Origin of the sequence: Thorsellia kenyensis (assembly GCF_042432445.1) — a bacterium.
GTDB classification, from domain to species: Bacteria; Pseudomonadota; Gammaproteobacteria; order Enterobacterales; family Thorselliaceae; genus Thorsellia; species Thorsellia kenyensis.
In genome coordinates this window covers 1-56,669 of sequence record NZ_JBHLXE010000027.1, presented here as the reverse complement: position 1 = coordinate 56,669, position 56,669 = coordinate 1, and the positions used below count along the sequence as shown (strand labels likewise).

70 protein-coding genes and 1 tRNA gene are annotated in these 56,669 nt (G+C 36.4%); 6 read left to right on the top strand and 65 right to left on the bottom strand.

Annotated elements, in window-relative coordinates; genetic code table 11:
- Positions 1-132: 132 nt before the first annotated feature.
- The 21 genes from ACFFIT_RS02835 to ACFFIT_RS02735 all read right to left on the bottom strand — a co-directional run bounded on the left by ACFFIT_RS02835 (position 133) and on the right by ACFFIT_RS02735 (position 23,416).
- Positions 133-363, bottom strand: a complete 231-nt coding sequence (locus ACFFIT_RS02835) for a hypothetical protein (RefSeq protein WP_385876131.1) — start codon at positions 361-363, stop codon at positions 133-135.
- Between the two features lie 379 nt (positions 364-742).
- Positions 743-2,041 (bottom strand): PDDEXK-like family protein, encoded by a 1,299-nt coding sequence (locus ACFFIT_RS02830; RefSeq protein WP_385876130.1) that lies wholly within the window; start codon positions 2,039-2,041, stop codon positions 743-745.
- A gap of 142 nt (positions 2,042-2,183) precedes the next feature.
- Positions 2,184-2,885, bottom strand: a complete 702-nt coding sequence (locus tag ACFFIT_RS02825; RefSeq protein ID WP_385876129.1) for a hypothetical protein — start codon at positions 2,883-2,885, stop codon at positions 2,184-2,186.
- 71 nt (positions 2,886-2,956) lie between these two features.
- Positions 2,957-3,805, bottom strand: a complete 849-nt coding sequence (locus tag ACFFIT_RS02820) for a DUF2971 domain-containing protein (RefSeq protein ID WP_385876128.1) — start codon at positions 3,803-3,805, stop codon at positions 2,957-2,959.
- A 35-nt stretch (positions 3,806-3,840) separates the two neighbouring features.
- Complete coding sequence (locus ACFFIT_RS02815; protein ID WP_385876127.1) at positions 3,841-5,787, bottom strand: AAA family ATPase; 1,947 nt, start codon at positions 5,785-5,787, stop codon at positions 3,841-3,843.
- A 109-nt stretch (positions 5,788-5,896) separates the two neighbouring features.
- Positions 5,897-6,061, bottom strand: coding sequence for a hypothetical protein (locus tag ACFFIT_RS02810; RefSeq protein ID WP_385876126.1), 165 nt, complete (start codon positions 6,059-6,061; stop codon positions 5,897-5,899).
- A gap of 327 nt (positions 6,062-6,388) precedes the next feature.
- Complete coding sequence (locus ACFFIT_RS02805; RefSeq protein ID WP_385876125.1) at positions 6,389-8,728, bottom strand: integrase arm-type DNA-binding domain-containing protein; 2,340 nt, start codon at positions 8,726-8,728, stop codon at positions 6,389-6,391.
- 396 nt (positions 8,729-9,124) lie between these two features.
- Positions 9,125-9,895, bottom strand: coding sequence for a hypothetical protein (locus tag ACFFIT_RS02800; RefSeq protein WP_385876124.1), 771 nt, complete (start codon positions 9,893-9,895; stop codon positions 9,125-9,127).
- Positions 9,896-10,048: 153 nt separating this feature from the next.
- Positions 10,049-10,573, bottom strand: coding sequence for a hypothetical protein (locus ACFFIT_RS02795; protein WP_385876123.1), 525 nt, complete (start codon positions 10,571-10,573; stop codon positions 10,049-10,051).
- Positions 10,573-12,393, bottom strand: coding sequence for a pyocin knob domain-containing protein (locus ACFFIT_RS02790; RefSeq protein WP_385876122.1), 1,821 nt, complete (start codon positions 12,391-12,393; stop codon positions 10,573-10,575). Before ACFFIT_RS02790 ends, ACFFIT_RS02795 begins: the two co-directional genes overlap by 1 nt.
- A 65-nt stretch (positions 12,394-12,458) precedes the next feature.
- Entirely contained in the window at positions 12,459-12,611 is a 153-nt protein-coding gene (locus ACFFIT_RS02785; RefSeq protein ID WP_385876121.1) for a hypothetical protein, read from the bottom strand.
- A gap of 14 nt (positions 12,612-12,625) precedes the next feature.
- The gene (locus ACFFIT_RS02780) at positions 12,626-16,696 is read right to left on the bottom strand and encodes a TipJ family phage tail tip protein (protein ID WP_385876120.1); all 4,071 of its coding nucleotides are present in this window, start codon (positions 16,694-16,696) and stop codon (positions 12,626-12,628) included.
- A complete protein-coding gene (locus ACFFIT_RS02775) occupies positions 16,683-17,297 on the bottom strand; it encodes a tail assembly protein (protein WP_385876119.1) in 615 nt (204 codons plus the stop codon). The genes ACFFIT_RS02780 and ACFFIT_RS02775 overlap by 14 nt, the downstream gene beginning before the upstream one ends.
- 41 nt (positions 17,298-17,338) lie before the next feature.
- A complete protein-coding gene (locus ACFFIT_RS02770; protein WP_385876118.1) occupies positions 17,339-18,040 on the bottom strand; it encodes a C40 family peptidase in 702 nt (233 codons plus the stop codon).
- Between the two features lie 49 nt (positions 18,041-18,089).
- Positions 18,090-18,929, bottom strand: a complete 840-nt coding sequence (locus tag ACFFIT_RS02765; RefSeq protein ID WP_385876117.1) for a hypothetical protein — start codon at positions 18,927-18,929, stop codon at positions 18,090-18,092.
- A gap of 31 nt (positions 18,930-18,960) precedes the next feature.
- Positions 18,961-19,710, bottom strand: a complete 750-nt coding sequence (locus ACFFIT_RS02760) for a phage minor tail protein L (protein ID WP_385876116.1) — start codon at positions 19,708-19,710, stop codon at positions 18,961-18,963.
- Positions 19,707-20,045 carry a phage tail protein gene (locus ACFFIT_RS02755; protein ID WP_385876115.1) on the bottom strand — a complete coding sequence of 113 codons (339 nt, stop codon included), beginning with the start codon at positions 20,043-20,045 and terminating at the stop codon, positions 19,707-19,709. Before ACFFIT_RS02755 ends, ACFFIT_RS02760 begins: the two co-directional genes overlap by 4 nt.
- Positions 20,046-20,105: 60 nt before the next feature.
- Positions 20,106-20,486 (bottom strand): HEPN domain-containing protein, encoded by a 381-nt coding sequence (locus tag ACFFIT_RS02750; RefSeq protein ID WP_385876114.1) that lies wholly within the window; start codon positions 20,484-20,486, stop codon positions 20,106-20,108.
- Positions 20,483-21,271: a hypothetical protein gene (locus ACFFIT_RS02745; RefSeq protein WP_385876113.1), complete on the bottom strand. Its 789-nt coding sequence runs from the start codon at positions 21,269-21,271 to the stop codon at positions 20,483-20,485. The genes ACFFIT_RS02750 and ACFFIT_RS02745 overlap by 4 nt, the downstream gene beginning before the upstream one ends.
- 462 nt (positions 21,272-21,733) lie before the next feature.
- Complete coding sequence (locus ACFFIT_RS02740; RefSeq protein WP_385876112.1) at positions 21,734-22,501, bottom strand: tetratricopeptide repeat protein; 768 nt, start codon at positions 22,499-22,501, stop codon at positions 21,734-21,736.
- 111 nt (positions 22,502-22,612) lie between these two features.
- On the bottom strand, positions 22,613-23,416 hold the full coding sequence (locus tag ACFFIT_RS02735; protein WP_385876111.1) for a BRO-N domain-containing protein: 804 nt from the start codon (positions 23,414-23,416) through the stop codon (positions 22,613-22,615).
- Positions 23,417-23,779: 363 nt separating this feature from the next.
- Between ACFFIT_RS02735 and ACFFIT_RS02730 the strand changes: the two genes are divergently transcribed.
- The gene (locus ACFFIT_RS02730; RefSeq protein ID WP_385876110.1) at positions 23,780-24,313 is read left to right on the top strand and encodes a putative periplasmic lipoprotein; all 534 of its coding nucleotides are present in this window, start codon (positions 23,780-23,782) and stop codon (positions 24,311-24,313) included.
- Positions 24,314-24,470: 157 nt separating this feature from the next.
- Here ACFFIT_RS02730 and ACFFIT_RS02725 read toward each other — a convergent pair whose 3' ends face one another.
- The 44 genes from ACFFIT_RS02725 to ACFFIT_RS02515 all read right to left on the bottom strand — a co-directional run bounded on the left by ACFFIT_RS02725 (position 24,471) and on the right by ACFFIT_RS02515 (position 52,859).
- Complete coding sequence (locus ACFFIT_RS02725; RefSeq protein ID WP_385876109.1) at positions 24,471-24,704, bottom strand: hypothetical protein; 234 nt, start codon at positions 24,702-24,704, stop codon at positions 24,471-24,473.
- A gap of 85 nt (positions 24,705-24,789) precedes the next feature.
- Entirely contained in the window at positions 24,790-25,080 is a 291-nt protein-coding gene (locus ACFFIT_RS02720) for a CCDC90 family protein (protein WP_385876108.1), read from the bottom strand.
- Positions 25,055-25,198 carry a hypothetical protein gene (locus ACFFIT_RS02715; RefSeq protein WP_385876107.1) on the bottom strand — a complete coding sequence of 48 codons (144 nt, stop codon included), beginning with the start codon at positions 25,196-25,198 and terminating at the stop codon, positions 25,055-25,057. Before ACFFIT_RS02715 ends, ACFFIT_RS02720 begins: the two co-directional genes overlap by 26 nt.
- Complete coding sequence (locus ACFFIT_RS02710; protein ID WP_385876106.1) at positions 25,195-28,746, bottom strand: phage tail tape measure protein; 3,552 nt, start codon at positions 28,744-28,746, stop codon at positions 25,195-25,197. The genes ACFFIT_RS02715 and ACFFIT_RS02710 overlap by 4 nt, the downstream gene beginning before the upstream one ends.
- Positions 28,747-28,843: 97 nt before the next feature.
- The gene (locus ACFFIT_RS02705) at positions 28,844-29,248 is read right to left on the bottom strand and encodes a hypothetical protein (RefSeq protein WP_385876105.1); all 405 of its coding nucleotides are present in this window, start codon (positions 29,246-29,248) and stop codon (positions 28,844-28,846) included.
- Between the two features lie 100 nt (positions 29,249-29,348).
- Entirely contained in the window at positions 29,349-29,756 is a 408-nt protein-coding gene (locus ACFFIT_RS02700) for a DUF6201 family protein (RefSeq protein WP_385876104.1), read from the bottom strand.
- A 118-nt stretch (positions 29,757-29,874) separates the two neighbouring features.
- A complete protein-coding gene (locus tag ACFFIT_RS02695) occupies positions 29,875-30,324 on the bottom strand; it encodes a hypothetical protein (RefSeq protein WP_385876103.1) in 450 nt (149 codons plus the stop codon).
- A complete protein-coding gene (locus ACFFIT_RS02690; protein ID WP_385876102.1) occupies positions 30,314-30,811 on the bottom strand; it encodes an ImmA/IrrE family metallo-endopeptidase in 498 nt (165 codons plus the stop codon). Before ACFFIT_RS02690 ends, ACFFIT_RS02695 begins: the two co-directional genes overlap by 11 nt.
- A gap of 299 nt (positions 30,812-31,110) precedes the next feature.
- Positions 31,111-31,290: a hypothetical protein gene (locus ACFFIT_RS02685; RefSeq protein ID WP_385876101.1), complete on the bottom strand. Its 180-nt coding sequence runs from the start codon at positions 31,288-31,290 to the stop codon at positions 31,111-31,113.
- Positions 31,291-31,301: 11 nt separating this feature from the next.
- A complete protein-coding gene (locus tag ACFFIT_RS02680) occupies positions 31,302-31,793 on the bottom strand; it encodes a phage antirepressor N-terminal domain-containing protein (RefSeq protein WP_385876100.1) in 492 nt (163 codons plus the stop codon).
- 152 nt (positions 31,794-31,945) lie between these two features.
- Entirely contained in the window at positions 31,946-32,203 is a 258-nt protein-coding gene (locus tag ACFFIT_RS02675; RefSeq protein WP_385876191.1) for a DUF1799 domain-containing protein, read from the bottom strand.
- A gap of 41 nt (positions 32,204-32,244) precedes the next feature.
- Positions 32,245-32,565: a phage tail assembly chaperone gene (locus ACFFIT_RS02670; protein ID WP_385876099.1), complete on the bottom strand. Its 321-nt coding sequence runs from the start codon at positions 32,563-32,565 to the stop codon at positions 32,245-32,247.
- Between the two features lie 87 nt (positions 32,566-32,652).
- A complete protein-coding gene (locus tag ACFFIT_RS02665) occupies positions 32,653-33,312 on the bottom strand; it encodes a phage tail protein (RefSeq protein WP_385876098.1) in 660 nt (219 codons plus the stop codon).
- A gap of 63 nt (positions 33,313-33,375) precedes the next feature.
- The gene (locus tag ACFFIT_RS02660) at positions 33,376-33,777 is read right to left on the bottom strand and encodes a phage tail terminator-like protein (RefSeq protein WP_385876097.1); all 402 of its coding nucleotides are present in this window, start codon (positions 33,775-33,777) and stop codon (positions 33,376-33,378) included.
- A complete protein-coding gene (locus ACFFIT_RS02655; protein ID WP_385876096.1) occupies positions 33,777-34,190 on the bottom strand; it encodes a hypothetical protein in 414 nt (137 codons plus the stop codon). Before ACFFIT_RS02655 ends, ACFFIT_RS02660 begins: the two co-directional genes overlap by 1 nt.
- Positions 34,191-34,553 carry a hypothetical protein gene (locus tag ACFFIT_RS02650; protein ID WP_385876095.1) on the bottom strand — a complete coding sequence of 121 codons (363 nt, stop codon included), beginning with the start codon at positions 34,551-34,553 and terminating at the stop codon, positions 34,191-34,193.
- A gap of 1 nt (position 34,554) precedes the next feature.
- Positions 34,555-35,016: a DnaT-like ssDNA-binding protein gene (locus tag ACFFIT_RS02645; protein ID WP_385876094.1), complete on the bottom strand. Its 462-nt coding sequence runs from the start codon at positions 35,014-35,016 to the stop codon at positions 34,555-34,557.
- A gap of 8 nt (positions 35,017-35,024) precedes the next feature.
- Positions 35,025-35,426, bottom strand: coding sequence for a HeH/LEM domain-containing protein (locus ACFFIT_RS02640; RefSeq protein WP_385876093.1), 402 nt, complete (start codon positions 35,424-35,426; stop codon positions 35,025-35,027).
- A 62-nt stretch (positions 35,427-35,488) separates the two neighbouring features.
- The gene (locus ACFFIT_RS02635; RefSeq protein WP_385876092.1) at positions 35,489-36,448 is read right to left on the bottom strand and encodes a major capsid protein; all 960 of its coding nucleotides are present in this window, start codon (positions 36,446-36,448) and stop codon (positions 35,489-35,491) included.
- A gap of 6 nt (positions 36,449-36,454) precedes the next feature.
- The gene (locus ACFFIT_RS02630) at positions 36,455-37,243 is read right to left on the bottom strand and encodes a hypothetical protein (protein ID WP_385876190.1); all 789 of its coding nucleotides are present in this window, start codon (positions 37,241-37,243) and stop codon (positions 36,455-36,457) included.
- A gap of 90 nt (positions 37,244-37,333) precedes the next feature.
- Positions 37,334-38,413: a phage minor head protein gene (locus tag ACFFIT_RS02625; protein ID WP_385876091.1), complete on the bottom strand. Its 1,080-nt coding sequence runs from the start codon at positions 38,411-38,413 to the stop codon at positions 37,334-37,336.
- Between the two features lie 8 nt (positions 38,414-38,421).
- Positions 38,422-39,789 carry a DUF4055 domain-containing protein gene (locus ACFFIT_RS02620; protein WP_385876090.1) on the bottom strand — a complete coding sequence of 456 codons (1,368 nt, stop codon included), beginning with the start codon at positions 39,787-39,789 and terminating at the stop codon, positions 38,422-38,424.
- A complete protein-coding gene (locus ACFFIT_RS02615; protein WP_385876089.1) occupies positions 39,789-41,279 on the bottom strand; it encodes a terminase in 1,491 nt (496 codons plus the stop codon). Before ACFFIT_RS02615 ends, ACFFIT_RS02620 begins: the two co-directional genes overlap by 1 nt.
- A 2-nt stretch (positions 41,280-41,281) precedes the next feature.
- Positions 41,282-41,896, bottom strand: coding sequence for a hypothetical protein (locus ACFFIT_RS02610; RefSeq protein ID WP_385876088.1), 615 nt, complete (start codon positions 41,894-41,896; stop codon positions 41,282-41,284).
- 42 nt (positions 41,897-41,938) lie between these two features.
- Entirely contained in the window at positions 41,939-42,313 is a 375-nt protein-coding gene (locus ACFFIT_RS02605; RefSeq protein ID WP_385876087.1) for a hypothetical protein, read from the bottom strand.
- Positions 42,255-43,514, bottom strand: a complete 1,260-nt coding sequence (locus tag ACFFIT_RS02600) for a site-specific DNA-methyltransferase (RefSeq protein ID WP_385876086.1) — start codon at positions 43,512-43,514, stop codon at positions 42,255-42,257. The genes ACFFIT_RS02605 and ACFFIT_RS02600 overlap by 59 nt, the downstream gene beginning before the upstream one ends.
- A 102-nt stretch (positions 43,515-43,616) precedes the next feature.
- Complete coding sequence (locus ACFFIT_RS02595) at positions 43,617-44,051, bottom strand: hypothetical protein (protein ID WP_385876085.1); 435 nt, start codon at positions 44,049-44,051, stop codon at positions 43,617-43,619.
- Between the two features lie 77 nt (positions 44,052-44,128).
- Positions 44,129-44,509, bottom strand: a complete 381-nt coding sequence (locus tag ACFFIT_RS02590) for a hypothetical protein (RefSeq protein WP_385876084.1) — start codon at positions 44,507-44,509, stop codon at positions 44,129-44,131.
- A gap of 70 nt (positions 44,510-44,579) precedes the next feature.
- The gene (locus ACFFIT_RS02585) at positions 44,580-45,443 is read right to left on the bottom strand and encodes a hypothetical protein (protein WP_385876083.1); all 864 of its coding nucleotides are present in this window, start codon (positions 45,441-45,443) and stop codon (positions 44,580-44,582) included.
- A 312-nt stretch (positions 45,444-45,755) separates the two neighbouring features.
- A tRNA-Met gene (locus ACFFIT_RS02580) sits at positions 45,756-45,830 on the bottom strand.
- Between the two features lie 54 nt (positions 45,831-45,884).
- A complete protein-coding gene (locus ACFFIT_RS02575; RefSeq protein ID WP_385876082.1) occupies positions 45,885-46,130 on the bottom strand; it encodes a DUF2829 domain-containing protein in 246 nt (81 codons plus the stop codon).
- A 91-nt stretch (positions 46,131-46,221) separates the two neighbouring features.
- On the bottom strand, positions 46,222-46,452 hold the full coding sequence (lysC, locus tag ACFFIT_RS13305; RefSeq protein WP_446697443.1) for an Rz1-like lysis system protein LysC: 231 nt from the start codon (positions 46,450-46,452) through the stop codon (positions 46,222-46,224).
- A complete protein-coding gene (locus ACFFIT_RS02570) occupies positions 46,391-46,741 on the bottom strand; it encodes a hypothetical protein (RefSeq protein ID WP_385876081.1) in 351 nt (116 codons plus the stop codon). Before ACFFIT_RS02570 ends, lysC begins: the two co-directional genes overlap by 62 nt.
- Positions 46,741-47,157, bottom strand: coding sequence for a M15 family metallopeptidase (locus ACFFIT_RS02565; protein ID WP_385876080.1), 417 nt, complete (start codon positions 47,155-47,157; stop codon positions 46,741-46,743). Before ACFFIT_RS02565 ends, ACFFIT_RS02570 begins: the two co-directional genes overlap by 1 nt.
- A 61-nt stretch (positions 47,158-47,218) precedes the next feature.
- Entirely contained in the window at positions 47,219-47,548 is a 330-nt protein-coding gene (locus ACFFIT_RS02560; protein WP_385876079.1) for a hypothetical protein, read from the bottom strand.
- Entirely contained in the window at positions 47,538-47,936 is a 399-nt protein-coding gene (locus ACFFIT_RS02555; protein ID WP_385876078.1) for a hypothetical protein, read from the bottom strand. The genes ACFFIT_RS02560 and ACFFIT_RS02555 overlap by 11 nt, the downstream gene beginning before the upstream one ends.
- A gap of 164 nt (positions 47,937-48,100) precedes the next feature.
- A complete protein-coding gene (locus ACFFIT_RS02550; RefSeq protein WP_385876077.1) occupies positions 48,101-48,529 on the bottom strand; it encodes an antiterminator Q family protein in 429 nt (142 codons plus the stop codon).
- On the bottom strand, positions 48,530-49,108 hold the full coding sequence (locus ACFFIT_RS02545) for a recombination protein NinG (RefSeq protein WP_385876076.1): 579 nt from the start codon (positions 49,106-49,108) through the stop codon (positions 48,530-48,532).
- Position 49,109: 1 nt separating this feature from the next.
- Positions 49,110-49,529, bottom strand: coding sequence for a recombination protein NinB (locus ACFFIT_RS02540; RefSeq protein ID WP_385876075.1), 420 nt, complete (start codon positions 49,527-49,529; stop codon positions 49,110-49,112).
- Position 49,530: 1 nt separating this feature from the next.
- Positions 49,531-50,937: a DnaB-like helicase C-terminal domain-containing protein gene (locus ACFFIT_RS02535; RefSeq protein ID WP_385876189.1), complete on the bottom strand. Its 1,407-nt coding sequence runs from the start codon at positions 50,935-50,937 to the stop codon at positions 49,531-49,533.
- Positions 50,930-51,904, bottom strand: coding sequence for a DNA replication protein (locus ACFFIT_RS02530; RefSeq protein WP_385876074.1), 975 nt, complete (start codon positions 51,902-51,904; stop codon positions 50,930-50,932). Before ACFFIT_RS02530 ends, ACFFIT_RS02535 begins: the two co-directional genes overlap by 8 nt.
- Complete coding sequence (locus tag ACFFIT_RS02525) at positions 51,897-52,058, bottom strand: hypothetical protein (RefSeq protein ID WP_385876073.1); 162 nt, start codon at positions 52,056-52,058, stop codon at positions 51,897-51,899. Before ACFFIT_RS02525 ends, ACFFIT_RS02530 begins: the two co-directional genes overlap by 8 nt.
- Positions 52,059-52,098: 40 nt before the next feature.
- Positions 52,099-52,542 (bottom strand): YmfL family putative regulatory protein, encoded by a 444-nt coding sequence (locus ACFFIT_RS02520; RefSeq protein WP_385876072.1) that lies wholly within the window; start codon positions 52,540-52,542, stop codon positions 52,099-52,101.
- 83 nt (positions 52,543-52,625) lie between these two features.
- Complete coding sequence (locus ACFFIT_RS02515) at positions 52,626-52,859, bottom strand: DNA-binding protein (RefSeq protein ID WP_385876071.1); 234 nt, start codon at positions 52,857-52,859, stop codon at positions 52,626-52,628.
- A gap of 104 nt (positions 52,860-52,963) precedes the next feature.
- Between ACFFIT_RS02515 and ACFFIT_RS02510 the strand changes: the two genes are divergently transcribed.
- From ACFFIT_RS02510 to ACFFIT_RS02495, 5 genes are all read left to right on the top strand, one after another.
- Entirely contained in the window at positions 52,964-53,794 is an 831-nt protein-coding gene (locus ACFFIT_RS02510) for an XRE family transcriptional regulator (RefSeq protein WP_385876070.1), read from the top strand.
- A gap of 49 nt (positions 53,795-53,843) precedes the next feature.
- Positions 53,844-53,966, top strand: a complete 123-nt coding sequence (locus ACFFIT_RS13385) for a YdcA family protein (RefSeq protein WP_512701383.1) — start codon at positions 53,844-53,846, stop codon at positions 53,964-53,966.
- Between the two features lie 478 nt (positions 53,967-54,444).
- Positions 54,445-54,987, top strand: a complete 543-nt coding sequence (locus ACFFIT_RS02505) for a hypothetical protein (protein WP_385876069.1) — start codon at positions 54,445-54,447, stop codon at positions 54,985-54,987.
- Positions 54,984-55,751 carry a DUF1828 domain-containing protein gene (locus ACFFIT_RS02500; protein WP_385876068.1) on the top strand — a complete coding sequence of 256 codons (768 nt, stop codon included), beginning with the start codon at positions 54,984-54,986 and terminating at the stop codon, positions 55,749-55,751. Before ACFFIT_RS02505 ends, ACFFIT_RS02500 begins: the two co-directional genes overlap by 4 nt.
- 700 nt (positions 55,752-56,451) lie before the next feature.
- Complete coding sequence (locus ACFFIT_RS02495) at positions 56,452-56,607, top strand: hypothetical protein (RefSeq protein ID WP_385876067.1); 156 nt, start codon at positions 56,452-56,454, stop codon at positions 56,605-56,607.
- The last annotated feature ends 62 nt before the right edge of the window (positions 56,608-56,669 follow it).

Here is a 56,669-nt window from a genome sequence, read left to right as displayed (position 1 = left end):
AACTATAGATGTAGTTACTAAAGATAGAGATATTGGTGCGGTGCTATTTCCTGATGAATAATTTTTGCAGGCTGGGAGAAATCATATTGTATCTTTTCATAATCCCAATCACCTATTCTCATTTGATGCCGATCACTTTCGCATAAATTTTACCATGTAAAAACCTAACTTGAGGGATTTCATTCCGTCAATATTATTCAAATTTTTAGCATCAATTCGCATTGCAAAGCTATTTTTCAAGCCGAGCACTCGAAGTATTCTATCTAAGACCACATCAGCATGCGTCAATTCACTTATCATTTCATACCAGCTCTTGTTCGGGAGCTGGCTATCAAGGTTCATCGATTTTTCTGAAAAGTTCATCAATTAAATCTAGTGGCTACACAGCTCTGGGGCAGCATAGCAGATCTAACTTCCAATTATCTAAGATCAGTATCTTGTTAAATACCTTACAATAACTGCCATCACCTTGTGCCATCAATAACGCTTGGAGCAGACTCTTCAATCTAAAATACTGCATACTTTATCTTCGAGGTCAATAATTGTGAAATAATGAACAACTTAATTACATCTTGCTATTGCACGATGCACTTGTGATCAACAAATTTTATCTAAACGAACCAAAATGTATCAAAATGATTAAACACGCTTTACCTAATTATTCTTATTTAACAGTCAAAATATAAATCTTCCAATCCGACCAAATAAATTGATCGGATTGGAGACTCATTTAACCTAACAATTACTCACTTAGACCTGAAAATGCACTATATAATTTGCCGAATTTAGCAACTGCTTCATCAATTCCTAATCGAAAAATTGGGTTTCTAAACTCATGATTTGCTTCAAGTAAATTATTAACAATTTCATCAATTTTATCTAAATTGCAATATTCAGAAATAACTCTCGATTTCATCCATCTAAATTCCAATGTATACTTATTTTCTATGTCATCGTATCTAAAAAGAACATATAAAGGCCAATATTTCTTAGTTGGTATCTCAACATGGATTGGTAACCTAAATTCTAATTTTTTACGGGTTAAATTCATACATTCATCTTCGTATTTTACAATTTCTGAAAATTGCTTGCTAAGGGTATGCAACAATACATCAAACGCAGAATTATTAATCAGCCATTCGATTGCTATTGGGTATTTCTGAGAAATCTCAATACACTTAGTTCTTTCTTCATCTGCATCTAGGATTTTCAAAAAAGGCCTTAAAGAATCAAAGGAAAAAGTAGGTATACTCCATCTATATTCTTTAAACAAAGCAACTTCTTCAGGAAATTCTTTATTTAATGCGATGGCAAGTTCATCGAGAGTGCTCATATCTTCAGAATACCAATCTGTTACCATTCTGCAGTATGACATTAGAACTGAAGCAGCTGGATTGCCTTTATTATATTCTTGCTCGGCTCTTGCTGCAGCAGCTTCTAGCCATGAGTAATTTAGTTTTGCCCAAGGATTTTTTTCATTTTTTTTGCCTATATCACTTTCAGATTCATTATCGGTATCGTAATAAGACATGTCCAACAAGACAAAAGCAACTTGATAGGTACGCTCCATATCAAGCCGTGCGTTAGTAATAATCTTATAATAACTATCTAATTGATCATTATAGGGCTTTGACTTTGTTTTGTTCTCGACAACAATGATAATTCTGTTTGTGGAATCAACAATAACTATATCAACTCTATTTTTACTATCTTTCGTTGCCATTTCACGGAAAAAATATAAATCTGAAAAGCTTGAAGCTCTTATACGAGCGGGCGTCCAATACTGTCTAAATGCAGATGTAAGACATCTCCCGTCTAATTTTTCAGATCCATCATGTATTGCAATCATAAAGTCTTTAAAGACAGAATCACCTAATCCATGGCCTTCTCTTGAATTAAACATCCATTGCAACATGTCTGAATGTTGATTTTCTGTGAGATTCAATACTTCAAATATATCTGAATTGGTTTTAGCTAAGTAGAGCAACTCACCAAATCTGGGATCGGCCAATAACCTGCCTACATTATTTGCATTGCGCATTAATGTACTCCTATATATGATTGATTTTACGTTTATTTAAAATTTAATGTTAATTCAGCTTAAATTAAAATGACTTTTTTATCTAAGTAGTAAAACTTGGGGGGGTATATTTTCTGCTATAAATGATTATTTTAAATCCACTTTACTTGTTTGCGTTCCATTTTAGCTGATTAGAACGTTTGAATTCATTCAGTATCGGCGTCATATATTTACCAATATAAGTAATATATTCATTAGTAATGCCTCTTGCACCAGAAGGATGTGGTAAACCAATGACCGTACATTTCTCATACTTACTTAAATAGGCCAGTGCTCCACTATATCCATCCATTCGTATTGTTTCACGTGGAGCAATTTCATCACCCATTATAGGCACAAACTGATCTCTTGCTTTCCAGTTTCTTAGAACTCTCGTTAACAGCTGACTTCCCATAAAAAGAATTAAAGTGGGTTGAAGAATTTCCACATGGGTGATGAAGTTATTAATATTTTCATCAGATAAATAGTAATTTATACCTGCTGATTTTTTTCTGGAACCCAATGCCCAATTTGTTTGAAGTATTGACTTATCGAAATCGCCACCATTGCCTTCACGGTCTAACGAATGTCCCCATATATCAAACCAATTTCTAATCATTAAGTCATATTTCCATTTATTGGCAACATCACCATATCTAGGGACTTTATTTGAAAATGTACATTCATTTGGTTCATTATTATCAAAAGGTTCAGTACTCGTTTCATCACTTTCACCCCACTCATAACCACAAATCATCAATCCATTTCGGTCATTAAATCCTTCAAATATTGAATTAGCTAAATTTAGATTTTTTTTATTAGACATCTTAATAAACTCCTCAGTTGATTTGCTCATATGTCACAGAAATAGCTGTTAACGTGTATTTGCAAACTGAATTAACGGACTATTTCTTTAAAATTTAATCTATAATATTCTTGATCAATTTCTGCTTGAAAAAGAGCAATGTGTTTATAAACATGATTATTATTAAGTATATCTATAATTTTATTTCTTTTCTCGTCTAACATACGACAACCTAAATATATATTTTTGATTGCTAAGGGTGGAAGATTAAAAAGATAAATTTTTTCATTAATTACGGTATCAGCCTCATTTAATGAATGTAACATACGGATCTCATGTTCGTAAGACCATTCTTTACTCTTTGCTAAGAATATATTGGCTCCTTGCTGGTCATCTATTTCAGATAAGGTATACATTTCTCGTGTTGATATGTAATTGACATGTCGTAGATGACGAAGCTCATCAATACCACTTTTCTTTTGATTAAAAAAAGGGTGATTAGGTTCAAACTCCATGACATAACCTTGATGATTATTTGTATAATGTGCCCACATCAATAAATTCTCGTTTGATTGAGTTAAACAGAGAATACCAATTGCTTTATTAAACAAAAAATGCAACGTTTCTTTTAGTTTTGGCGCCAGCAAATCTATAACATTAATTGCTGTTGGTAAATTAGAAGTATAATTTTCAATAAAATTCTTTCTAAATATTGAAAAATCACAAATACCAGAAAGACCACTTTTCATATAATATTCAATTATTTTTTCTTCACTTATAGCTTCCATTAATAGAGTTACGATATTTTCTTTACTAGAAATCTCTTTAACATTTGGTTTTAACTCAAAAGGATCATTCAGATCGCTAGGCTGCGTAAATCTTATTTTTCCACTCTCCAGAACTTCAATTCTATCAGGATGGAAATATTTAAATATTCTCATGGTCTTGAAATCCAACATTTAACTTTTTCAAATTTTTATTGATCGTCAATTTGTAGGTTACAGATTTCTTGGATAAGATCGAGTATTGATCTGAATTTTGAAAAATCCATTTCATTAAAAGGTGGTGTTTTATTAATTATGTTTGATGCAAAATCAGCTTTACTGAGTGCTATAGATTTTTCATTTCTAAAATCAGCAGAATTAAAAACATCAGAGTCAATAATGCTGTTATTTTTATTAACATTGCTACGATAAGTTCGATAATTACCATCAAGGCTTACAGCACTCTTTATATGGAACTCATTAGAAAAAAACAATCTCCGGCCATTTTTATCAACCTGTTTTGAGTCCTTCTCACTATAATAATGTTCTATAGCTGGCTCATCACAATTCTTTAATTTTGGTAAACAAAAAGCATAGACGTTGTTACCTAAATTTTTATATTTATCTGTACCAAATTGTTTCACAATATCCTTTTCATCACGATCAAATATAAATATTAATTTCCTTCCTTGTTTCAACATTTTATATTTCTCTAACATTACCTTTAAAGCAGATGATCCCATTTTTATATCTTCTTCGTACTCAAAAAATGCGACATCTAGATTTTGATAGTCCACTTTTAGTGCTACAATCGCCGCTTTAATATGTTTCCAGTCCGTTTTTCCCTCTGTGATAATTAACGGTTTTTTTTCTGCTTGGATTGCAGTCTGTAATTTTTCCAGTTCATTTTTATAAGATTGTGTTAAATTATTAAAAATATCATAAACTTTACTGAATTCGCTAAAATCATCAGCCTTTAAAATTTTATTTCCATTTGGCATGTTGAGCATTAAAAAATTATCGCTAGTAAATTTTCTTGCCATTCCCGATAGGAAAAAAGGCGAATGTGATGAAATTATAAACTGCACTTTTGGAAATAAATCAATTAGCGCAGGTAAAACTTCATATTGTAATTCGATATGGAGATGTAAATCAATTTCATCAATGATTACAATACCTTTTATATCTCTTAAATAACTCCCTTTATATAAATCCTCCAAGTCAGAATATTTTATTATATTTAAAAAAATACTCAATAATGTACTTTGTCCAGCTGATAAATTATCTAGAGATGGTAGGAACTCGTCATTAGATTCTTTCTCGATTAATTTTATCCTACTTGCTCCTCTACCTCTAAAATTCAATTGTAAAATCACATCTTTTCTAACTATTTCAGAAACTATTACTTCTATATTTTTAACACTAATTTTCAATAACTTCAAATCGTTAGCAGTTCGCAAAATTTTAAACTCGCCATTTATATCTTCATCAACATCAACGCGCGCATCTAAAATTACGTTTAAAATCCATTCTTTAATGTCTGTAAGTGAATGGTTGATTAAAATATCTTTTTTTAAGCTTCCATTAAACCGTTTTTCCACTTCAAAAAATTTTTTTTCGCGAGCAGTTTCTTGATTCATCCAGTATGGTATTTCATAACGATCAGATGGAAAATAACAATAAGTATTTTTTAAAAATACATTTTTGAATTTGTCATCATCTTCCGTTCTCGTCGCTATCTTTATCAAATTATTTTGTTCTTTATTAAAGTCTAAAGTCATTAAAGAATTGGTTATCATTTTACATTCTTCAGGTGATAGTTCTCCGTTTTTATCTAAGTATTGGTATGTGTCACTTTCATTCTTGAACGAAACAAATGCTAAAGCTTTATGTTCACCAACTCGGATATTCACACCTCCTGAAATTTTAAAATATCTATAGCCTGACCCTGTTTTTGGAAGAATATCATCAAATGCGTTATTGGAAAGTTCATAAAGTGCATCAACAATACTGGATAATAATGTAGTTTTGCCTGATCCATTTTGGCCTATTAATATAATAGGTTTAGGATCACCATTTTCTTTGAATAACTCCGACTCCATTAACTTAAAAGATTCAATAGCCCCCATATTTTTGATAATAATATTATTAAGATACATATGTTTCACTCCTATAAAAATTCAATTTAAGCAATGTTATTGTTGCATTAAATAACTCAACCAAAGATATTTTTTATTGTTCGCAAATATAATTTGATAGAGATTTTCACTAAACCCTATCACCCCCCATCCCCCTCATCAACACATCAAACATCAGCCCAGCAAAGCCTTTGGCGATCAGTTCGTTGGATAGGATTTTGGAGGCCATTTCGCTGTGGATATCCATACTTTCTATAATCGCTTTATTAATTGATTCTGGGAATTGGCCTAGCATGGCTTGTTCTTTCGTATTGCTGCGAAGTTGCTCCATCACGATTTCATTTTCTGAAATCTTGCCTACCATTGTATTGTTTTATAAGCCATCTTCGATAAAGAAAACACTCATAGTGCATAAAATTTCATTTAGTAATTCAGTTTTTAGAAATTGGGATACTAAGCTAAATCCAACTTTTGCCAGTGAAAACCCAGCTTAACCATTATCTGGCTTACCATAAAGTATGAAACCAGCTTCAAATAAATCATATATATACTGACTGATTTTTACTACATTAAGCACTATCCTTATTCAATCTTTTCTATTAGCAAATAAATATTATCCATATCAATTTTTCACCTCAACAATTGTAATATCAGTAGGCCATGAAGCAGAATTTTTTACTTCCGAATGTTCTAGTACTTCAACCAATTGTTTTAGTTGGTTATGAATAGAGGAATCAAAATCAAAACGATGAAGTCCACGCTGACAATTAATTTGCCAATAACCCATACCTTGATCAAATCTAATTTGTATTTTTTCACCAGAATCTAAGTTTAAAGTCAGTATCCGGCGATGTGGAAGAAGTGTAAGTTGCTTAGCTATATTTATCGTTGGTTTAATATTTGTTTTAGCACTGATCCACATTTCATAGGCATCAATAAAATCTTGTTCGGAGTACCAATCATGAGAAATGATTGAACTTCTACGTTCATTTGGCATAAAACTACTTTCAATAGTTATTTTTTGTAAACCGTATTTAACAAGTGGGGATAAAATTTCTGAAAGGAGTAATAAATAACTAGGGCTTTTTAAATATCGATCACTGTAATTTACCGATATTACTTTACTTTGTTTTAGATATCTATTTAACACTGCAGATTCATCCAATAAATAATCCCAAAATGCTTTACCAAATTGAGCTGTTTTTACATTTAATTCCTTACTAATTTCAATCGCGATATCAATCGATTCAATAGAAGATTTTTGCCACGATAGAGTATCAATAGATACTGAGTTAACTTCAGGAGCATTTTCAGATAACACTGTAACATCATGACTTTCTAACCAATTAACTCCTGGAATACGGGCATTGTCATCCATATTTGCGATAGTTATGAATTTCTTATCAAAATGAGCTTGCATTATAATGTTTTCAATCTCTGAAGTGTAACTTAATTGTGCCCCAACCCCCTTGAGTGCGAGTAAAAACTCCCTAATTTCATCGGAATATTCAGCTTTAGGGATAAGTAAATACACATCTATTTCATTAGAGAGCAGCAGATGTATTTGCTGCTTTATCGGCTGCAATGTGGTATCCCATTTTTTTAAATTAGGCGATAAAATAAAACTAATACTTTTTGGTGATTGACGAATAAGTTCTGTTAATTTTTGTTTTAATGTTATTGGGCAATACGTTGCTCCAGGAATTAAGTTTCTGTGTGGTTCACTTAATATCAAATATTGTACAAATTTGTCACCTAGCCAAGATAATGCGGCTTCTCGATCAAGCAATTCAGTATCATGACGAGAATCATTATCTAATAAACATTTTGAGCAAAATGACTCACAATGATCTTCACATGTCAGTATCTCAATCATTTTGAATAACGTCTCAATTATATTAAATGGTGCTGATACAGCAAAACCAGCACCACCACTTACACTATCAAATAATTGCAATACTAAAGCCGCATTATTAGCGTCTACTACTGTAGGCCTAATGCTATACATAACTTCATTCTTAGATATACCTAATATGCTTGTGAGCGCTGAGCGTAAAGCCACAGCTAATGACGTAGCAATAATTCTTCCTTCTGTTGTATCCAATAAATATTCACCTGAAAGTGGATTCCTAAGGACCAGTTCAAATACATCAGTACGAGAATATGCTCCAATGTGGATATTTCCCAGAATTTTGGCGCTTCCTCTACACGCTACGGGTTCTCCTTTTTCGTCCCAATCATCTTGCGTTAAACGCAAGGGTAAGTGACTAATACCTGGATTATTAGGATCTAAATATTTAGGGTATTCACCTGTTGACGTCATAGAATCAGCACGCCCACAACTTAAACAAATCGCATACCCAGTCCCATAAAGTCCTGAGCTATGATTAAAAATAGTACCGGCATGATCAACAACCATATACCCCATTTGGGGCACAGGTAATGGCAAACGCGTTCCAGTAGCGCTAACCCAAGCTGGTTGAAATGGAATAAATTTTTGCTGTGAAACATTATTTGTCGGTTCAATATGATAATCGGTGACAAAACCGGTCGGTTGTATTGTGCGTTTTTGATACTTCTTGTCTATTGGAATTAATGTCTTTTCGGTATGCCCTTTTGTCTTATAAATTTCAAAGAAATCATATGTCACTTTTTCAAGGGTATGTTTTTTAGTTCTTTGCATTTCAATTGAATTACGAGGGTCCTCGCCATTTGTTAAATGTTCTAAAAACTCTATTTTTTTATTTCTTGCATCTTTCAACGATATAATTGGATATTGTCCAATTGTGATTACAGCCCTTTTTTTTGTCAACGGTGCATAGTACCTAAACCGCCAAGTCTTAGTGCCGTTAACCCTAATTAGTAACTCTAGGCCATCACCATCAAAAAGAGTAATATCACTGCCTTTTGGTTTTGATTGTTTAATTTCGGTATCAGTAAGAGGTTTGATTTTTCTAGCCATTTCAATAAGATCTCCAATAATAGTAACATAAGAATTTACACTCCACTCCGTGTTACTATCAATGTTACTATTATTAACTATTGCAATGGAATATGACCGACCAAGTGAGAACATTTGAAAAGATAAAATTTACAAAATATACGTTAAGTCGATGTCTTAAAAGCGAATTTTACGGATAAAAGAACATGTAAGAATAAGTGAGGATATTTGAGTGGCGTCCCCAGCAGGAATCGAATTTTATTTTAAGATGCTGATTTAATTTTAGTATTTTTTATTATCAATTGATTATGTTACTTGTTGTGTTACTACCGATATTAGCTAGGAGCAACAGCTTTATTTTTTGCGCCCATAACAAGAAGGCGAATTAAATTAACAAAAACTTTTAAAATTATAATTTTATTGTTCTATAATCAGTTCATTATTTTCATTAGTAATATATTTATACTTATGTGTTCGCTTCAATTTACTTACATGTTCAATATAACACATTTTTACATTCAAAATCATAAATTCGATGGTTTCTTTATTAGCATAAGGAGTATTTATTGAGTCAAAAAGAAATTTTTTGTTATGCTCTTGATTCAATTGTTGCAATTCTATTGAATCTGGATTTTGATAAAAAAAAGTATTTGAATTAGAATAGTCCATGCTGTTTCGTGGGTTAAAATATTGGAATTCGATTTTAATTTTATCAGCAGGTCCCCCTTTGTTTTGAATATAACATTTGTACTGATAGGTATTTCCAATTTTTTCAAAGGTCAGCTCCAATTCTGGCGTGCTATTTTTTATTCTTTCCTTTTCTTTTTCTTCCTCAAGTTTAGCTCTCTCAAGTTCTATTTGCTCTTTGCTTTGCTCAACCAACTCATTTTGAGCTTTTACAGAGTTTGCTAACTCTTTAGCTTGAAGAAGTAATGCTTGATTGTTATTTTTCAATTCTTCCGCTTGCAACTCTAACATCTGGCGATTGAGCTTCAGTTCTTTTCCTTGCATCATGTACCCAATTACAAGCCATAAAAATGCTAATGGAGAAAAAGCTCCAGCTAGAAAATCTCCTAGCTCGTTTAAGGTCATTTTTTCATTTTTCTCAAGGATGTCTGTACAGAATATTATAACTAACAAAACAATTACAAATATAAAGCTTAAAATACTGCCTATTAGTTTTAACATCCTAATCCCCTTTGATAAACTCAATATTTCCTAGTTAAATATTTGCAATGAATTAATCTAGTGTATCAGTTACCCAATCAACACATCAAGTTAGAAAATCCCCCATGATATAATGAACCCTGAACGCAACCTATGCATTCAGGGCTTACCTACTTAAACCGCCCCATAAAGCGCCTTTAACTCTTCAGGCGCATCCCAACCCAAGTACAGTGCTTCAAAGAATAGCCAATAGCCCATATCTGGCATTTTCGTTAAATCAGGGAAAGTTTCAGATTGTGGCCAACGTCTAAATTCATCTCTAACCTGAATCAACTCTTCCCTTTCAGCTTCAGTCAATCTATGGTCAGCTATCGTGTAATCCAATACAGTCATTCTGTCAGTAGCAATTAAAAATGAATCACGGTACTGACGTGCGATCACTTTTAAATCTGGTAATTCTGACTCTATAATTTGGATATCACCAAATTCTTCTGCGAGCGCCCTTTCGTATATTGATTTGGTTATCTCATCGTTAGGAGATACCGATGTTGGCCAGACAAATATACCATCGTTAAAGACATCTATGTCAATATAACGTAATATATCTTTTGTTCTTGGATTTGAATAAGTAATAACTGGCTCTTTGGTTTTTGGTTGCTCTGTTTCTTCTGTTTGTTCTAAATATTCTTTGTTTTCCATTATGATATTCTCGTGAAAGATGTTAAAGTTAAAATCGTTGACCCAAATGTTTTTCTATCTGAGGATGTACATCTCCAGCGGCCTGATAAAGTCTGCATAAAACTACTCTCTGCTCCAATTTCAGATCCTGTATAGATATCGCCAACATTAAAAATGCTATTTGGCAACAATATGCTAACTGACGAACCTATTCCATTAAATACACCTGCGTTGCCTACGGTCAGCACTTCATTGTTATTTATCAACATAGGTGTTTTTAGCGACAGGCTCATCCCACCATTCTTGCAATATATTCTTAAATCAGGGGATTTTGGCAAAAACCCAATATGCGAATGTTCAACCTTGTCCGCATTAGTAATAAACCTAATAATGCTGCCGTCTTTAGTATTACCCTCTACTAGAGAAAAGCCAACAAAAGACTCTTGATTTACGACCAAATTCCCATTTATTGTTTGTTTTCCTGTAAAAGCATTAGGTCTACTTAAACTCGCAAGCTCTGACCATTCCCCCCATACACCGCTACCACCCGCATACCTAACATAAACACTACCGTTTAAATATGCTATTTGCGTAATATATCCGACTGTTCCATGAGCAACCACTAATAAAACACCCCCGCTTGAACCCAACCAATTTGGTGAGTTAGCTGATATATTGTAAAAACCAGAAACTTTCAATGTGTTAATATCTACTAATTTCGCAGTAATTTCATTTGGCATAGCTCCTAGATTTTTGAGTGCAGTAATTTTATCTGTTAATTCAGAAAGGTTATTTTTGGAATTAAGATATTCAGTCCAAGCTAACCATTGACCCCCTGCCCTGCCTCTTATAAATTTTCTTCCTGTGTTAGTAGTATATTCTTGTAAACAAGAACCTTCTAAACTCCTTGAAACAATGAGCGCTCCTGCTAGTTTAATCGGGTAGTTATTTTCAGGTGTTGCCGTATTAGGCTCGAGACACGCATAAACCCCGTAATCTGTTGTTTTAGTTAAACTATCCAAATTAATGTTAGCTGTTAAATCTGGCATCTGCCTAAAAACTTGCAAATTAGCCTGTGCTTCTGCCAAATTTGCAACACTTTTTAAATTATCTTCTTTAGTTAAAAGACTATTTGCATTAACTGAATCAGCGTATTCTTTTGCTTTTGTTTCAGAAGTTTTTGCATTGCTTGCTGATGTTGATGCGTTTGTAGCGCTAGATGCCGCAGCAGTTGCTGATTTTGCTGCATTTGTTTCAGATGCCTTAGCGGTAGTTGCAGATGAACTAGCAGCGTTTGCTGAAGCTGTTGCAGTTGTTGCAGAGCTTGAGGCGCTTGTGGCGCTAGTAGCCGCGGATGTGGCTGAGTTTTTAGCGTTAGTTTCAGATGTTTTAGCATTAGTTGCATGAGTAGCAACAGTTTGCAGCGTCTGATTTAATTTAGCTAAATCGATACTTAACATTGAATATGGATACATCTCAATTTCTGTACCATCTGGCTTAGTAACTTTGAAAGTTTGAGTGCCTGTGTACATCATATCGAACACATCCATCTGCTCTTGGTAGTGAGCAAATGCTTTAGATGCTTTAAGCGCAACGTCACCCAACGAGCCATAAACTACTGACATAATTACGTAAGGAGTAGCTGTAGCATCAGCAAGCGCAGACTCTTTAATGTAAAGTTCAGTATCACTTATTACCTCAGTGATTTCATAGATATTACCGTTTACAATTAGTGGCTGGCCTGCTTCCACATTTGATAGCTTATCAGTCCACTTTGTTCCCACTCCAAGCACTTTAGTAGTGCCTTTTTTTAAAGTGATTGTTCCTGTCCTGTACCACATATAACATTCTCCGAATTTTAGACAATAAAAAACCCTCCGAAGAGGGTTGCTTAAGTATTTTTTAATTATGAGCCACTACCACCGCCGCCATTTGGAATGCAATTCACACCTGGTTTAATTTCCTGTGGTGAAAGTTGATAGCAAAATGTAACAGGGTCAGTCGTGGCACAAGCGCTTAAAAAACAGGCCACCATACAAATTAACAATATTTTTTTCATGAATCATTATCCTTTTAATTGATACGTTTTAAAAAATCTTCGCCATCATAAACAGCGAGATCGAATTTAGCATTAAGAGAATAAGTGTTGCCAATAATATTATTCTCAATAATATACCTGAAACTTAGTCTTTGGTAAGTATTCCCTCCTTCGGGTAGTGTGAACTCTGTACCTCTGACTACATTTACTAATGTTCCAATCTTGTTGTTATTCAATAGAATTTCAACGGTTATTGTAGGATAGCTGTAGAAATTTTTATATTCATATATAGGACCTCCTCCACCAGGGTGGGTGCCAGTTTGTACATATCTACTCTCAACCGATGAAGCAGTCATTTCACCCAAGATTGCAACTTTTCTTGTTTTTTCAATTAGTAAAACATCACAAACATTCTTAGTCAAAACCAATGTGGTTTTGCTTACTCCAGACTGCGTGTGATTAATGTTCCAAAGGAAGCTTGCTACTCCTCCCACTATTTTTCCTGCGTATATAGTGCCTTTAACTTGACAGTTTTCATCAATAATCACATTACTAAATGTTCCACTGGTAGCATGAATTTCCCCTCTTGCTTTGATATTTAGAAACTCAGCAAATCCTGATTTATCAATCCTCCAACCAGTTTTTCCTGTTTGATAGTTACTCGACTGAATAAACTCACCTATTTTAGCGTTAGTAATCGAGCCGTCTTGAATTACAGCACTTCTCATGTAAACTTGCCCACCATTAACGAAGAATGGGCTTGTAACAGTTCCTCCTATCGCATTCATCAATGTAAAGCTATCAGCCAAGAAAATAACACTAGCTTGAGTTTTACCATTTACTTTTTCCACACCAAGCGACATACCAGCAGCATAAATATTACCGTTTGCGTCCATTTTAGCTGTTACTGAGTACGTCGATGATAAATTACCTGTAACTGTTGCCAGAGTAGTCGATTGCTGAGTTATGTTAGCTTTGTTGTCATTAACCTTAGATTCAAGCTGAGTAATACTTGAAGCATTGGATTGCTGATTGCTAGTAACGGTCGTTTGAAGCGTCTTAATACTTGATTCTGCATTAACAAAGCGACTGTTATTAGCTGTATCTTGATAACTTACTTGCGATTTCAACGCATTTAACGCATCTGTTTGAGCCTTATCCTTATCGACAACAGTTTTATTGAATGTATTGATTGTCGCTGTTATCTGATTATTGAAATTACTAGATAAATTTTCAATTTTTTCAGCAGTAGCTTTTTCTGAATCTGCAATTACTTGAAGCATTTGCAGTATTTCTCCAGCAAGCTCAGCATCGTCTTCATGCATAGTTGCCTTGAGTTGCTCAATGCTTCTAGCGATAGCCTCAGATTCAGATACAATCGTTTGTCTCACGTTTGTAATTTCAGCTAAAAACTTGCCATTTTCCTTCCTTTGGCGCTGAACATCTGCGTCATTGGCTGTGGCATTTGAAATTATAGCTAGTGACTGTTTGATTAAGTTCTCTGCAGTTACAGATACTGAATCAAGCGCTGCTTTGGAATTAGCGTTTGCTTCATCTACTTGTGCGAATTTATCTTCCAACTCGCCAAAGGTGTTGCTTAAAAGCTGTTTAAAAACTTCTGTATCTTTGAGAGTATCTATCACTGCTTTCTCTATATCATCAACATTAGTAGATGAAATCCCGTGTTCCCAATCCGTCCAATCTGATTGATTGCCAAGACGGTCAACTAACCGGGCTTTATAGAAAAACGCTTGCCCTGCACTTAACCCCATCTGTTGATATGTCCCCTGAGGATATGGAACATCAGCAAGCAATAAAGCCCCATCGTCACCATCTTCCGTGTTGTACCAAATTTCAGTTTTGAGTGTATCCGTAGCGTCAGTTGGAAAGCTCCAATTAAGCTGAACACCTGAAACTAATGAATTGGTGGTAAATCCTAATGGCATAGGAGGCTTACCGACTTTGCCGGCAAGAGTAATTTCATCAGCATAAGACCAACCAGAGCTGATATCAGAAGCATTGATAGCCCTTACCCTTGCTTGATATCGACCTGAATAAATGCCCTCAATATCAAAAGAATTAACACTTGAACGTGGTGCAGGAATCCAATTGCCATTATCCTTGCGCCATTCTGATTCGTAACTGATTGCGCCATCTGTTTTATCCCATTCAACGTGTAAAGTTGCTATATTAATACCTTGCTCAACCCTTGATGATGATGTGATCACAACGTTAGAAACGGGCTTTTGAATCGATGACGGTACAACTGAAATTGGTTTTGATTCAATCCTTGCACCTGTATCTATTCGAGCGTATTTATCTGGGTCGTGAGCTGTTGCCGTGATTGCATATGTACCATCGTTATTATCAGCAATAGAAACAACTCTAAATTGCTGAATTTCCAAATCATCAGCATCAATTGACCATACCGACTCTTTCATTGGCTCTTCTGTGTAGTCAGCTGAAACCGTTAAGATTTTATCTTTAACCGCTTGGATAGTTCGAGCTTCAGCTTTACCGCTTGGTAAGTTGATTATTAATCTATCGCCCACCTTTGCATCAGATTTTCTGTCTAATGTGATGTTGCGACCATTTACAGCACTGATTCGACCGCCTAAGATACGACCTGATAATTTGGGGTCCGCAATTCCGATGATGCCACCTGGTCTTGGGATATTTCCATCTAGCCCAACACTAAAAGAGATCGTCCTATCATTGCGGTTTGTCTGCAGTATCCAATCAGCCCTGCGTCTTGCTTCACTTTCCCTCGTACAGCCAATAGCAGTTATTGATGTTTCTACATAACCATATCGTCTCACCAAATTTGGGTCAGATACCACTGCGACCTCATCTTGGTATTGGTTATCTGGATTTGACCAAGATACCATCACAGTGGAGTATTTAGTGTTTTGAGATGCGCCTGAATAGTTAAATTTGCCTTCTACAACGTTTGCCGGCGTGTAGATGTAATCAATATCTGCCGGCATATCAGCAATAGAAGCTAAAATCCCTTTTGACCAATATGTCATCCCCCTAAAAATAGCTGCCAAGTCGCGCAACACGGTGTAAGCTTCAGCTTTTGACTGAATATACACGTCACACATGAATCTAGGCTCTTTGCCGTCACCACCTCGACCGTCTGGCACTAATTGATCGCAATATTGAGCTATTCGATATAGCTCCCACTTGTCGACTTGTTCAAGTGAAATACGTTTACCAAGCCCAAAGCGCTCGTTGGTCACAATATCAAAGAAAACCCACGCAGGATTGTTAGTCCACGCCCATTTGAATTGACCATTCCACAAGCCTGAATATGTTCGATTGATGGGGTCGTAATTATTTGGTACCCGAATCACTCGCCCCTTGGGTTTACAGCTAATCTTAGGAATAGATTGAAACTGCTTAGAGTCAAACTCAACGTAAAGTAATGCTGTGTTTGGATAGCTTAGCTTCGCATCAATAATCTCTGTAATCGCTTGAATATTAGTTTTATCCGCCACTTTTGCAGTACTCGAGTCAGGAGTTAAGCGTCTAACACGTACCATCCATCCTGTTGTCGCTTTTGGTAGATTGATTCTATGTGAGCGCTCGTAGAGTGATGTCGTTTTGCCGTCGAATGCTGACTTGATTACTTCTTGATATGCGCCACCATCAGTCGCTACATCAACAGCATATTCAACTCGTGAGCCTGTCACATCGCCATTATCATGCTGTCGCTGTAAGGCTTGAACACCTAATCTTATTCTTAACGCAGATAATTGAGTGTTGGTTATTGATTTAACATAGGGATTAGATGCTTTTAGCTCGGTACCAACAGTTAACTCATTTTCCACCGCAGGGAATCCTTGAATATAATCTTGGTCTTGGGTACCAGTTCTTAGTTCCCAAGAAACACCTGTAAAATTCATTGTGCCATCAGGGCTAGCTAAAGGCGTTCCATCTAAATAAATATCTTGTGCAGTCAATCCACCTGCAATTTCACCCTCACATAAAGCTATTAGAATTTTAGCTTTAGCTACTGATAATAAAGAATCAGGTGATTCAACAGGCGTATGCTGACTACCGCCACCGCCCTTTTTACCTTTGATTAAGTTATTGTTGGTCATCTGTATATATCCCTGCTGAAATTATTGCCCCACCAATTTCTCGGTGACCGTAGTAAACCGCCACTGGATTGCCTTGCGCTGTTGTATTCACCGCACCACCAAAAGCATAATCTGGCTTGTTTTCTGGTGATTCCGATACTCCTAATCCTTTTGGCTGAGGTGACAGCATTTGCACGACTCCACCCAGTAGCATAGCCGCACCCATTAAGCCAAATGTGCCTGCCCAGGTTCCCGCTGCAAACATACCCGCCACACCAAGACTAGCACCAAAAGACATTACAGCCGATATTCCTAGCAATGCCACCCCTAGAATGGTTTGAAATAAGCCACCAGATTTACTACCAATAACTACTGGTACAATTCTGATTTCATTTTGGCCAACGTTATCGTGCATTTCATCAATACCAATATTCCTCTTTGCTTTGAATACAGCAAACGTTAAACCCATTTTTTTAGAGTCAAGTAAGAACTTATCAAAACCCTGAATCTGCGTTGATAAAGCTCTCACTGCTTCTGCCGGTGACGTTATTTCCAGTTCAAAGACCTTGCCAAATTGTTTACCTATAATGCCGTCTAGCCTGATTTTAGTAAGTCTCGCCATTTTCTTTGCTCCATAAAAAAAGCCCCTGAATTTCAGAGGCTTTAAAGTAATGATTTATGTCTAACTATTCGTATTGTTCGGTCTCGATAGTAACCACCATAAGGAACCCTTTGGCTCAATTGTCCGTATAGGTGATGAAGTAGCATTCCGTTTTCAAGTAATATACCTGCGTGATTAGCTACATCAGCTTGTACTTGCATGATGATGACATCTCCAACTTGCGGGCTATCAATCTCAACAAATCCTGCTTCAGCGAAATTATCTTCATAGCGATTTTCGCCTGACTCCCACCAACGATAATCTACCCGGTAATCAGGAATCTCAATGCCATGCTCTAACTTGAAGTAATCCATGATTAAGCCGTAGCAATCAGAATGACCAAGCACGAATTGACGACCAATTAAGGGTAAAATTCCTCTTGGTTGAATGGTACCAATATCGCCTTCTGGCCAACTAAAGATATGCCATGTCAGATTAGTAGCGTCACACATCGATTTATCTAACTCACTTGGCTGAGTAGTCGCATCTGGGTGCGAGTGAACTATCGCGATAATCTCGCCCCAATCTTCAGCGCTTGCATAATCTTCTGGTGATAAAATGAATTGTTCTGTTGGTGATTGTGCTAGATTGCGACAAGGAAAATACTTCTGCACTCGCCCTTTAACTGCGATCACACCGCAAGCCTCTTTCGGGTATTCGGCTTTGACGTGTTGCCAAATTGATTGTTCTACTGTTTTTCTCATATTGCACCCAATAAAAAAACCTCCGAAGAGGTTTTTTTTAATTAACCTATCATTCCCATTTTACTATATCAAATCCAAAATTATCTTTTTTATGAATAGCTTGCATGAAATTAATATTTTTTAGCTTGGTTGATATGAGCTTATGTAATTGTTTCCTATTTTTTTCACACATATTCGAACCGAAAATAATACCTGTTACGCAATTAGGTTCATATTTGACAATTCCACTTTTTTCATAAAGAAACCTAAATTCTTCTTCTTTCTCAAAATAATCTGACTTTTGGCAATAAAAATGGCCAGGGGCCATTATCCCATTACCATATATAGTCTCCATATCCTGATTGTATCTTATTGGAAATATATCTGCTGGATTAGTGCTTAAATACAAAGATTTTAAATCATATTCTATTGCAAAACCGCGACTTGAGTCAGAATACAAAGCCCATAAGTTAGGGTTAGTAGGACAAAATGATGTGCAAAAAACACCATAATTTGAGAAGTTTTGAGCAATGCTAACTCTATAAGCCTCATCAGAAATCAACCCTAACTCTTTGCGCATCTCCTTTTCAGTCGTATTATTTTCTGTTATCCCCTTTATTAAGTTAATTGTTTTATTATTAAAGCTATTAATCTTCTCTTCCTTAAAATTATTTAATGTATAAATTTCAGATACATCATTCAGAGATTCTGGTGTAGCCGCCCAAAACTCATTATTCAATAGGCTAGAAATACTCCATATTTTTTTCTCGCATAAAATATATTTGTTATTTAGCTGTAAATTATTGTAGGTATCACCCTCTTTTGATACAGGTATATATTGTGGATTGCAATCTCTAAATTTATAAACTTTTGTTCCATCTTCAATATCATTCAGTTTCATTGGATTCATACTACTCCCTTTAATTTAATTACTTTTAAGATCAACGCTTAATCAAACTAGACGCAGGAAACCCACCAAAAGGCAATTTGGCATCATCACCAAATCTCGCCTTGCAGTCAGATAATAACCCACCACACGAATCCTTGCTAGGGTCATCTGTCACATTTCCTTTCCTGTCGAAATATTTGGTACCAGAATAATTACAACCATCGCCACTTCGGTACTTTCCACAGTTCGCCCAGTGGCATTGCGCGTGTATTTGCCGATTAGGTAATGATACCCCTTGTAAATCAAAAGGCGAGCCAAGAGTAAACTCGACTATTTCATCATTTTCTGCCGATTTCTGATTAATGTAAAAGATGTGAATCCGCTCTTGGCTTGGGTCGGCTTGTGGATTACCCTCAGGAAAATTCCGTTCATCTAAAAAGCACTTAAAAGTTTCATGAATCGTTACTTTGGCATTAAGCATGTCATCAAAACGCAAACAAAGCGCCGTGATTAACTGGTCAACGTTCATGATAGATAACTTAGGTTCAGCAGATTGACCATCTGTAGATGCTTCTATACCCTCAATTTGGTATGGAAATGGCATATATTCATTATTTTGCCACCAGATTGATTTAACAGGTAGCTCTTTACCGCTTTGTCTTGCAAGTTCCAATTCATCTTGGGTGTAACCTATCCGCTCATAATGGAACCGCATAATATCAGCGCCAAATGATGTGCCATCGACTTCAATCAGCTTAATCCTCGAGTCAGGCTGTAGTAATTGTTCTTGTGCTGAAATCATACGTGATGTGCCTCTTTAAATGTGAAATTCAGTTTAACGTTACCTCCAACCATCGAGTACTTGATTGAGTCCTTTTCTACTCGATAAGTACCTAATTCATTGAATTGATTTCGCCAGATGAATGCCTTAGTTACATGGTCACGAACAAAGTCGAGGATTGGCGACATCTGTTCAATTGTGCCGATTTGGCCTAACTGAATCGTTTTAGTTTCCGAGTTAATCCCTTTCTCGACAACTTGCTCGTAACCATCACCGAATTTGACTTCTGAAACGTCGTTAGTGATCGATGTTTCAAGGCCATCTTGAATTTGTACTTTGAATTTGAATTCGTCCATTTTGCTTACTCCAGAAACGAAAAAACCGCCTCGAGGGCGGTTGGTGTGGTTATTAAAAAACTAATCTTGAAGTTTCACTAGCTCATCAGTTAAATTTATTACTTTATCAACTATATCAAAAGTTTGGTCAACAATTGTTTGCTCAAAATCTGAAGCAAGATCATAGTCAGCCATACATCTAAACTCTTTTGCTAGATTAAGATTAAAGGCTATTTTTCTAGCTATTATTCTTGAATCATCTTTAAATGAGCTAGGTCTACCAAGATAATCAATTATACCAGAATGCTCGGAGCGCTGAAAATTAGGCAACCCCTTTACTCTTATTTTAACATCATGAAAGGCAGAATAATAAGCTCTAGATACACAAGACCTGTTTGAGGCCTCATTGGTTCCCATTAAGTTTCTTGCTAGTAAATAAAGATCTGATGGATTTATACTCATTCAAGTATTACTCCATAACTAGGTAAAATACTTGTGAACCCAGCTGTTAACTTGAAACTCAAGCTATCATCTTCAGCCATTAAAACAGATAGCTCTGAATTCAAATTTGATATCACATCTGGATCTGCATCAACTCTGGTTAATACAATAAAAGAATCACATGTAGGAATATTTTGACCAGAGAAATCTACCTGATTATTTTCAAGCACTCTAATCATGTATTTTCTTATTTTCTTGTATTCTTCAATGGATACAGATTTATCAGAAAGAAGGGACTCAAATAGTAAAAATTCTTTTTTAAAAAAATTAACAACATCAAATTTAAATTGTTTTTTACTCATTTCATCAAGCAGTTCATTCATATTTTCAATATCCCCAGAAAATGCAAACCAACTAACTAGGGGCATATATAGTAAATTATCTCTTAATGTACTTGAAAATCTTATCAATTCTTTTTCATATAATTTAAATTTAGCCAGATGAGATAAAATTGTCAAATATACTTCTATGCCATTAAAATTATAATCTGCAACCTTTTTAAATAAATTTAGCGAATCATCAACATCACCTCTAAAAAAGGCTATGTATGCCAAACATATATCTCCATTTAAACTATATTCTGACTTCAATTCCTGTTTAGATTCACGCTCAATTCTCATTAACGTGAATTCATCAATAACATCGTTTACAGCTTTTTGCGGATAATTTTCATACATTTTTTGAAATGCATAACCAAGGGTTTTAACATTTTCAAATGACTTTAATTGCGGTATGGCTGGCTTCATAAGAGTACCTTGTTAAGGTTAAATCGTTGGGAAAGTTTAATAATTATTATATTTCTTATGCAAATCAGATACATTTTAATCTCACTTAAAAGCCTTACCTGTAATTTTAGATTATGCGTTAGACTACCTCTCGGTAGTTGATTTACAAAAACAAAACAAGCGCCCTAGGCGCTCATCCGTGATTGTAAATGTATTAAAGAGCAAAATTACAATTTCAGTTATTTTTAGCCAAACTAAAATAAGTAATTTATATAAATTATAGAATTTATAGCATGATTATATGTTGTTGACTGCAAAAAAACAACACAATACTATTGACTTTTCTGTAAGTTAATTGACTAAAGCGTTTAAGCCCTGTCAGAACAAGGTTTATTATAATGTAAATGTTTTAATGTAAGCACCTATTTTATTTATTTGTTCTAATCGTTTTGGTATTTAAAACCTTTTTTTGTTCAATTCTGCTTATTGATTGCAAGCTTCTTGATCTCCATTATCACAAGCTACCCCAAAATATTCCTTGGCTTTATGGTAATCTTGTTTTACTCCCTCACCATTTTTATACATCACACCGAGCATACCTTGCGCCTTTGCATAACCCTGGTTAGCCGCTAATTCATAATATTCCTTAGCTTTGTGATAATCTTGTTTTACTCCATCACCAAAATAATATATCACACCGAGCATAAATTGCGCCCTTACATAACCCTGATTAGCTGCTAATTCATAATATTCCTTAGCTTTGTGATAATCTTTTTTTATTCCCGCACCCAAATAATACATCCCACCAAGCATAAATTGCGCTTCTGAATTATTTTGATTAGCCGCTAATTCATAATATTTTTTAGCTTTATGATGATCTTTTTTTATTCCCTCACCGAAATAGTACATTCGACCGAGCATACTTTGCGCTTCTGAATTATTTTGATTAGCCGCTAATTCAAAATATTCCTTAGCTTTGTGATGATCTTGTTTTACTCCCTCACCATTTTTATACATCACACCGAGCATACCTTGCGCATCTGATTTACCCTGATTAGCCAATAATTCAAAATATTTCTTAGCTTTATAATAATCTTGTTTTACTCCCTCGCCATAATAATACATCGCACCGAGCATACCTTGCGCTTCTGTATCACCCTGATTAGCTTTATTTTCAAGCTCTGAGATATCAGCATTAGCAATAATCGAAAAAGTAACTAAACATAAAAAGCAAAACAATATTTTTTTCATCTCTACCTCAATTGTAAGATTGTAGTTAATTTTTGTTGTAACTAGAGCTATAATACTGCATATTGCACAAACAAAAAACCCCACAAAGTGGGGCTCAACGTTACTATCTAATCACAGTACACTAATATTATCGATGTTAATTGGATAAGCCCTGAACTCAACAGGCTGAAATCCAAGCGTCTTACAGATACCAGTGGCCATGTCGTTAAACGTATCAGCTTCTCCCGTGAAAAAGACTCTATTTCTCATTACGTTGTCTGAGACGAAAACTCTCACAAGGTACCTTTTAGATGTTGAAAATGGTACCAACCTATCATAGTTAAGCGCTTTTTTCGGTTCTGGTTGTTCTGCTTCGAGCAATTCACCCACTAAAGCCAACTTATGCACGTACTCCACAGCAGTCGTTATTTCTGATGGTTTTAATTCATCAATGTGTTTAACGTTGAATCGCTGGTGAACGTATGAGTACGCCTCTGGGTAAAGAATGTGCTTCTTGCTTACTAAGAGGTTGATTGCGTCTCTTAGTGGTGTTCTGTCATCAGCTGTGGATTTTGATGTCTTCGCTTTTTCCGCTGTGTAGGTTCCTGTTTTTCGGATTGCTGGGAGGACTTCCTCCATAACCCATATTTCAAATGCCTCGGCTTCAGGTTTACGACTTTTAACAATTAAGCGGTAAAGATTACCCTCGTTTATGTATGAAGCTTTTTGCTTTCTATTAAGATTATCGATGAGGTCGCGTTTCGCTACCCCATGTTCCTTGCAATGTTTTTTAATAGCATCACTATCATTTTTGTAGCCTAAGACGGCACAAATATCTTTAGCCAAGAACCACGGATTTTGATTCTCATCTAAGAAAGTGCGTACTTGGATATCGTCATTAAAATTGAATACTGCAGGTGTGTTTGAATTAGTCATGATTGACTCCTTTGTTTTTCTTTCTAGGGAAAATCACCCTTAATAGGGTGTCGGGAGGCTAGAAACAGCACAAAGATACTGCGGACTTATTCCCCTTGCGGGTCTTGTATTAGTCGCCCTCCCGACATAGTCGAGATTAGCAATAAAGCTGAAATTCAATTTGACGGGGGAGTAAGATTGAATTCTTTGTGTTAGGTTTCTAGGCCTACAGCAAATATACTAACATCTCGGAATGATGTCAACATCAAGTATTATTTAATGTGCTAAGCATGAATATAATAATAAGTATATTTGTGTAAAGCTCCGTATATAGTTTACAATATAAACCCATAAATTACATACTTTCTTACAAAGGAGAAATTAATGAAGCAATTAGCACTAATATTTACCATGTGTTTACTACTTACAGGCTGTCAATCTGTGCCACCACTAAATTTTTCTGTTGAATCGGTTCAACCTAGCACTAATAAAATTGATGCTGAGCTAAAATCAATAACTGTTTCAGTTGCAACACCAGCTGAAAAAACTGGTGATATTCCTCAAGATATACAGATTTTTAACGTACCAACTTTATGGAAAGACTCAATAGAAGAAGCGCTTAATAGGAAAACTATATTTATTGATGACGCTGAAAAAAAAGTTAATCTTTCAGTAAAAATTTTAGCTATGGACATACCAAGTTTTGGTGCAGAATTCAAGACTATTGTCACTGCAAAATATGATATCATCGATAGAAAATCAGGTGAAGTTTTAGTTAATAAAACTATCCAGTCAGAGGGTATAGTTCCATTTGATTATGCTTTTTTAGGGGCAGTAAGACACCAAGAATCGATTAATAGAGCTGTTAAAAATAATATAATGCAATTTTTAACCTACCTTGATTCTGTTAAAATTTAAAAGAAACGCCATACAATCAATCTTTAAAACCCTTCTGTTGAAGGGTTAGTGACACTAGTTCATTTGTTCGCATAAAATCATCTTTTACTTTAAGTGTTTGTATATTAATTACATTTTCTAAAGTTAATAGAATTATTTTATGCGTAATCTCCAAACTTTAGTTAAACAAATCTTGAGAACAATGCTTACACTTCTTAGCATCAACATGAACTTTGCTTTTGCAAGACCCACAAACCTTATCACTCAATCTAGGGCAAAAAATAGCCATCAAAGTACCGCATATAGCAAGAGTTGAACCAACTGCGCTATAAACAGCTAACTCAAAATTTAAAACTCCCAAAACTATTGTAATAAATCCAATAAAAAAGAATATTACACCAATTATTTTCATAAACCCTCCAAATGTCAGTTAAAAGTAACTTATGATAGCTTACATTTACTAACATTTGAATAGGGTGTGCTAAGTGAATTCAAAGTTAGAATAAAAACCTTGCTACAGCTAATGCAATTGAAGCTACGCCTATGATAATACCAGCTAACCATTTTGTTTGGTTTGATATTGTTGAGTGTATTTCACTTCTGACATTTGCTATATCTTCCTTTGTTGAATAGTTTGACTTAATTACAGTAATATCGAGTTTCATAGAATCAACTTGTCCTTCTAATTTATTTAATCGATCATCCATACGTCCTCCTCCACTGTTATTGCTTTCTGATTTTTTATTTGAAGTGTTTTGTTCATTATTTTTCCATTCTATCTTTGACATTTTGATGAAGAATGCTACTAGGCTTAGTTTCCTTAAGTATAGCTTCTCTAACAATTTTGTTAAGCTCATTCTTATCAAGAATGATTTTAGTCGTTTCAGCTTGTTTATTACCCATCACCTTCCCATCCTATTGTTAATGACTTGGTGAATGATTCCTCCTTGTTTGGTTTCTTTCATGATTGCTTCACGAACTACTCCCCCTATTGCTTTACCAAGATTCTCACCACCGCCAGAAATGCTTGACTGTGTTTCACTGCTGCCACCGTTGTTGTTTACAACTACACTAACGTGGATGTCACCAGCGCCCAACCCTATCATAGAAGGGATATGTGAATTGTTAACTGTGGGAGCCATTCCCCCACCAACGACACCGCCTTGCGCATAACCTGCATGTGCTCTTTGCATTATTTCATATAGGTTACGAACGCCCAAGCGTTGTGTAGCTTCTTTGGTGAATACAAATTCTCCTTTGTGAACCACTCCTGCAGGCTCATATTTACCACCAAAACCAGTGAACCCACCGTCAGCAAACCAACCTCCCAAGCCTAATACTGTACCTCCCATTTTAATAGCATTAAACATTGCCATTCTTAGAGTCATAGATGCAATATCGCTAAGAATAGATTTAGAAAATTCACCAAAACTTGCTTTACCTGTCATAACAAAATCTGTTAAAGAATTAGCCATTCCATCGAAAGCTTTTGATCCTATTTGAGAGACATTACCAACAACATTTGTGACACTTTCCTCGTAATCATTCCAAGCTTTAATTGCCCCACTTTTCCAGCTACCTTGTGCTTCTAAAAATTCAGCATTAGCTTTTTTACTTAAACCAATAGCCGATTGTTCTTGTAATACAAGCGAAGTCGAATAAATCGGAGCTAATAACCCTGAATCAGCAATTTCAGAACGTTTTTGTGCAAACTGATTTCTAATCTGCTGCTCTCTAGCATATTGGGCGGCTTGTTTAGAGCTCATTGTTAAAGTACCTAACTGCTGTTTAAGATTTTCCTCTTGGTTACGTTGTTCAAGAGAAATCTGCTTACTTACTTCAAGATATGCTTGTTTAGCACTAACCATTTTTGAAACATAAGCTTCTTGTTGAAGAGAAGATCTTAATAAGCCTTCTTGGGCAAGTAGCGCCAAATCATCTGCAGTTTGAGCTTTACCCTTTATTTGTAACATTTTCTCTTCAAATTCAGCAAGGCGCTTTTCCTCTGCAGTTAACTTCTCACTTGCTCTTAATTGCTCAGCTAGAGTTCGTAAACGTTCTTTTGAATCAAGTAACGCTCTGATACCAGAATCATCCTTCACGCCCTTAGCACCTAAACTGTTTTTTTTGGCGTTTTCTCTTTCAATCTTAAGTCTTTCATATTCAGCTTTTGCCAACGCTAAAGATTGTTCTTTATTAAACCCATCTTCCACAAAATCTTGGGTCAAATTAGCCATTTCCCTATCAGCAGCATTAACCATTCTACCTATTTCAGATCTGATATTTATAGAATCTAATTTTGCTTTAAATTTAGTTGCTAAATCATTGTCAGCCGGAACGCTTGCTCTTGAAAAGGCATTAAGGCTATTAAACGTTGCTATAATTCCCTGATTCAATTGATTCCACTGAATGTTTTGCTGTACTAAAGAGCTAGCAATTCTTGGTAAATTAGATAGTAAAATTGAAGAACTAGAGTTGATTCCATTTGTTGCTATCTTGTTTCTTTCCAATAGTCCATTTCTAATTTCATATAAAGCATTTAATTTAACTTCCTCAGCTTCAAGCTTTTGAGTGGTTAAAATAATACTCTTTTTTATTCTTTCAGCTCTTTCATCTTCTCCTTTTGATTCAGCCGATTTAAGCTGATTTCGCATATCTTTAAGAGAAACATTTTTCCACTGATTAATTTGTGCTGAGCTTTTCTCAATCTGAGCATCAATTTTCTTAATTTCATCATCAAGGTACAACGATATATTTTGAGCCTCTTTATAAGTCTTCTTAATTGAATCATAAGTAAGTGAAGCTGAGTTTTCCTCAAATTGCTTAAATGCATCCTTTAAGCTTGTATTACTTGACTTTATATCAGAAATAATCTTATCCAAACCAAGTTTCACATAATATCGCTGGCCTTGTAATTCCATAATTTGATTCTTTATGGATTCATTAGACTTAAAAGTTGCTGTAGATAATAGATAACCTTGACCCAAATCGTTTATTTCAGTGTTAATTTTATCTAGCTGTTCAAACTGACTACCAATAGTGCTTAATGACGATAATATCTCTGAGTTAGATTTATCAGCTTGAACAAAATTGCTAAATTTAGCCATTGTTTGATTTAAGTTTTCAAACTCTTTACCTAAATTTATCGCTTCTTCTCTTGTAGCTTTTGCTTGTTGCCAGAATGAATACAATGCACTAGCAGCGATAATGGCCGCCCCTGCTGGACCACCAATAGCACCTAAAGCCCTACTCATCCCAGATAACCCTGAAACTCTCGATTGAGCCGCTGCAGTGGCATTGGTAGCATTTGCCAGAGCTGTTTCACTAGCTCTAGCTTGCATATTTGCTCTGGTAAGCCTTAACCTCGCTGCTTCTAAATTTCTATTTGCTTGAGCTGCTCTATCTGTCCCTAGTGCAGCTTGTTGTTCAGCCGTCCTTTGGCTTAGCAATTGTTGCATTTTATTTTGATGTGCAACTCTATCTAGATTAGTTCTAGTAGCTTGCGTTTTAGCAGATTGAGCTTGTGTAAGGGCTAATTGTGCTTCTGTGCGTAAAAGAGTGATATTGGCTTGCGATGCTTTGATTTTTGATACTGAAAACTTAGTCGCCCAAACTACTGATGACATCAATCCAGCAACAAGAGCCGTTTTAATCACAGTGGCAACTGTTGTAGAGTTTTCTTCAAGGGCTTTAACAGCTTTAGTAGCCAATGAGACACCATCAGTAAATTCAGGCATAAAAGATGCGCCCATTTTTACTTTTAAATCGTCAACGTAACGGCTCATAGAGCGTAACTGTTTACCTGCCTCACTCATAGATGCTTCATAAGCTCCTGAGATGCCCGCACCACGTTCCATTACCGCATTAACACGAGCTTGCGTCTTTTCTTGCTCGGTTAATGAATTGGCTGTTTTCCCAATTTGAAGAGCCATTTTTTTATACGCATCTTCAAAGTTAACTGTAATACCAATTGTTCTCAACACGTCAGTTTGCGCTGTTTGCACACCGTAAATTAAACGGTTGTATGCTTCGGACGAGTTTAAACCGCCAATAACTGCCGCATCTTGGGCTAATCTTGCTAATTGAGTTGCTTTACCTAAATCAATATTTGCTTGAATTAAGGTCGCGATACTTGAGCGTGATTCAATTGCACTAATACCTGTCTTTTTAAGAGCATCTTCAACGCTTAAAAGCTCTCTTGACGAATAACCTGCATTCATACCAATCGCTTTCATCGTGACGCCAAGCTCACGGTAACGAGCATTCGCCATTGTTGCTTCTTTAACGATTTTAGTTAGGCTTGTACCAATGACAAATCCTGCAAAGGCTTTACCTAGCTCTTTAACGGTCATCGCTGAGTTTTTGCCCGTTTCATCTAAATCTAATAATGCTTGTTTCGCATCATTAATTTCTTTAGTGTTCACCCGTAAGTGTAGATTTGCTATGTCTGACATTTTCTATGCTCCAGAAACGAAAAAACCGCCTCGAGGGCGGTTGAAATAACTAAATTATATTTAGTCCTTTTTATAGTAATTAATTTAAACATATTATCTATGGTGGAGTGTTTTTTAAAAACTCTTCTAATTCTGGTGATTGATGGAATCGGTAGCAGTCGGCAAATAAATGATTAAAATCTCCTCGATAACCCTCTAAATGATAGCTAAACCTACGTTTATGAAAATCCTCCGTCTCCTTCATTACAAAGTCAGACAGGGCTAACATCCCCTCAGGAGAGAAATACCCTTCATTTTCTCCTATTGACAAAGACCATAAACTATAATCTAAAACATTTGGATTTTCATGATATGTACCTAACGCTTTTTCATTATTATAAATGCAACTTTTTAATGCCATTATTTTACGATCTTCAATATACATATCATCACTAGCAATAGCCAAATTACTTAGAGTAAATAGAGTAGATAAAGCATATAGAACTGCGGTCCTTTTTAGCATCAAGACTCCTTTTTTAGTTTATCAGATTAAATTGTGCGGAATGTTTAAATGAAAACAGCCTCGGGGTAGTTTGGTGTTGCTACCTTATCTTTTACAAAAGTTAATGAAAATATTGAAGGATATAACTCCACCATTTTTTATTATTTACTGGAATAATGTACTCATCAGTATAATCATTAAGACTTACAATATAAAATTGCATGGCATCATTTTCTGGTAATTGCCCCCCATCCATAGCAAGACCATGATCAATAAAGAATGGAGAGCTTTGTCCTAAATAACGACCATTTTTATCAAATAGCACAACGTAGGTTGGATCTTCTTTCATTAAGTGAAAATACAATCCAAATGGGTTAATTAACTTAGGTGTATATGTTTTTGCTATGTATTGTTCATTTTCCCGGTAAATCCATTCTTTATCAGAAAAATCAGAAAAGGAAACATGCGCTAAAAAAAACCACCAAAGAAAAATAATCACGCCAATTGTGTAAGTTATTTTTTTTATCATAATTTAATAACTTTATACTGAGGTATAGGGTACATTTAAAAACATCCGAAAAGATAGAATTAATTGTCTGTATAAGAAAAACCGCCTCGGGGGCGGTTCATTAAAAGTAGTATGTAATTTATTTTTTACTTGAAAATAGATACTTAACCATAACTAGCACAATGCCAAACACCTCAATTAGTGTTCCAGACATATAGATATTTAACGCAACATCACTAAAGTCCAACCCGCCAAGTCCTACAAATATAAACACAGCATTCATTACTGCTAGCTGAACACCTAAAACCCAAAAGAAATAATATGCGAATTTTTTCTTTAGTGTTATGTCTGTTGTTAAATCATCTTGATTAATTAAGTTATAACGTTTTTCAATATCTTCCGGCGATAAGCTACCAAGGTGCTCTAATTGGTTAAACTCTTGCCTTTCTTTTGTAACTTCTCTTGTTATTATTTTTTTTGTGCTGACTGAACCAGTTTTACTGTCTGTCTCTCCATGCTTAGCTATTCTTTCGCTATGGAAAAATGACGTTATCCACCCTTCGCCCTGTTTAGAATCATCATCTTCCATAACCATGAATACCATATTCCTCAAGAGCTACCCTGATTACATCATCAGGAACTCCAAATCGATATGCCATCATGGCTGGTGAGCAGTTTTCCTTAACATCGTGCAATAAAGCTTCTTTAGGTATTAATAGTGCAAGAGCAAACTTATTAGCTAGCTTCTCTTCTTCATTCTGATTTTCCTGAGAAAGCTTGCTGAATAAATCAACATATTCATATTCTTTTGAATTTTCAATGTTGCTTTCAAGTCGCTGAATGTAATGTCCTAGTTCATGCGCGCACGTAAAGCGCATTCTCTGTTCGCTGTCATTCTGGTTCAATAAAATAACAGGATCTCTATCAGCTCTTTTAACAAGGGCGCCAGAAACATCAGGAGGTGTCTCTAAAGAATATACTGAAAGCCCCATTTTTTTAGCTATCCAAATAGGGTCAACTGGGAAATATCTATTTTCCCAAACAGTATTTAATATATTATTAGCGGTCGTAATCATAGCGATACCTCCACTTAGCATTCATAAAAAAGCATTGTAAGTAAATTCTAGGTACAAAAAAACCAAGTAAAATGAACATTCGACCTGGTTAAAAGATAATAAAGCATATACTTTATTCATGTAAGTTGAATAGCTTGGAATTATTTTTAATTGCTATAAATGCAAGCTTTCTTTGAACCTATAGTACCAAAATTATAACCAAGGGTAAACCATTAGTTTAAAGTCTGCGAACTGATGTGCGTTTTAGATCACAAAATGAAAACTATCCTCTTTATACAAATTGAAGTTAAGGAACAATATCAATAAATTAGATGAAATGCTTTTGTTGAGGTCGTCAAATCAACGACCCGAGTAATTCTATTGGTAGTCGAATCAATTACCATTGACAATGTCGAGGTCGTTGATTCAGTGACCTCGCAGCTTATTTCTTTTCCCCAATAAGCATAAATTCGAATTGCAATTGATAGCGTTTCGTCCAAGCCTCAACCCTTTACTTGATTTCTTTCTTGGCTCTTTTGCGTACATTCATAAATACAGCGCCTTTACTTGCATTCTCAAATGTCTCTTTGTCGTATCTTGCTATTTCTTGGGCTTCCACTTCAGCTGGAGTAAGTTGCTTGCGCGTTGCGACTCCCTTACTCCAATAATCATGCAACGCTACAAAACATTCTTCTTGGTAGGCTATTAATTTGTCCCTAACTGATTCTTTAACTTTTTGTGGATTGATACTAAATAACCAGCCATTTAATTTCTTTAGTGGAATACATAACATTTGCCGCAATTTTCCATCTTGCGCAACTGTTGCGATATCGCAACAGTTGAATTTATGCGCTGCTCTCTTCAATTTGGTGGATTGACTAGCCCAATCTAACCCAATACCTTCGATTACAGGTCGCATAGCTACATATTCAATCCCTTTTATTTTAGTGGTAATTAAAGAAGAGCCTTTAAAAATTACAACTGTGCTTAATTGATTTTTCATAATAATTCTCCTTATGGAATGAGCCAAAGCGCACGGATATGTAGCCCACAGAGTTAGAATTAACTACTTATCCCATTGACTCATTCCGTAAAGCTCTATGTATGTATTTCGCCGTGCGTGGCGCATAAAAAAGCCCCGATGATTAGTCGAGGCTATTTGTTTGATTTATGGATTTCAGCCAAGGCGGCTGATTCCATGATTTGAAGATCACTAAAAATTTGCGGTCGCTTTTTCTTTTTGATACCAAGTAGATCGAAAATCGCAGGTAAAGCGTTGTAATCTAGACCAGTGGCGCCACCGAAAGAGTAGCGCCATTGGGTACCTAAACGCTGAAATATTGTCACGCTTAATTCATTTTCTGGATAAACATCAATACTAAAATCATCTGCAGAAAAACCAAATGAAGCCAGAGCCGATTCATCAACTTGCTGATATAAAGCTTTTGCGACCTCTAATAGTTTTTTTCGCGAGCGCCTACCATTTCTTGTGTGTAGGCTTCCATAATTGCATTAGCAGCTCTAGGGTAACTATCAAGTAAAATTTTGAAATTATCTTCATTAAACTTATCATCTAAATCCCAATCAGAAACAAACCTAGCTAGATACTCTTGATTGCTAATGTCATCATCACTATCAATTTCCATTAGCTCTGTAAGTTTCTCTCTGGAATGATGTTTAAACGTGAACTCAACGTCTGCATTGCCTTTGCCTGGTACTGGTATTTTTACTTTTAGTTTAAATGTAGGATTTGGGTTTAGTGTTAATTTAGCCATTTTGCACCTTTTAAATATTGTTGATTATTTGCGCACCCCAGAACGGGGGAGCGCAAAGTTTAGACTTTTATATTTTATATAACTCAGCTACACGCTGAATTTATGGAAAGTTAAACGAGATGACTCAACGTTTATACCTGCTGAAATCGTTTCAGCTTCATTCTGTTTTGATGTTGGAGTGTCATCAAATGAGATTGTTCCTGCAAAATAACGATTTTCGCTCGCTTTAGGCACATACATCTTGATTGCATGAATAGCTTGCGATTCGTCAGCCTTTCTCATTAATGGATAGAACGGCAAAGTAGAATCATGAACAATCGTCAGTTTTACCGCCTTTGGTGATTTGTACGTATTAATTTGACGCGCTTTATCATCAGATAGAAATTGAACCTCGGTGGTTTGTTGTTCCCCACCAGAAAAATCAATATCTTTAATCTGAGATATTTCAGTCCAACCATCTACTTTTTGAAGTGAGCCAACACCGCCACCTGTGTTGTACTTATTGGTGTCAGATGTATCAACTTCTTTTAATTTTGCCTTGTCAGCAGTAACCTCAATTTCAGTAACAATCTGATTAATACCGGACCATCCTGATTTAATGACAACAACATCACCTGTTTTTAGTCCGTGACCAGTTGCTAATGTAACTTCTGGTGCTAAAGCATTGGTGATAGCTGTAAACTTTACTTCGGCAAGCAACTTGGTACTAGCGGATAGCGTTGCGCCATTTGGTAATGAAATAGCCATATAATTTCCTCTTTTAAAAATAAAAAAACCGCACTAGGCGGCCGTTAATGTTAAATATTTAGTCTAGATATCAGCTCGATAATTAAAGCTAATAGGTTGAGTAAAGGTGAAGTTTTGTGTGATTGATGGAAGTACGTTTGGAACGCTAACTACATGAACCTTTATGTTGTCATCACTTAAAGTATTATTTAAATCAAACAACTTAATTAACTCATTTGCGATTTCAAGTACTTGTGATACTCCAGCTCCTGCCTGAGTATTGATGTTAATCTGACACACACCTTTATACGTTCTCATACCCCCTGCGACATCCATAGATAAGGTCGTTGCTGGCATGATATGCAATTCAAGATATGTTTCTGATTTACTATCAAAATTGCAGTTTGGATATGCCACTTTAAGTCCCTTTGATTTGGCATACTGGGCGACTTTAGAGCGAATAATATTATTGATTTCCTTTTGCATTATCTATTTAACTCCCTAGATATCTCATCAATCCACCCTTGAATCTCGGTAGCTGTCACTCTAACCATTCCCATAGGAGCTTGTTTTGAATGACCGCTTTCAAGTTTCATGGCATAAGGCAAACTGTTTTGAATGTATATTGCCTCAACTCCAGAATCAAAAGCATCTAAAACAGCTTGACCAGTACTCAGTGCGATGGCTCCAGTAGGATCTAACAGTTCGAATTGGGTCATGTCTTGTTTGTTAAATGACACATGCCAATTCCCCCTAAATCGTCCTGTATCAACAGGTGATTTAGCAACAACCGAACTTAAAGCTCTTAATCCAAGCATCTTAACGAAATCATCTAACCTGCTTGAATACTTCTGCATTAACCCAGAGAAATCAATATCCCAACCAGATTGATTAGACATTTAACACCTCAATTGCAACTCATAGTAGATGACTACATCTGTTGGTTTGAATGGATTAGGGGCTACAACTCGCCACTTTTTATCATCCATCAAAACAAAGTCACCTGTTTTAATTTCACTATCAGAAACAGCCATCATCTTGACATCGCCTGCTTGAATCAATGTTTCTCCAAGTTCTGATGGGTATTGCATTTGCCTCGCACCATAAGAAAATCTGACCCCTTGAATTTCAAAGGTTTCATCTTCTTTGACTTGCTCGATGCCGTTAACAATTTCAATGCCTCCTCCACGCATAACTTTATATTTCATGCCGTTTTTGGAGATCATTCTCATTGCTGCTTGCCTAGCTTTTTGATAATCCATACTACCCCCTTGTGATAGTTGCTGAACCAAAGTTGACTTTGGTCGTGAAAGGTTTAAGCAGTTCATCAACCGCAGGGAACTTCTTTTTGAAACCGTCAGAGTTGACTGCGAAAGTTGTTGACATGGAGCCAAGTGATTCGCTGACAACCTGAGGCTCGTGTTGTGACGGCATCAAATCGCCCTTGTCTGCTTCAATGGCCAGAATTAACTGAGCCGTGATGATTTGCCTCGGTATCGATAAATCAACATCGCTATCTATCCCAATCCGTGGAAAAGACAGCGGTTGACTTGCTTCCATGCGTGAGCCTGAATACTCTTTTGATTCGAGGTAATCCATTGCTCTTATCAAAAGATGTTCAGGTTTTCCATTTAAAGTGATACCTCGTGCCTCAGCGTAGTTGTTGAGTTCTTCAACGGTTGCGTAAGAGTTAAAGCCCAGTGAATCAATATTTGTATCAATCATTAGGACCTCTACTCCTTGTCACCCTCGCCAGCGTTGATGTTTGCATCTGCGCCTTGCTTTTCGGCTTGTTGTGATTCTTCAAGCAGTTTTACCAATTCAGCCTTACTAGCGTTTGCATTAAATTCAATGCCTCTTTCAGCTAAAAGCGCCTTAATTTGCTTTGATGTTAACTCGGTTTGCTTATCTGGTTTATCATCACTTGATTCTAAGCCACTAAAATCAATATCAGCCACATCATATTTATCCAAATAAGCACTTGGCGCTTCACCGCATACAGCATCAGCTTTTTCGATTAAATCACCGTCCCGATAAGCTGTACTATCTCGGATAGTTAAAGCATTGCGTCTAGCGAAGTCGATTTGTAGTGCTGAGGCTACTCCAGCAATAAACCACAGTGTTTTTTTATTCATAATTGAACCTATAAATTACAAAGGGGCGAAAGCCCCTTGAGTGTTGATGATTGAAAGGCTAATTAGCCTTTACTGATATAAAGAACGCCTGCAGTGTCTTTATGGCTAGAAGAAACACGCTCCCAGTTTGCCGAGGTACCAATTGCAGTATCAGTTGGAGAAACTCCACCGTTTTCTTTCAGCCATTTGTAACCCTGAACGCTCACGTTATAAGACCATTCTGCTTGGTACTTACTTGTGATGTTCTGTTTACCAGTGGTGCGTTCTAACACTGCGTCAAAGTCATCGTTATTGGCAACACGGACAGACGCGTCAGTTAAGCCAAGTGAGCGGAATTTACGAGTGTCACCAGTGCCTTGAACTAGCGCTTCTGAGTCAGTTACAACCATTAATCGACCGAATGGGTCACGTTGAATGTTTACCCCCTCATAAGAGAATAAACGCTCGTTATTAGTCAATGCGCTTTGATAAAGCTGACTTGCAGCGCCTGAATGCATAATCCAAGCCTTAATCGCACTTGAGCGGTCACCAAATTTAAAGCCTGCATCAGTTAAACCTGCAAACGATGCATTATTTGCGCTACCATCGTGAGTTACATCCGCATTTCCTGAAATAGCGGCTACTGCGGCACGAATACCTGTGTTAACCATATCAAGGGTTCTTGCTTTAGCTAGTTGCTCACCGATAGTAAATGCTGCTAATTGTGGATTTTGTTGAACCCAGTTGTATTGAGCATTATCCCAAAGTAACTGAGGGGTACCTGCCGCTACTTTGATAGCGATATCAACTAGCTGTTGCAAGCGAGCTGACGCGATATCAGCATCGGAGTTCACATCACGTCTGCGAACAATTCCATTTACCGCTTTAAAACTTGCACGAATCGCTTCATCACCTGTGATTGGTTTATTCTCGATGATAATGGTACCTGCTGATGCTTCGTTAAAAGCGTTGATGTTTTGAGCTGCTAATTCAGTGATTGCAGTATATGTTTGTTGATTAAAAATTTTTAAGTCAAAGGCCATAATTATTTATCCTTGTTTTGAGTTTGCATTAAGCCACGCAACGCGTTGCTCGTCAGTTTTGCATTCTGCTAATGATGCAGGCAGATTGCTGTTTGGCTTACCTGTGCCGCCAGCCCCAGTGCCTTGCGCTGTTGGCCATAAATGCGGTGCTGTTTCTTTGGTTGATTCAATCCACTCTTGCACTGAAAGCGGTGTTCTTCCGTCTTTGCCGTAAATGACTGAGCCATCTTTATCCAGTGCGACAGCCTCGCCATCATCACTGATTTGAAAGATACCTTGAGCACGTAAAAGCAAATCTTCGTCAGCTCCAGAAAGGACACCGGCTTTGCTAGCAATCCCACGAACTAAATCCCCAAGCATTCTTCCTCTGAATTTATTGGCAAATTCCCTTGCTGCTTGAAGTTCAGCATCTTTCGCTTGAAGTTGCTTCTCCGTCTCACTTCTAAAACGTTCTGTTCTGCGATTAAGCACTTCATCAATTTTGCCCTCGGCAATTAACTTAGCCTCTTCATCGTTTTCAAAACGTTGCATAACAGCTTTAAGGGCGACTGGGTCTAATCCCTCAAAGTTTTTGAGTTTCTCTTTGTGCTCCCTAAGCTCGCCAAGTAACTCATTATTTTTGGTTTTAAGGCCATTAGTGACTTCGTTAATTTTCTGGTCAATAATTGTTTGTACTTCAGGTGTGATTTCAGGAGCTTTTGGAGGGTTAGCATCTCCACCGGCACCACCATCAGCAGAGCCATCTGCACCCGCAGCATCTCTATATAAGCGCCCTACTGATTGCGCCTCAATCATCATTCTTAAAAATTTATTCATTATTGATTTCCTTTATCTATAAACGAAAAAACCCACTACAGTGAGTGGGTTCGGTTGATTTAACTGCTATTATAAAATTTTCTTAAGTTGCTCTAATGTCAGAAACTCGCCATTGTCAGTGAACATCTTCTCGACTGTTACACCGTCTCGCATTAAAAGGGCCCTTTCCTTACCGAGTACTTGGACTTGACGCTCAAATGATTGTCTTTGTATCCAATCGGAGTATTTAGTATCTTCTGGTACCTGACCGTCCATTGAGGCTCGTGTACTAGGCTTAAGCTCCTTGAAGTCAAAGCCCATTTCTTTCCATGATTTGAGTATTGGGACCATTGAACTGCGACAACAAAAATGCGCTTTCCCTGCACCACCTAAGTATGGCAATTGATGCCCTATTGGCTGACCATCAAGCGTGTATTTTTTTCCATCCCTTGCTATACACGTTGGAGAAGTTCTGGTGTCAAGAGTAGAACACCAAACTTGACCCTTGATATATTCTTCATTCGCTTTAAAAAGCTCAGTCCGTGTTGTAGAAGCGTAATGAGAAACTGCAGTTCTAACGATTGAATTCACATTCTTTCTGTTAATTTCTAGAATGCCATCTTTGTATTTGTTTTTTTTGGTACCAATGATTTTTCTAGCAATTTGCTGATTGGTTAATCCTTCAACATAGCCGTTATACACCGCTTGAACTATTTTATTTAAACTTACCTCTGCTAACTTAGCCGCCCATTCTCCTAACAATCTACCTTGAAATGGCTTTTCAGCAGCTGTTACTGCTATAAGAGTTTCCGAAGCAGCTACAAATATTATCTTTGATAATATTTCAATTGGAATAATCGAAGCAAAAAGAGCGTATTGCTTTTCGTTGACCGTTTGAGAAAACTCCTCTAACTCCTTTTGTAACTCACTAAACCTTGAATTAAGCTCATTGGAGTACAACTCATTTATTGGCTGTAGTGCTTCCTCAATTTGAGATAACGTCAAAGAATACACATTCAATCCATCTAAAGCATCCAGTAGCTTTCTCTCAATTACTGGATCGAGTTTTAATAGCGACCTAAGTAATTTTTGTGCTGCTGAGCGCCCATATCTATCAATGAATATACTTTGATAAATTAATCCATCTAATAGCTTTTGACTAATGCTCATTACTCACCTCAAATCAACTGAGTTTGTTGTTCAAGCTCAGTCATAATCTCGTCAGGATTCGCCTCTGGGTCGATGATTTCAGCCTTTTGCAACTGATTAACCATATCTATTTTGCGAATCGCCCCTTGTTGCCAAGCTGAAACTAAAGTCATGACGTTTTGAGGGTTGATTTCAGTGCCAATAAACTTGCGATTAATCTCAAACAAGATATCTTCATCTTTGATATTCATGTACTTAGCGCAAAACTTAATCGCCTGAGTATAAGCCTCTGAAACGTTTGATACGCACGTCGCCAAAACAGATGTTTGCGCGCTTGCGTCATTCTCGGCTTGTGTGGCTGTTTTATTGCTACTTTTAGCTTCAACCAATCTAGCGCCAAGCATTACCATCAAATCTTGCTTATCAAGCATAGCTTCACGTACAAGTGGATTAGGTTGAGCCTGTGTGTAATTAAAAGCCCCACCAACAGGAAGCAATAAAGCATTTCTAGAGCCTATTTTTACACCTGATTTTTCAAGATGATTGCGCCATTCTTCAGTTAGACCACTGATTGATGGTTGAACCTGACCACAGAAAAACACGCTGTCTTCATAATCAGCGCTGTTGCGATAATGAGCGATGTTCATATTCGCCAGATCTAAAAGCGGTGATTCATCGATTGAAGAATCATTATTTTGAGCCCCAACAAATGTACAAGGGATTTCATCCCATGCGCCACCACCTGAAACATTAGGAGTGTATGTGGCATCAACGACAAGTTCGCCTTTATCGTTAGCACGATGAACCCGACAAATAAACTTTCCATCTTCAAGCTTTAATTCACGATATTGCGTGATTGATTTAAAACCGTATCCATCAGCCACTTCGATAATTTCTTTCAAAACCACTAGAACCAATTGATTACGACCGTTAATTCTGTCAACTCGCCAATTAATCACATTCTCAGCAGGATACGATAGGATTTGAGCCTGTTTCGATTGATTGTTGTAGTCAATGTAAAGAAAATGCCTACCTACCTCTAAAACATTCTCAAGTACATTCTGGGCCTGTTGGTAGATTGAAGTTCCTGAACCATCTGCATTCGTTTTCAAGAAGTCCAATTTTTCACTTACATTCATAAGTGGGTTCTTTCTAAATGCCATGCCCAAGTAACCATTTTTAGTGGTACCAGTCGCATTAAGAAAAACTGCCCTTTCTAAATATGATTTGTTTCTAGCGTCATTTTCTGGACTATCGTTAGTGGGGTCCAATTTAGGCAAGTAGTCATTGCCCTTTTCTTTTACTGCTTGCTGCCCCCGACAAACATCTCTTACCAGTTGCCAAACTGGGTAAGCGCTTGTCAGCTCTGGTCTTGTAAATGTGATGTCATTAGCCATTAGTAAATTGTTCCTAAGTTGATTTCTGTCGCAAACTCGACCTTGTTTTTAACTGATACGGCGAAATATCTAAAAGCATCAGCACCATGTGAGGTATGATCGTGAAGTGGCTTGTCTTTCCAACAGCCCCTTTTGTCGTCCCACTCTTTACGATAGCCTTCAAGATGCTTTATACCCTGGTCGCACTTGGCGCTATCAAATACGCAATGAGGTAATAACTCACGAACCGCCTCTATACCTGTATCCACGCTGACCTTTGGCGCAATTTTGAAAGAAACGCTATATATCTCACCGTCAATTTCGTAACCTTGCCGTGCTATCTCTAATCGTGATTTGGCATCGCTCATCATTTCCCTATTTTGAATATCATGCGGTGCGGTATGACTGCCATACTCATAGCCTTTGTCTTTAAGCACTTTGAAGTAGTGTTTCATGCCCTCGCCTGAATTTTCATAGTAGTCAATGATGTGCCACTCGGTACCAATCTTTCTAACAAACCAAATCGATGTAGAATCTCCCACCCCCAAGTCCCAATACGTGTGTACCGGCTGATGTGAGTTGTCAGGTAGATTTTCAATGATTCGTTGATTGGAGTAGAGGTATAAAAACTGTTTAGCGTAGTAAGCACCCTCGATAGATTGTTTAAATGCTTCTTCTGGTATCGATGGATACTCACGCATGATGTCAGTGCCGAGCGTTTTCTCTTTCGCTTGGTACCACGCTTTTTGTTCAGCTGTTAATTTTATACCATGCTTTGATTCAAGCTCATCAAAGTACTCAATTAATCTGTCTGGTAACTTACCTGTCACCTCAAGAGAGTATTCAGGATTTAACCACCATGAGAAGAAAAAGAATTTCCAATCAAGTGGACTTAACGTAACACCCATTTTTAGCATTTTTTCGGCTAATTGAGAGAACTCAAAGAAATAACCACTCCTACCCTCGGCTGTTGATTCGATTGTCGCGAAACAATCCTTTGAGACAGCTTCAAGCGCACCAGTAACTATTTCTTGGGCCTTGTGCGGATACTTAGCACATATCTTTCCAAATTCTGAAATGTGCAAATAACGTAAGGTACCACCCCTAAAAGAGGTTGATACTGTTACCGAACCGCCTTTTTGAAAGACTAGCTCACCTGCCGCATCATTGCTAGCTGGATTAGCCGCTTTGATTTCATCAGGCAACTTGTCGTAGGCGAACTTGACCTTTTCTCTAAACAACCTTTTAGCGTCAGGTAATGTATGAGCAATCAGCGCACATTTAGCTCCCTCAAACAGCGCCGCATCGAGTTGCATAATACAAACTAATGTCGTGAACCCTAACTGACGCGCTTTTAGAATGATGTTGCGGTGATGAATGCTCTCAAAGTATGCAAGTTGCTCGGCCGTCATCTTGAATCGGACAATTTTACCGCTTTTGTCAACGATAAAGTACAAGTGGTTTAACCGCCAGAACTTATCTTTTAACAATCTGATATGCTCTGGTTTCATGGTTAGTTATTCCTGTTGGTTAGCTCATCCATCATGTCTGAAATTGTTACTGTTGCGTTTCCATCTTTGTTATCTTTGCCATCAGTAATGTCATAAGCCTGTCGCTCTAAAGCAATCATATTTTTCATTGCCTCGCTTAACGCCTTAACTGATTTAACTCGTTCTGGTAGTGCGATTATCGCCATGTAGATGTCATTGAGTTTATCCCTTCCGTTGTCATCAGGCTCAAACATTAATTGACCTAATTTGCGTAATGAGTCGATGTCAGCACATTGCGAACCTAGCTCATCAAATAAAGCTGTGACAATCTCCCTAGCTCTCCTAATATCGCCCCTATGTTGCATACGGATATTAGCTATAGCCTCAGCAGTTGACTCTATAAGTACGCGCTCTGTTAATTTTGATTCACTGCGTACCTGCCTGCGTACCTCTTGTTTGCGTACCAAATCTTCTGAACGTTCTTTTATCTTTGCTGATAGGTCTCTTGACCATTCGTCTCGCTTGGCACGCTTTCTTATTGCTCCTTCACTTATATTATGAAGTGATGCTATTTCTCTTAAAGACAATAAACCAGCTCGATATGCCGATTCAATGGCTTCCCAATCTGGCTTTTTCATTTTTGAAATACCTTTTATTTTTAATGTTACTTGTTGAAAATTTTATTCCTCTGGGTGCTGCAAATCATCCATGATATCCGATAGGGATTTAACATCATGGTTCTCAATTATTTGTCTTTCTTTGAATCCGGCTTTAGTCTTTAACCAAAATATCATTGCCGTTGTATCGCCTGAGATGGCTTTGTTGTATAACGCTCCGCCTACATTGGCATTCGCTATTGATGATGAAAGGTCTAACTCTTTTCGGTAGTACTTATAAAGTGTGTCTACGCATATTCCAAGTACTTCAGCAATTAACTCGTGCCGTGTACCAACCATCGCATGCATTCGAACTGTTTGTTTCTTTTCAGCTGTCGGCTCATGCGGTTTCTGCCCTCGGGGCTTTTTCTTTTTCTCGTTCTCTACTGACTTGCTCATAGGTCTTACTTGATGACTCCAATACTGCTTGCTTACCTTTGTGCGTCTGCCAGCGTTTAACGATGACATCGCAATAACGCTCATCTAATTCCATTAGCCTTGCTTTCCTTTTTAAATTTTCACATGCTATTAATGTTGTGCCACTACCGCCAAAACTGTCCAAAATAATATCGCCCTTTTTAGAGCTGTTGTTAATTTGATATTCAAATAGCCCCACAGGTTTCATCGTGGGATGTTCACCGTTTCTTAGTGGCTTATCGAATTCAATTACCGTTGTTTGTTTTCTATCAGAGTACCAATTGTGTGAAGCTCCCTCTTTCCATCCATATAAACAGGGTTCATGTTTCCAGTGGTAATCTTGCCTACCCATTACCATGGAGTTTTTATTCCATATTAAACATTGGCGAACTTTCCAACCAATATCTACTGCTGAACCTCTGAAATTGTAACCTTCTGAATCAGCGTGCCAGATATAAAATGATGATCCTGGTTTCATAGCTGAATCAGCTGCCGTGTAGCAATCGACTAAAAACTGTCTAAAGTCACTATCGCTCATGCTATCATTCATGATTGTAAGTGCTTCTGGTGTTCCACCTTCATAAGCTACATTGTAGGGAGGGGCAGTTAACCATAAATCAGCAAGCTCATTATTCATTAAACTGGCCATATCATCCAAGCTAGTGCTATCACCGCACATTAATCGATGCGGCCCCATTATCCACACATCACCTCGTTCAGACACATAGGTTTCTTGAATTGATTCTGGCTCAGTATCTTCACCTGCAGTCTCCAATTCATCTTCAAATAAGAGTAAACCCAATTCATCATCACTAAAGCCAATTAATGAGATATCGAAATTCATTAACTTCAAATCTAACAATTCAGCCTTGAGTAAATCGTGATCCCACCCGGCTTTTAATGCTAGTTGGTTATCTGCAATGATGTAAGCGCGTTTCTGTTCGTCTGACAGATGTGATAGTTCGATAACGGGTACTTCTGTGATGCCTAATTGTTTAGCCGCCAATACTCGTCCATGACCTGCAATGATCCCATTCTGACCGTCAGTCAAAATAGGGTTAGTGAATCCAAACTCTTCAATCGATTTTGCTATCTGCTTAATCTGTTCTTCGCTATGGGTTCTTGAGTTTTTTGCGTATGGCATTAACTCGTTTATGTTTATCTTTTTTATAGTCTCGACCATAACTTTATTTATTACCTTTACTACTTGTTAATTTGTTGGTGCCTAGAAATGAAAAAACCCACCGAAGTGGGTTCATTTGAGAGCAGCTTTTAAGCTACGTGTTTATGTCGGAGTTATATTAGCATTAATTTCTTTGTATATCTCATTGTATTTATCGCTCTTTGTACTAGACCACCATTCAGTTGCTACTACAATCTGATTTAATTTTCTTAAAACCTCCCAATCATTAATGGTTGGTTCTATTGCAAAAATTACATAATTTCTATATTTAGAATTGTTTTTTTCGAAAGTTTTTATAATAGTTCTCTCAGCTATAATATCTCCAAGTTTGGTTGGTTGTGTACTTTTGAGAATTAGACCTAATGATTTCCGTGTTATGGCATCTTCAATATCATTATCTATGTTTTTATAATTATCTATGGTTGGTAATATAATTAGCAAATTTTGATTGGTTTTCTGAGCACTACCAAGCGCGCATTTGAATGCTTTTTGTCGTGTTTCCGATAATTTCTTACCCACAAAAACGTTAAAACCCATTATTACCACCTTTGAAGAATTTATTAAATATTATTGCTAATGTAGCTTAAGGTTATGACTAATTATGTGATCAATATCTAATTATTTAATATTCGTCTCATTTCTTTAATTCTAAAAACCTCTTTAACCACCCAATCACTCAGATAAGTTAAAACTTCTTGATTATCATAAGACGGTTTTATTCCTGAGTTATCAAGTACAGCCCAAGCCGCATGAATTGATTCGTGGCTAATTACATGGAATGGGATATTGTCTATATCATCAAATATGATGATCACAGATAAACTCCCATTGTTACCAAAGGCCTTGATTGTCAATCCGTTATAATCATCACCATAGTGTTCAAAATCAATATTTTTGAAGTAGGATTTAGCTGCTTCAATTGATTCGCAGATACTGATGTGTCCTGCATAGATAGGAATTTTTAAGTGGACGATTGGCTTAACTAGCTTTTTCATTATAATACGACCTTTCATTAGTTACAGAAATAAAAAACCCGCCGAAGCGGGTAAGCACTAATATGTATAACTAATTACAGTACTGATTCCAAACAGTATCGAAATCTTTAACTTCTTCCTCGATAAATGCTACACCAGGAGAGAGGCTTGCTACATATCTTTGGGTTACTTTTCCTCCAAGATGGTTATTGGATGACACAAACCCACATGTAACACCTGACCCTGATATATTTGAAACTTTCTCGCCAAAAAAACTTGCTGACTTTGGATCTAACAATTTGTTCAAAATAGAACCTCTAGAATTAGCAATTTTGATACTATTAATCCTTTTTTCTTCCTCTACTGCTGCATTTGCCTTTTCGACCCGCTCACTATTCTCTTTTTGCTCTTTATATTTCTCGCCAAAAATGGGCTCCTTTGCATTTATAAATAATAAGAAACATAATGAAAATATAGAGGCTCCAATAAAACTAAAAATTGTATTAGACGTATATTGATATGAATATACAAATATCGCTAGTTGTACTGGTATACTAAACAACAAATATAATGTATCAGCCCTGACCGCCCAAAAACAGGTTAAGAACACCACTAAAACCGTTAATATAAAAAAAGCAATTTGATAGAAATTATGCCTTTTAATTTGCTTAACAGGATCAACTCGCTTTTTTGGTCTAACTGTCGGGGTACTGACTTTTATTGCTTCTTTCAGCTTACTTGGATTTAAAAATGCTTGATGATCATAAGCTATCTGTAGCATATAACGGTTTCCTACAGGCTCAAGACCAATAACTTTATTTGCTTTTAATTTATTGATTATTGTTCTAGCTTCTTCTCCATTCAAATCAAACGTATTTTTTAAAATTTTATAATCTATTGATTTATTTTTCATTATAAAATCAACAACTTCCAAATATTTTTCGCTTTTAACCACTTCTCAGCCTCTCAATTAAGTAAAAAAACAAAAAAATTGTACTCTTGGATTTTACTATAATCAATTATTTAATTAAGAACGACCAAATAATGATATTTGTAAACTTTTATTTAATAGTCAGTTTTTTTCTTCTTTTTTGAATTTAACGTTGTTAACCGCTACCCCAAGAAAGAGATAAATTATTAAAATGCTAATTAAAAAATTCATTTTCACCTCTAAATTGAAAATATAATTGCTAGACAAATAGCGATGACTGCAATCTCAAAACTGGTTAGTTTGTTATCTGTCATTGCAATTTGCCCATTGCTTAATTGGAAGCGGATACTGGAATCGAACCAGTTACCTACAGCTTATGAGACTGTCGAGATGCCATTTCTCTAATCCGCTATTTGGTACCGTAACGAATTACGGTACCTGATTTATCTTGTCTTTGACCGTCAATTAATCAACGATTGCCCAATCTTCGGCAAGAATATCGGTTTGACTAGCAAGCCAAGGGACTTTTGCGCTAGGTGTCGTTTTCGCGTTATCTGGATAGTTAAGGTACAGGTATGGCAATGTCATTTTAGAGTGCGAATCTGGCACTTGCATTTCAACCCACAAACCTGAACCATTCCAGCCACTACGTTGAACCTTCTTACCTTGTTTTACAGCCTCTAAAGCTTGTCCGAAATTTAAATTACCCATGCTTTCACCTTTGTTCATTTTTTATACTTTAATAATCCAAATTTGGAGAATCAAAAACTGATGGTATTTTCCAAAATGGGTCTACCCACTTTTAATTAACTAATTGCTTAGCTCTTACAGCTTCAATCTCCCTAAGAGCCCTTTTATCTACATTGCATTGACCTAGCTTGCTGATTAACTCAATGTTCAAGTCCATACTAGCCCCAAAAGTTAGCGGTTTAGGAATCATCGGGATATTGATGTCGGCTAGCAAACTTGGATCAGTTGGTTGATGTAGCGTTACGTATTCGGTCCGCGTACTCCCGCAACCGATTAGAAGCATCGACAGGCACAAGAGTGCGAGAACAGTCAGCAGTCTGTACAATGGTGCGTATCTGCTGTTTTGTTTGATTCTCATCATTAGCTAAATCCTGTTTATTTTGAATAACTGCCATGCTAACCTGATTCATTGATTGAGTTAATGCAGACTGCAGTTTAATCGTTGTATCAAGTTTAGTGACTTGGGCATTAGCGAGTGTTAAACTATCTCTTAGGCTTAACGTGTAATTAACACCAAGTATCAATAGCCCAAAACCAATAACAGCCAATAAAATAAGATGGGTTTTACTCATTACGGATACTCTTTGCGAGATAACTCAAAATGAGGACCATCATAAAACCGCTCATCATCTGAACGACCATTCTCGTTCCAGTCGCCGCCCCATCGGATATGAACCCCTAATTCTTTGGCAGCTTCAAACATTGCATCTGAAATAGCCTTAAATTTCGGTTTATCTTTCCACGGGATTGTTCCATTTATCCATGGAGCACAATCAACTGCGTGACCGGTAATGTGGCGAGAGTTCATAGTTTGGCTTGCGCCTTTAGCAAATAAATCCCTTTGCCTCTCTTTTGTTCTTAAACCCTCTATGACACGGAAATCGACTGTGCTTTTATGAAGCGCTAAAGTGACGACTTTCACTAAATCTGGATGAACACCTTTAAGGTTGTTAAGGCTGACTTCTGAAAATTTAAAATGTTTTGCCATTATTACTGCTCCTATAAATGAAAAAACCGCCATTAAGGCGGTAGATGTTATTATTGAATGTTTAGTTACCAAGAAAAGGGGATACGGCTCTCTTGGTTGCTAGATAAGCATTACCACGTTCGATAATTACAAATAATAAAAATGTAGTGTTAAATCCAAGCTCGCCTAGGTCGATATTACCGTCATATCCTAACGTTAGTATTCTGTATGAGATAAATCCCATCCAAAACATCATTGCTGTAGCTAATAGCGATTTAAAGAAATTAGGTTTCTTTTCAGGCGGCTTGTGATATGCGAACATTAAAATGAAGTTGAGTAAACTTACGACCAGATTTGATATTGTCATCCAATTGTACGTTTCAAATAAAAGCTGAATGTGTTCATTCATCATTTGACCCCTTTCTAATGTCTTGCACATCCTTTGCTACACCCTTGATTCCTTTCTTCTGAATATAGGCATAAAAAGCAACAAATGATGATGATAAGAATAATGCTATACCGAAACCCATAAAAATATTATCGTGAGATATCCAGCCCTGATTACCCATATAGATTTGGACGCCTGGTGTCATGAAATAACCTGTCGCAAAAGAAATCAAAGCTAATGGTATTTTTAAGGTTAATTTATAGTGCTGATTCAGAAACGTAAACAGCAGAGCGCCAATCAACGACCCTGCAAATACCAAAGTTTGATAATCGTAAAAAGGCGATGAAATCACTGCTGTTGTAGTCGCACCCGCCACTGTTACACCTGCGGCAACAATTGTGTTTGGTTCCATTGCAACTCCAATAAAAAAAAGCCCCAGCGGTTAGACTAGGGCTCGAAATTTAGATATAAAAAAACCGCAATTAAGCGGTTTATTGTTTTGTAATGCTCAACTGCGTACAGCTACAGCAGAGTAATGAATTTATAGTACATTAACTGCAAAATAATGCAATCTTTTTAACCTGTTTTTTGTAAAGATTTTAATTGATTGAATCTTTTATGTATTTTCAACCTGTATTCATCAAGCACTCTATTAGCAACATAGTAATAGGTTCTTAAACATGGTCTCTTGCCTGATTTATCTGTTTTTCTGTAGTATCTAATTGCCACTTGGGTATTACTTGCCAAATAAACATAATAATTAACTAAAAATTCAAAAGCTGGCTCGCTCTCAATCTTAATCTCTTGCATTATTTCATCAATCAATAAACCTGTATCGTCATCACACATAGGCCTATTTTGATATTTTTGTGGATTCACTCTAGCCATTAATTGACCAAGCATACTCACCTCACGCTTTTCAAGTCGACCTGAGTACACCCAAGCGCCCCAAGTCTCCATTAGATTTTCGATTTCTTGTGTTTGTTCTGGGGTTAGCTTTTCCATTTATTGCTCCATATTCTTGAGTTTATCTTTGTACTGCTGTTCAATCGCTTTTAATTCATCTACTGTGTACTTTCTGTTCTTGTGATTGCTCTCTAACGCTTCAGTTCGTTCTAATCCAATTCGTTTTATTAATTCGACACGGTAGGGCACTAAATTGCCTGATTTATGCTGATTGCAGACTACGCACTGTTTATGTATGTTATCCTCATCAAATCTCAATTGAGGTGCTGATGCGGTCGTTCTGTAATGTCCTGCGTCCCATTGAGCTGTTGTAGTCGTTCCACATGAAATACACGGTAAATCCTTGTCTCTTGCCCTGATGAATTTATTCACTGCTGCTTGAGCTTTATTCATCCAATGTGAGCGAGGTTTAACGCTTAACTTCCTTTGCCTTATTTCGGCTCGCTCGACTTTTAACTCCTCGTTTCTTTTTCGTTCCTGCTTGATTCTGTTTTCATGCCTGATTTTTTGAATTGCGCAATTTGGGCTACATACGCTTTGAAGTGGCTTTGTTGGTTCAAACGTCTTTTTGCACCATTTGCACACCTTTGATTTCAACTTCCGTTTTTTCTTTTCCAATTCAGCCTCCAAAGCGTTGATATTCATCTGGTAACACATCTTTAAATTTGACGTTATTTTCGGTACCAAAGGCAAACATCAGCTCAATCATAAATGTCATATCTGATACACTCATAGAGCGAGTCGATAATCCTACTGCGATAAACCCTCGCCCCTCCATATCAGGGACAATCGTTAATTTTTTAATTTGAGCAGTAAAAAAATCTTTCCATTCTTCGCTAGTCAGCGTATAGCCATACCAAACAACTTGATCTGATATATCTTTTAACATCGCCCACATGAGCGCATTTTGCTCCAGCGTGCGCTTACTAGGCTTAATCTCAATCATCAAAGGCTTATCATCTCTAGTCTCTAATGAGCGAATGTAGTCAATCGCATTTTGTTTAATTTGATTATTGCGAAGAAAGAAAGACTGTTTCATATTAAAACCCTGATTTTGCATAACGTTTTTGTTTTGATTCTTCAATTTGCATAAAAGCAATTTTCGCTTGGGTCTGGTCAGTATTTTTCATTGAGCCTTGACGTTGCTCAACGAACACTGTCCCACTTTTACCATGTCGATTAAGCCTTAAAATCAGTTCAGTTATGTATTGATTAGCGTTTTCGTCATAGGCACCCTCACGATATATTCCTAACCAGTAATCACAATCTTGTTCTATCTGGCCAGTGTCACGACTATCGCTTGGCAGCGGTCGTTTATTAACTCTTTTCTCTAAATCACGGTTTAATTGAGTTAATAAGACAACAACGCAATCAAGTTCTTTAGCAAGGTTTTTAAGCCCCTTTGTGATCATTCCGTATGCGAGATCATTTCTATCAGCTTTTTCAGCTTTCATCAGTGTTAGATAATCAACAAAAACCATTCCTAGCGAGCCTTTGAGTTTTTTAACTCTACGACACTCTGAAACGATATGAGCGAGTGAAACACCTGGTGTGTCATCAATGAATAAATTACCTGTTTGAGCCATTTTATGGGCTGCTGCAAATGCCAGCGTGTAATCATTGTCGTTGTCTGGCCCCATGTAAAAAATATCGCTATTCAAGCCTGTTTGTTGAGTAATCATGCGCTCAAAAACTTGGTCTGTTGGCATTTCTAAACTGAATATCGCTACCGGTCTATTTTGATTAACTGCACAGTCAACTGACATTGTCGTCATGAGCGCTGATTTGCCCATTTTAGGTCTTGCTCCAACAACGAATAGAGACCCCTTGACCATTCCTTTGGGCGCTAACATCTCGTCAAGTGATTCAATCCCTGTTAACAATCCCCTTGAATCTGAATTTGGATCTAATCTTTGTTCAAGTTTATTAGTCCAATCAGCGAAAACATCATCAAGTGCTTTAAGTCCTGTTGCTCGGCCTGTACGTGTATAATCATTGAGCTGATTAAACATAGTGCTAACTGAGTCTAGTTTTTCAGATGTCGTTAAAGCGTCATTCTCATAAAACATCTGGGCCATTTGATTTAGTTTTTGCAAAGTAAATCTTTCAATCGCCTTGTCTTTGACGATACGAGCGTAAGTTTCAATGTTGGCTAGGCTTGGTGTATTTCTCGCAATCTCTGCTAAGTAAGCGAACGTGATTTGCTCAGATAGACCTTGAGACTCAATCTCGTTATTCACAGTGATCAAATCTATCGCTACTTGTTTTTTAACCAAGTTTTTTATTATGTTGTAAATCGTTTTATTCGTGTGGTTATAAAACGATTCAGCTTTGAGATTATTTAAAACACGTTGGCAACGCTCGTCATCACCGGTAAGTAATAAACCGCCAATGATTGATTGTTCAGCTTCTAGCGATTGTGGTGGCAATGGTAAGTTATTATTTATCATCATGAAGACCCTCGCGCACTTCAAGGTAAAGGTTTTCAGACAAAATATAACTAATCGATTTCTTGCGCCATTTGTTCCCAGTTGAGTGATTGTATCCCTCAGTGAGCATCCAACGGCAACGTTTAGCTATGTACTCAAGATATGATTTCCAGTCATCTAAAGTGAATGGTGCGCCTGGAGTATTTTCTAAATCATTTTTAACCTTTCTGGCTTTTTGCCAGAATAATCTGATTTGTTGCCTGCGTTTTTCACTTAACCCTCTAGCCGATATCTCAGGCAATACCTCGTTAAATATTTTTAATACGTCCTCACAACGTAATTGTGGTTTTTTAGGTTCATCAGATTTTGATGATTCAGGTTGCTGTTGCGAGTCGTTGTTAAACGACCTATCTAATACGTTAGTATTAGATATATTATTTATTAACTTATTATATGTGGCACTTTGTTGGCATTCTGTTGGCACAACCTCCGAGCTATCCTTTGCGTAGCTTACTTTTGCGATGGCACTTTGTTGGCATTCTGTTGGTATTTTTTCAGGGTTGCTTTGTGTGTTTTCTGACCACTGATAAGAGTCATAATTTAATATAGAAACTATCGAATAGTGTTTTCCTGCCGATATTTTTATTGCTCCATGTTTAACCAATTTATTTAATAAATACTTTACTCTATCTGTGCTGATGCCAGTCTCATACGACAATTCTTTTCTGCCAGTTATTAATTGACCTCTATTGATTGCGATCTCATTTCCATTGAAAGTGAAAATGCTTGGTTTATAGCTTGCATCCATCAAAAGATGAATAAATAAGTGAACAGCCTCTGAATCTTTATAAAAAGATGTTTTCTTGATTTTTCTATGGAGCATCACAAACCCCTTTGCTCCTGATGAAACACTTAAATCAGCCTCATTTTGGCGCTTAATATGATTAATTCTCGCTTGGTTTAAATCTAATACTTGATTACTCATCTTGACCGCCTTTTGATTTCTGGTTATTGGATTTAGACTGCTCAAAAGCCTCTCTCAGTTTTTTTACTGAGTTAGGTGTAAACCCATTTAAAAAATCAAGTCGCTCAAGATTCTTGTGTTTTAAGTATCTTTTTGATACAATTCTCTTATTCATAATTTTAGTTCCTCCTAAGCCACGCTGTAACGTGGCTTTTTTATTTCTGATAAACTTTTAAAAGCGCTAGAATCTCGCTTTTCTTCGAACCAAAGAACTGATGTAAACAGTTCAATATTTGCTCTTTCTCTTTGCCATCAATAACTCCATCTTCTATCGCTTTTGACACAACCAAAGACAATAGAGCCTTTTTTGCATCTGCATGAACCGAAAGATTAAAAAGCTCAACCGCATCCAACTCATCAGCGTCTGGGAGCTTTGTAAAAACACCCCCTTGTCTTTTTGCGAAGTACTCTGCTAAAAACGGTTTACCTGCGATGTCTTCAATTGCCTCAAGTTCATCAACCGAGAAAAATCTGCACTTGTTTTTTTCGTACAGTCGATTGTTAAAACTGCTTAACTCCATACCCAAAGCTCCTGCAACTGCAGAACGACCTCCTGGTACCTCATTGCACAAATTTATGATTACTTGTTTGATATTCATTGCGCCTGACCTTCATAGTTAACTAACTAAACTGTTAATTTTTAGTAGTTTTTTATTTGTTAAAAATTAGTAAAATGTTTTGACTAGTTTGTTTCTTTGAGCAATGTTTGCTTAGATTGCTCCAGTAAGTTTTCAGCTTTAAATTTTCCGTTGGATAAACTCTCAATTTTTTGAGCGTAATTTGTCCCGCCAAAAAACTCAGTTTTTGGCAAATAATTATTTGATATCCACTTGTAAACCGCCCTTGTAGTAACACCACAAGCATTGGCTACATTGTGAATTCCAACTTCTAGTATTGCATCTTTAATTGAATACAAAGTTCACCTCCATAAGTTAAATTGAACTATTAATTCAGATTATATATGAACTAGAAGTCCTTTTCAATAAGTGTATAATTGAACCTATGGTACAAAACGAAGAAATGCGCACAACATTTGCACAAAGGCTAGCGCAGGCCGCTGAAAGTGCAGGATTAAAAGAACATGGCAGAAGTACAGCTATTGCTAAGGCGATGGGTGTTTCTACAAAAGCTGTTTCAAACTGGTTTTCAGGAAAGGCAGAACCTGATCAAAGTCGATTGGGTGAATTATCAGATTTTCTTGATGTTAACTTGTATTGGCTAACTGGTCACAGTGACGAAATATCAAAAACGTCAGAGAAAAAAATCAAATCTGGTATGCACAATATATTAGGTGTAGCAATGAATGCCCCTTTCGGTCCAATAGCTGGAATATTAGGGGGAATAATTGCTACTAAAAAACATAGAGAGAATGAAATTCCTAACAAAGAAAGCTGGGAATCTGTTGTTACATGGGATTCAGAAACACCTTTAGATAGTGAAGAAGTTGAGGTTCCATTTTTGAAAGATATTGAGCTCGCTTGTGGAGACGGATCTCACGATTATGGCGACTACAATGGATTTAAATTAAGATTTTCTAAAGCTACATTGCGGAAATTTGGTGCGCCTACTGACGGAAGTACAATATTCTGTTTTCCTGCAAAAGGAGATTCTATGGAGCCAATAATTCCTGAAGGATCAACAGTTACTGTTAACATAGCTGATAAGCAGATCGTAGATGGCAAGGTATACGCCATAAATCAAGATGGTTGGAAACGGTTAAAACTTTTATATAGAACTGGCCCCAATAAGGTTTCAATACGTAGCTACAATCAAACGTATGAACCAGAAGAAGCTAATCTTGATGAAATTGAGATTATTGGGAGAGCAGTACACTTCTCGGTGATGCTTTAAAATAGTATTATTTTTACTAACAACGTTTTCAATATCATTAGCTTCACCTGTGATTGCTCGCAATTATCCATATTCAGGTAAAAAAGGTGGTGTATCTCACTGTACAACAGACGGAAAATTTATGTGTAATGATGGGATAATTAGTAAGTCTAAGAAAGTCTGTCGTCTTTAAACTTATCAAATAAATTGAGGTGATATATGTTTAACCATTGTTTAGATATAAAACTAATAAGTTATTTTGGTCTTAACTTCACCTTTCTAACTGGTTACCATTACATCTCAAGTAAAATAATGAATCTCCTTGTGTTTAATGAATACGGTTTTTCAGATGATCAGCTATTTATCTTTGAGTTAATTTATTTTGGAGTAACTTTCATTGCATTTATTGGGTTGTTATATTTGTTTTTCTCGAAGCAAACTTTATTCAAAGGTAATAAAATGTGCAGAAACTGGTTTACAGCTCAAAATTTATCTTATAACGCTGTGATTTATGGATTATTACTATTTTCTTTTTGTTCAGTTCCTTTTTTAGCTTTTTTGTAATTTTGAAATGGTGTTTATGTTGATTTTTAGGCATGAACTAGATTTTAAATCAAATAATGAAAAAATGTAGGAATCATGATACTGATTGTTAGAGGAAATACAAATTAATGGCTAAAAAGGATGAATATTACCCTTCACAAGCAGAAGTTGATAAAATAATTCTTATGCCCAAAAGTGTCAATTTAACTGATGCTACTTGGATTACATCGCCCCCTCCCAATAGAGTACCTATGTGGATGCAAATGAACTTAAGTCCACTTGATGAATTAGGATATCCAATAACTCATTTAAGATTCATATTGCAATATAGGCCTGCTCAAGAAATTGAATCAGGGGAATCTAGTAAGCTTAGTATTATAGCTTTGTATCGCAATACTAGAATCTATGCGTTAGATCCATTTCCATATGACAAACATACAAATAAGGCCATCGTTGATCACCCAGATTTTTCTAAATCAGTTACAGGTGCACATTACCATTTATACTTCGAACATGCTAAATGCGATATTGGCTTAAAATTACAAAGCAATTTAGCTCATGATGATGTTGATGGATATTGGAGTATTTTCTGTAGTAAAATGAACGTAACGCAAAAAGGACGTCTTGTACATCCACTAGAATTAGAATCGGGACAGTTGAGGTTACTATGATTTGTAAAGATCTTATTTTAAAGATGGGCTATGAATGCTTCAAGATTAATGACTCACTCACAAGAGTTCTGAGCCCATTTACATATCATGATGATGGTGAGCATATTGGTGTTTTTATTCATGAAATAAATGGCGGTATGAAAGTTAGTGATCGATGTGATGCTTTGATGAATATGGAAGCAAGAGGTATCGAAATTTCCAAAAAAAGGCTTAATATAATCAAGAGTCTTCTGGTATCTCAAGGGTTAGATATGAATGACCGAGGTGAAATCATTGCTTTTGGAAGCTATGATAATATTGGAGAAATGATATCTAATGTAATTAAAGGTGGTGTAATTACTTCTGTTATATCCTTGGATTGGTACAAAAAACACGCCGATGAAGATAAATTTGAAAAAATAGTCATTAACTACTTAAAAAGCTCAAATATAAAAGATCGTCTTTTTTTCAGACAAAAATTATATGGAATGAGCGGACATGAAATCGTTGCCCCTGTAAAAATAGCGCAAAAAAATAGCTCAGTAGAAAAATACTTGTTTACATCAAGTATAAATTCTAATAGTGGTTGGAATAGAGCTTATTCTTTATTTGGTCAAATAGTTGACTTGAAATATGCTAATTTAAACTTGAATAATCGCTATGTTGTGATTGACAGTGATTGCCTAGATAAGCAATTAAATCAATTAACAGTATTATTTAATGATTCAGCTGTTATATTACCTTATCATTTGAGAGATAATTGGATTCATAAGATAGCTTCATAGACATATTTAATAAAATATAAAAAAACCACCTCCGGGTGGTTTTTTTATGTCTGCAGTTCCCCTTCCCTACGATATAGAGTGATCTACCTCTCAAAAATACAAGTTATCGAATAAAATTCACTCAATTAGCACATCGTATTTATTTGAATTAACTCAACAAGTGAATCAGCAGTTCAATTTAAGTAAAATAAATTGAACCATTAGTCTTGATTAATTTGAACTATTGGTACATAATAACCCCATAAAGCAAAACGCTTTCGCTCTTTAACAAAATGAATAAGCATTAAACAACGGTGGGAACTACCGATGCGGCTTCGGCTAAGTGCTAGCGTGTACGCATGGTGTGTATGCCTTACAACCTTTCAACTTGCGAGGGCCATTAAAATGAAGTAGTTAATGTAGTGCCGACCAGCAAGCAACAGTCATAATGTTGCCCCGAGTCTACTTGATAGAGCCTGCTTGATATCGGGTGAGGGTTAAATATTAAAAGGTATTGTGGTGCGGAAATTTAGCTTGTTTCTTATTTCAGAGCTAATCATCAGTTAGTCCATGAGGCGCAAATAAGCGAGGCTACTGCGAGAGTGTAGCATGATTATTCAAGCCTATTCATTGAGTAGATTTGCATAATCATTGACGGGGGTTGGTGATTAGTTCGCTGTTGTTTATTGCCCTCTTCGGAGGGCTTTTTAATGGGGGCTATATGGAATACGGTCAAAATGAAGTAAAAGAAATTGTTGATGCGATTTGTGAGGCTAGAAATAAAAAACAGAGTGGGTCAATCTTAGTTGGTAATTTGTACAAGAAAGATTCTGACGGCTGTTACAGAATGTTTTTAGTCGATAACGAATCTTTGTAAGCATCCGACAAACACATGTCGTTCATTCGATTTCGTCAAGTATAATAGGCATTATTGAGGCT

Coding starts and splice junctions, on each gene's coding strand:
- ACFFIT_RS02570 (WP_385876081.1), bottom strand. CDS start 46,741: ATGAGTAAAACCCATCTTATTTTATTGGCTGTTATTGGTTTTGGGCTA.
- ACFFIT_RS02630 (WP_385876190.1), bottom strand. CDS start 37,243: ATGATTGAGGCGCAATCAGTAGGGCGCTTATATAGAGATGCTGCGGGT.
- ACFFIT_RS02780 (WP_385876120.1), bottom strand. CDS start 16,696: ATGACCAACAATAACTTAATCAAAGGTAAAAAGGGCGGTGGCGGTAGT.
- ACFFIT_RS02640 (WP_385876093.1), bottom strand. CDS start 35,426: ATGAATAAAAAAACACTGTGGTTTATTGCTGGAGTAGCCTCAGCACTA.
- ACFFIT_RS02610 (WP_385876088.1), bottom strand. CDS start 41,896: ATGAAAAAGCCAGATTGGGAAGCCATTGAATCGGCATATCGAGCTGGT.
- ACFFIT_RS02635 (WP_385876092.1), bottom strand. CDS start 36,448: ATGGCCTTTGACTTAAAAATTTTTAATCAACAAACATATACTGCAATC.
- ACFFIT_RS02530 (WP_385876074.1), bottom strand. CDS start 51,904: ATGAGTAATCAAGTATTAGATTTAAACCAAGCGAGAATTAATCATATT.
- ACFFIT_RS02720 (WP_385876108.1), bottom strand. CDS start 25,080: ATGTCAAAGATAGAATGGAAAAATAATGAACAAAACACTTCAAATAAA.
- ACFFIT_RS02730 (WP_385876110.1), top strand. CDS start 23,780: ATGAAGCAATTAGCACTAATATTTACCATGTGTTTACTACTTACAGGC.
- ACFFIT_RS02710 (WP_385876106.1), bottom strand. CDS start 28,746: ATGTCAGACATAGCAAATCTACACTTACGGGTGAACACTAAAGAAATT.
- ACFFIT_RS02500 (WP_385876068.1), top strand. CDS start 54,984: ATGATTTGTAAAGATCTTATTTTAAAGATGGGCTATGAATGCTTCAAG.
- ACFFIT_RS02550 (WP_385876077.1), bottom strand. CDS start 48,529: ATGGAAAAGCTAACCCCAGAACAAACACAAGAAATCGAAAATCTAATG.
- ACFFIT_RS02825 (WP_385876129.1), bottom strand. CDS start 2,885: ATGTCTAATAAAAAAAATCTAAATTTAGCTAATTCAATATTTGAAGGA.
- ACFFIT_RS02770 (WP_385876118.1), bottom strand. CDS start 18,040: ATGAGAAAAACAGTAGAACAATCAATTTGGCAACACGTCAAAGCCGAA.
- ACFFIT_RS02810 (WP_385876126.1), bottom strand. CDS start 6,061: ATGCTAGGCCAATTCCCAGAATCAATTAATAAAGCGATTATAGAAAGT.
- ACFFIT_RS02540 (WP_385876075.1), bottom strand. CDS start 49,529: ATGAAACAGTCTTTCTTTCTTCGCAATAATCAAATTAAACAAAATGCG.
- ACFFIT_RS02815 (WP_385876127.1), bottom strand. CDS start 5,787: ATGTATCTTAATAATATTATTATCAAAAATATGGGGGCTATTGAATCT.
- ACFFIT_RS02590 (WP_385876084.1), bottom strand. CDS start 44,509: ATGAAAAAGCTAGTTAAGCCAATCGTCCACTTAAAAATTCCTATCTAT.
- ACFFIT_RS02820 (WP_385876128.1), bottom strand. CDS start 3,805: ATGAGAATATTTAAATATTTCCATCCTGATAGAATTGAAGTTCTGGAG.
- ACFFIT_RS02755 (WP_385876115.1), bottom strand. CDS start 20,045: ATGGACGAATTCAAATTCAAAGTACAAATTCAAGATGGCCTTGAAACA.
- ACFFIT_RS02495 (WP_385876067.1), top strand. CDS start 56,452: ATGGAATACGGTCAAAATGAAGTAAAAGAAATTGTTGATGCGATTTGT.
- ACFFIT_RS02660 (WP_385876097.1), bottom strand. CDS start 33,777: ATGCAAAAGGAAATCAATAATATTATTCGCTCTAAAGTCGCCCAGTAT.
- ACFFIT_RS02735 (WP_385876111.1), bottom strand. CDS start 23,416: ATGACTAATTCAAACACACCTGCAGTATTCAATTTTAATGACGATATC.
- ACFFIT_RS02805 (WP_385876125.1), bottom strand. CDS start 8,728: ATGGCTAGAAAAATCAAACCTCTTACTGATACCGAAATTAAACAATCA.
- ACFFIT_RS02700 (WP_385876104.1), bottom strand. CDS start 29,756: ATGATAAAAAAAATAACTTACACAATTGGCGTGATTATTTTTCTTTGG.
- ACFFIT_RS02665 (WP_385876098.1), bottom strand. CDS start 33,312: ATGGCTATTTCATTACCAAATGGCGCAACGCTATCCGCTAGTACCAAG.
- ACFFIT_RS02775 (WP_385876119.1), bottom strand. CDS start 17,297: ATGGCGAGACTTACTAAAATCAGGCTAGACGGCATTATAGGTAAACAA.
- ACFFIT_RS02645 (WP_385876094.1), bottom strand. CDS start 35,016: ATGATTGATACAAATATTGATTCACTGGGCTTTAACTCTTACGCAACC.
- ACFFIT_RS02520 (WP_385876072.1), bottom strand. CDS start 52,542: ATGAATATCAAACAAGTAATCATAAATTTGTGCAATGAGGTACCAGGA.
- ACFFIT_RS02830 (WP_385876130.1), bottom strand. CDS start 2,041: ATGCGCAATGCAAATAATGTAGGCAGGTTATTGGCCGATCCCAGATTT.
- ACFFIT_RS02625 (WP_385876091.1), bottom strand. CDS start 38,413: ATGAGCATTAGTCAAAAGCTATTAGATGGATTAATTTATCAAAGTATA.
- ACFFIT_RS02680 (WP_385876100.1), bottom strand. CDS start 31,793: ATGAAAAATCAATTAAGCACAGTTGTAATTTTTAAAGGCTCTTCTTTA.
- ACFFIT_RS02655 (WP_385876096.1), bottom strand. CDS start 34,190: ATGTCTAATCAATCTGGTTGGGATATTGATTTCTCTGGGTTAATGCAG.
- ACFFIT_RS02760 (WP_385876116.1), bottom strand. CDS start 19,710: ATGATTTCAGCACAAGAACAATTACTACAGCCTGACTCGAGGATTAAG.
- ACFFIT_RS02740 (WP_385876112.1), bottom strand. CDS start 22,501: ATGAAAAAAATATTGTTTTGCTTTTTATGTTTAGTTACTTTTTCGATT.
- ACFFIT_RS02575 (WP_385876082.1), bottom strand. CDS start 46,130: ATGGGTAATTTAAATTTCGGACAAGCTTTAGAGGCTGTAAAACAAGGT.
- ACFFIT_RS02605 (WP_385876087.1), bottom strand. CDS start 42,313: ATGAGCAAGTCAGTAGAGAACGAGAAAAAGAAAAAGCCCCGAGGGCAG.
- ACFFIT_RS02725 (WP_385876109.1), bottom strand. CDS start 24,704: ATGAAAATAATTGGTGTAATATTCTTTTTTATTGGATTTATTACAATA.
- ACFFIT_RS02835 (WP_385876131.1), bottom strand. CDS start 363: ATGAACTTTTCAGAAAAATCGATGAACCTTGATAGCCAGCTCCCGAAC.
- ACFFIT_RS02525 (WP_385876073.1), bottom strand. CDS start 52,058: ATGAATAAGAGAATTGTATCAAAAAGATACTTAAAACACAAGAATCTT.
- ACFFIT_RS02560 (WP_385876079.1), bottom strand. CDS start 47,548: ATGATGAATGAACACATTCAGCTTTTATTTGAAACGTACAATTGGATG.
- ACFFIT_RS02790 (WP_385876122.1), bottom strand. CDS start 12,393: ATGTGGTACAGGACAGGAACAATCACTTTAAAAAAAGGCACTACTAAA.
- ACFFIT_RS02695 (WP_385876103.1), bottom strand. CDS start 30,324: ATGGAAGATGATGATTCTAAACAGGGCGAAGGGTGGATAACGTCATTT.
- ACFFIT_RS02565 (WP_385876080.1), bottom strand. CDS start 47,157: ATGGCAAAACATTTTAAATTTTCAGAAGTCAGCCTTAACAACCTTAAA.
- ACFFIT_RS02505 (WP_385876069.1), top strand. CDS start 54,445: ATGGCTAAAAAGGATGAATATTACCCTTCACAAGCAGAAGTTGATAAA.
- ACFFIT_RS02600 (WP_385876086.1), bottom strand. CDS start 43,514: ATGGTCGAGACTATAAAAAAGATAAACATAAACGAGTTAATGCCATAC.
- ACFFIT_RS02705 (WP_385876105.1), bottom strand. CDS start 29,248: ATGCTAAAAAGGACCGCAGTTCTATATGCTTTATCTACTCTATTTACT.
- ACFFIT_RS02595 (WP_385876085.1), bottom strand. CDS start 44,051: ATGGGTTTTAACGTTTTTGTGGGTAAGAAATTATCGGAAACACGACAA.
- ACFFIT_RS02650 (WP_385876095.1), bottom strand. CDS start 34,553: ATGGATTATCAAAAAGCTAGGCAAGCAGCAATGAGAATGATCTCCAAA.
- ACFFIT_RS02555 (WP_385876078.1), bottom strand. CDS start 47,936: ATGGAACCAAACACAATTGTTGCCGCAGGTGTAACAGTGGCGGGTGCG.
- ACFFIT_RS02765 (WP_385876117.1), bottom strand. CDS start 18,929: ATGAATCCAATGAAACTGAATGATATTGAAGATGGAACAAAAGTTTAT.
- ACFFIT_RS02615 (WP_385876089.1), bottom strand. CDS start 41,279: ATGAAACCAGAGCATATCAGATTGTTAAAAGATAAGTTCTGGCGGTTA.
- ACFFIT_RS02750 (WP_385876114.1), bottom strand. CDS start 20,486: ATGAGTATAAATCCATCAGATCTTTATTTACTAGCAAGAAACTTAATG.
- ACFFIT_RS02795 (WP_385876123.1), bottom strand. CDS start 10,573: ATGGAAAACAAAGAATATTTAGAACAAACAGAAGAAACAGAGCAACCA.
- ACFFIT_RS02620 (WP_385876090.1), bottom strand. CDS start 39,789: ATGGCTAATGACATCACATTTACAAGACCAGAGCTGACAAGCGCTTAC.
- lysC (WP_446697443.1), bottom strand. CDS start 46,452: ATGCTTCTAATCGGTTGCGGGAGTACGCGGACCGAATACGTAACGCTA.
- ACFFIT_RS02785 (WP_385876121.1), bottom strand. CDS start 12,611: ATGAAAAAAATATTGTTAATTTGTATGGTGGCCTGTTTTTTAAGCGCT.
- ACFFIT_RS02510 (WP_385876070.1), top strand. CDS start 52,964: ATGCGCACAACATTTGCACAAAGGCTAGCGCAGGCCGCTGAAAGTGCA.
- ACFFIT_RS02745 (WP_385876113.1), bottom strand. CDS start 21,271: ATGAAGCCAGCCATACCGCAATTAAAGTCATTTGAAAATGTTAAAACC.
- ACFFIT_RS02690 (WP_385876102.1), bottom strand. CDS start 30,811: ATGATTACGACCGCTAATAATATATTAAATACTGTTTGGGAAAATAGA.
- ACFFIT_RS02670 (WP_385876099.1), bottom strand. CDS start 32,565: ATGGCTAAATTAACACTAAACCCAAATCCTACATTTAAACTAAAAGTA.
- ACFFIT_RS02800 (WP_385876124.1), bottom strand. CDS start 9,895: ATGTTAAAACTAATAGGCAGTATTTTAAGCTTTATATTTGTAATTGTT.